We start from the raw sequence: 55,765 nt of genomic DNA, 5'->3' as shown, positions 1-55,765 counted from the left end.
ACCCGCCGCACGATCTTCCCGGAACCCGCAGCGTCTCGGACGACGTTCGCCCAGCCGGCGAACCAGGCATAGTCGTCCGGTTCGCCGGCCAGGAACTTGCGGAGCGGCTCGTCTTCCTCAGGCGTGCTGTAGCTGTCCTCGAGTTCGAGGTGAACTGCTACAGACCAATCTGCACGGAAGAGGCGGTTGGCGTCCTCACCGTGATGCAACAGCATCGGGGCGGATCTCCTGTCCTAGGGGTACTTCGATACTCATCTCGTGGTCGGGGGTGGCCATCTGTACCAGCGCTTCGAGGTCGGTGACCGGCGCCCCGCTGAGAACGAATGTGCCGTGCCCGGTGTCCTCGAGCAAGGTACCCAAACATGTTCCCGGCTTCAGGAATTCGAGTAGCCGGTGCGGGATCTCGATCTGGCCGGGTGTGTCCGTCTTCCATCCTTGGCACACGTAGGTGCCGCGATCGGAGAGGTACAACGTAGGTGATTGATTGCCGGTGGTGTTCTTACCGAGGAATGTCAGCCACATGGGTTTTCTCCCAGTTCAGCGTGTTCGTGAAGTTTCTTCGTGCCTTCAATGGTGGCTCGATCGGTGTTGAGCGGTCAACGAATCATGTGATTTGAAGAAACTTCGAGAAACTTTGTGGCGTCTGGTACCTGCGGACTCTTAGCGTCGGATTCCAGGCGTTCGGAGAGGGTTCGGTCGACCCGTCCCTGGGCTGCCTAACCCGTGACCCGAGGAGGCAGTCGTGACCGACGAACCAGAGGCCGCGCCGCGGACCCGGTTGTACGAATTTCCCGGTGGACTGTTCGAACTACAAAGCGCCGGAGGCGAATCCGACGATGATGCGGGGTTCTACCTGGAGTTTGCCGGGCGCGGTGCACTGATCGGGCCGGACAAAAAAGGGGCAGTGATGACGTACAAGCCAAGGGCTGTCGGCTACCTCCGTGTCGACGTTTCCGGCATGGACCAGCTGTGGGAGCAAACCCAAATTCGAAGGCTTGCAACACGGCTCGGCTACGACTTCGCCGACATGGTGATCTTCGACCCGAAGTTCGGTCGACCACCGTTGGCGCGACTGAAGTCGCAAGCAACCCGGCTGGACGCTGAAGCAGTTTTGGTCCCTAGCCTCGAGCATTTTGAGGGTGGCGAAGTGCCGGGGACGCTGGTCCAGCAACTCGACGTGATTACGGCGGACTCCGAGGAGACCTACGCTCGGCGGCCCATGCCTGGGTTGGTCGGCCGCCTCTCCGAGAATCGCGGTCGATGGTGAACGAGTATTCAATCGGCGCGTGTTCCTGAGGCTGGAACGAAGGACATAGCGACGAACAGTCGGTCGTCGCGCGCCCGGGTGGCTTGTTCGCCGAGCCAGGTGCCCTCCCCGATGTCGGCGAGCGTCGGCAGGACTGTGGCGTCTGTCCACACGATCGTGTGAACCTCGATGTGGACGTCGGTGAACCCGTTGTCCAGCAGCAGGTTCCGGTATCGGCGGGCGACCCGCGGGTTCGGCACCCGGTCCGCGCGCGTGCACGAGCGCGCGAACGAGTTCGGGATTGTCGCTGTTCCAGCGGGGCAGTGCGTAGGGTCGGCGGGTGATCGTTTCTGTGGAGGAGTCAGCCGCTGTCGGGCATGAACGGGTGTGGGGTGCGGCGATTTTCGTGCTGGGTGGATTGCAATTGCTGGTGGTGCTCGATGGGACGGTCGTAGCTCTTGCGCTGCCGAATATTCGGCGGGCACTAGATCTTTCGGAATCGGGCGGGAATTGGATCATTACCGCGTATGTGGTCGCTTTCGGCGGTCTCATGCTGCTGGGCGGGCGTTTGGGGGATACTTTCGGCCGGAAGCGGGTCTTCACGGCCGGTGTCCTGCTTTTCACCCTCACCTCGCTGCTGTGTGGAATTGCTTGGAATCCGGTTGTTCTGGTGATCGGGCGGGCGTTGCAGGGGGTGGCTGCCGCGATCGCGGCGCCGACGTCCATGGCCCTGGTGGCCACCACCTACGCGCCGGGTAAGCCGCGCAGCCAGGCGTTCGCGGTATACGCGGCGCTGACGGGAGTTGGTTCGGTTGCCGGGCTGATCGCGGGCGGCGTGCTCACCGAATTGTCCTGGCGGCTGGTGTTCTTGATCAATGTGCCGATCGGCGTGCTCGTCACCGTGGGAGCGGTGCTGTGCCTGCGAGAGTCGCGCGGTACCCGCTCCGAGCTCGACGTAGCGGGCGCGATTCTGGCCACCGTGGGCGTCACACTGGCGGTCTTCGCCATGAACGCGGGGTCGAGCGGCTGGTCCCGCCCGATCGTCGTCGTGCCGGCGATCGTCGCCGTTCTGACGCTGGCGGCTTTCCTGCGGGTCGAACGGCGAGCCGCGCATCCGCTGCTGCCGTTCGGCCTGTTCGGCAATCGCAGCCGGGTCGCCGCATTGACGGCGATCGTCCTCGCGGGCGCCATCATGATGTGCCTGGCGGTCTTCATCTCCCTGTATCTGCAAGGCGTGCTGCGTTATTCGCCGCTGCAGGCGGGACTGGCCGTCATTCCGTTCGCGTTCGGGCTCGGCGCTGCCGCCGCGCTCTCGTCGCGGCTCGCGCTGAGGTTCGCCCCGCGCTGGCTGGTCATCGCCGGGGGCGCGATCATCCTGACCGGTTGCCTGTACGCGAGCATGATCGTCTCGGACCGGCCGGCGTACTTCCCGAGCATCGCGGTCCCGGTGCTCATTATCGGATTCGGGTTCGGCTTCGCGGTCATCCCGCTGACGTTGTCGGCCATCGCCGGTGTCGAGGCCTCCGATATCGGCCCGCTGACCGCTCTCGCCCAGGTGGCCCAAAATCTCGGCGGCGCCGTCGGATTGGTCTCCGTCGGCACGATCGTGTCTTCCCGCATCCTGTCCGAGGGCGGTACGAACGCCACCGTCGAGCACCCCTCCGACGGCCAGCTGCATGCCCTGGCCAGTGGTTACGGTCTGGCATTCACCTGCTGCGCCATCCTCGCGGTAGCAGCCGGAGCAGTGGTCCTTTCGATGCGATTCACACCCGAAGACGTCGCGGAAGGCCAATCCGCCCAGGAGTCCGCGCATTCCGGCTGACCGGCGTGAACGCTACTGCGCCGAGCGGAGTTTCGATGCCAGGACGGCGGCTTGGGTCCGGCGTTCCATCCCGAGTTTGGCGAGCAGCCGTGAGACGTAGTTCTTGACCGTCTTCTCGGCGAGGTACATGCGCTCCGCGATCTGCCGGTTGGTGAGTCCGTCGCCCAGCAGCTCGAGCAGTTTTCGTTCCTGATCGGTGAGCCCGGCCAGCGGGCCATCGGGCTGGGTGCTGCGGCGCAGCCGCTGTATGAGCGCGGCGGCCGCGCGATTGTCGAGCAGTGAGCGCCCCGCCCCGACCTCCTTGATGGCTTTGGCCAGTTCCATCCCCTTGATGTCCTTGACCACATACCCGCTGGCCCCGGCGAGGATGGCGTCCATCATCGCCTGCTCATCGGTGAACGACGTCAGGATGAGACAGCGCAGGTCATCGACCTTGTCCAGCAGCTCGCGGCACAGCTCGATGCCATTGCCGTCGGGCAGCCGCACATCGAGCACCGCCACATCGGGGCGGAGGGCGGGAATGCGAGCCAGGGCTTCGGCCACATTGCCCGCCTCCCCGATGACAGTCAGTCCGGGATCGCCTTCCAGGAGATCGATCAATCCGCGCCGCACGATCTCGTGATCGTCGACGAGAAAGACTTTGATCATGATGGCCCGTCCAATCTGTGGCGTCTGCCGATCAACATAGACCTGCGAATCGCACCTGACGATGGCCCAAAGTCCTCTCTTCGATGGATGATCCGGACGGTTCGTACCGGGCTATCGCGCCAGGGCTCCGGCGACCACAGTGATCACCACGGCAGTGACCGCCGCGGTTTCGGGCGGGGCGGCGGTGCGATCGGCGAAGAGCAGATGCCCGGCGCCGATGAGTGTGGGTGCGAGCGAGTCGATATCGGCATCGTCGCGCACCCGGCCCAGATCCCGCTCGGCGGTGAGATATCCGGCGATCATGGCGGTCGCCTCGGCCAGCAGCGGCACGCCGGTCGGGCGGTGCTGCCGCAATCGAGCCCGCAGTTCGTCCCGGAAGATGACGAGGCTGACGATCGCCACGGCGAGGGATCCGAATACGGCGCTCAATGCCTCGGCGAGGTTCCCGACGACGGTTCCGGTTCCGGCGGATTCGCGTAAAGCCCCGGCCTGCTGATCGATTCGGGTGATGCGGTCCAGCACCAGCTCGGCGAGGAAGTCGTCGAAATCGGCGAAGTGCCGGTGCAGCACGCCTTTCGCGCAGCCCGCCTCCGTGGTGACGGCCCGGCTGGTCAGCGCGCTCGGCCCGTCCCGGAGCACAACCCGCTCGGCGGCGTCGAACAATTGCGCCCGCACGTCACGTATGGCCATCCCTGTCGGCACCGGACATCTCTCCCTACGTCGTTCGCCTGAACCATTGTCGAGTGGGCATGTGCCCACTTATAGTGGGCACATGCCCACTATAAGTCCGGAACCCACACCGCCCGCCCCGGCGGCGCCGCACCAGTACCGGCACGTCGCGGAGTCCTTCGGCACGAACCCCGAACGCTACGACCGCACCCGGCCCGCATACCCCGCCGCACTGATCAACCGGATAGTCACCGAGTCCCCGGGACCGGACCTGCTCGATGTCGGCTGCGGCACCGGCATTGCGGCCCGGCAGTTCCGGGAGGCGGGCTGCACGACTCTCGGAGTCGAACCCGATGCGCGCATGGCTGATTTCGCACGTCGAAGCGGAATCGACGTCGAGGTCGCGACCTTCGAGGCATGGGACCCCGCCGGACGGACCTTCGATGCCATCGTCGCCGGACAGGCGTGGCACTGGGTCGATCCGATTGCGGGAGCGGCCAAATCGGCACAGGTGCTGCGGGCCGGTGGCAGATTGGCGCCGTTCTGGCATGTATTCCAGCTGCCGTTCGGCGTGGCGCAGGCTTTCGCCGAGGTCTACGAGCGCGTCATCCCCGGCTCGCCGTTCAATATCCAGCCCGCGCGTGGTCCGGTGCTGGGGGTGTATCAGCCGATATTGACGAAGGCGGCCGACGGGATCCGCGCGGCAGGAGGTTTCACCGACCCGGAGCAGTGGCGCTTCGAGTGGGAGCACTACTACACCCGGGAGGCCTGGCTCGACCAGCTGCCCAGCCACGGCCCGCTCACACAGCTCCCGCCGGAGCAGTTGGCACAGATTCTCGACGGCGTCGGCGCCGCGATCGATGCGCTCGGCGGCGGCTTCACGATGCCGTATACGACGGTGGTCGTCACTGCCACACGAACGGCTGCCAGTGAGGTCGCGTACTGAATATCCAGCTCCCGCACCGACATTCGACAGCCGGCGCCCGCGGCCACATCCAGGTCAGACGATGCCGAACTCCCGTGCGGCATTGCCGTAGCAGACCCCGCGCAGCCAGTCCTCGCCGAGCTCGAGGCGCTCCAGCGACTGCAGCGCATGCCCGTACGAGTACGGGATATTGGGGAAGTCGCTGCCGAACAGAATCCGATCGCCGAACTCGCGCAACCGCCCGCGCTCGCCGACCGGGAACGGATCGGCCGCCTCGAAGAAGTCGGTGAAATTCATGGTGGTATCGAGGAGCACGCCGTCGTACGCCGCTGCGATATCGAGGAATTCGCTGTACTCGGGCGCACCCATATGGGCGATGATGAGCCGTAGTCGCGGAAACCGTTCCAGCAGTGCGGCAATGGGTCCCGGACCGGTGAACTTCCCGGCCGTGGGCCCGGATCCGCAGTGCACGACGACCGGAACCCCGGCGTCCTGGATCAGTCCCCACACCTCGGTCAGCAGCGGATCGACCGGCGAGAACTGCCCGACCTGTATGTGCACCTTGAAGATTCGCGCCCCCGCCGCCAGCGCCTCGGCCACGTACCCGGCCGCACCGGGCTCCGGATAGAAGGTCGAGGTGTGCAGACAGTCGGGGGTGCGGGCGGCGAAGTCGGCCGACCACTGGTTGAGCCAGGCCGCCATCTCGGCCTTGTGCGGATACACCATCGAGGTGAAGGCGCGAACCCCGAAGCCGCGCAGGGTCTTCAGCCGCACCTGCTCCTCATCGCGGTAGGCGATGGGCCAGCTGCGCCCGATCAGCGGTCCGGCGGAGTCGAAGTAGTCCCACACCTTGCGCAGCACCTGCTCGGGCATGAAATGCGTATGGATATCGATGATTCCGGACAGCCCGAGCCGGGTGCGGAAGTCGGCGGCGTAGTCGTCCTCGCTCACCGGCTCTGCGGCCCTTCCTGCGGGGGATAGGTAGCCCGTGCCAGATCTCCGACACGGCTCACGAGCCGTTCGAAGAACAACTCCGGATCGGTCCCGACCACAATGTCGGCATTGGGTTCCCGCTCCCACATGCCGTCCCAGTCGGCGACTGTCGTGGCGCGGGTGATGGTCCCGGCCAGCTCGACATCGACTGTCGCGGGCTTGGTGACGGCCAGTCGCGGATCCAATGCCACGGCCGCGGCGAACGGATCGTGCATATGGGCCAGGTACACCTTTTCGTACAGCAGGTGGAAATCGAAATAGAAGCGGATCGCATCGGTGAGATACCGGACGATCGGATTGCTCGCCGCCGACCGCGCCTCGGGTGGATCGGTCTCGGTCACCGTCTCCACCGGCTCGCTGCCGGCGCGTTCGGCCAAGAGCGCCAGATGCTTCGGCCGCATCTCGATGGTCTCGGTGATGTCCAGCGCGCACACGATCGGCCGCCGGTCCGCCGGCGCCGCCGCGAACGCGTCGAACACCTCCTTGGCGGCTTCTGGGTCCACGTGCACATTCCACTCGTTGGTGGGTGTGGTGTTGCCGGGATGATTGAACGCCCCGCCCATGATCACCAGCCGCTGCAGCAATCGAGGGAGCTCGGGCTCGATCCGCAGCGCCAGCGCGAGATTGGTGAGCGGCCCGGTGCACAGCCCGACGATCTCGCCCGGATGCTCGCGGACCAGATCGACCCACATCTGCGCCGCCGAACGGTCCGACAGCCGGCGCGCGGAGACCGGAAGCTCCGCATATCCGACGCCCTGCGGCCCGTGCGTGTCCTCGGTGGTGCGCAGGGGAATCGCCAGCGGCTGCGCCGCCCCGAGCGCCACTTCGAGCTCGGGGGCCCGGCACAGGTCGAGCAGGGCGAGATTATTGGCCGCCACCCGGTCCGCGGGCACATTGCCCGCGGTGGAGGCGATTCCGACGATCTCGGCCTCGGGGGAGGCCAATAGGTAGAGCAGACCGAGGGAGTCATCGATGCCGGTGTCATTGTCCATGATGATCTTCTGCCGCACGGTTCGAGCGTAGTCGTCGCGCATCAGTAGCTGGGCAGCACATAGTCCTCGGTGGTGTCGAGCATCTTGGTCATGATCGGCCGGAACAGGCGGGTGGTCATGAGCTTGCCGACCCGCTGCATCACCACGAGGCCCACTTTGCTGGTCGGCAGCATCATCTTGATGCCACCGCCGGGCAGCGTCTTGGCCTTCTCCAGGAACGGGGTGACCGCGGCGTCGTAGCGGACCAGCGCGCTGGTGATATCGCCTGGGGTAGCGGTGATTTCGCCCGCGAGCAGGTATGCGCCCACCAGTGCCATGGCGGTGCCCATACCGGTCAGCGGCGAGCCGCAGTACCCGGCATCACCGAGCAGCGTGACGCGCCCTGACGACAGCGTCGGCATGTCCACGCGCACCAGCTCGTCGAAGTAGAAGTCGGTGGCGGTATCCAATTGCGCGAGCACGTCCGGAGCGCACCAGCCGGCCGGAGCGAGCATGTCGCGAATGAGCTTTCGCTGTGCGGCGACATCGCGGCGCAGGGCCGGATCGGCGTCGATGCGGAAGGTGAGAATGGCCTTGGAGGTGGCCGGGTCGGCGTCGGGTCGCACGCCGACCGAGGCGCGGGGCACCACGTGCATGGCCATCCACTCGGGGATGGCCGCCGCGGGGGTGGGGATGGTGTAGAAGGACATGTACCCGCCCAAGTAGGTGGTGAACTGCTCCTCGGGTCCGAAGGCCAGCCTGCGGGTGGCCGAATGCACGCCGTCGGCGCCGATGACCAGGTCGTAGCGCTCGCTGCGCCCGGAGGCGAAACCGACGGTCACACCGTTCTCGTCCTGATCGAGCGTCTCGATCCAGTCGCCGTAGCGGTAGTCGAGATCGCCTGCGACACCGGCGAGTTCGGTGAGCAGTACGTCATTGAGGTCGCCACGGCTGATCTCGACCTCGGCGATCGCGCCGTTGCCCTCGAACATCTCCATGGACATCTCGTAGGCGGTGCTGCCGTCGGCATGGACCAGAACCATGCCCTTCTCGTGCAGCTGGTGTTTGCGAATGCCGTCCATCAGGCCCATGCGCTCGGCGACCTCGCGGCTGGGTCCGCGCAGATCGACCGCCTGGCCGCCCGGCCGGGGAGCGGTGGCCCGCTCGACGACGGTGGTGGCGATGCCGGCCCGAATCAGCTGCAGGGCAACGGCATTGCCGGCGATGCCGCCGCCGGCGACCAGGATGCGGAGGTTGGTGCTCATCGGTATCTCCCGTGGTGGTGAAGTACGTTCGTCTAAGACATATGTCTAACAGGCTTTGGCACGGCTGTCTAGAACAAATGTCTAATACGCTGGTAGGGTGGGTTTATGGGAAACCGAGAAGACCTACTGACGGGCGCTCGCCAGGCAATCCTCGACCGCGGCCTGGCCAAGGTGACCGCCCGCGATATCGCCAATGCCGCCGGAGTGAGCCTGGCGGCCATCGGCTATCACTTCGGGTCGAAGGACCGCCTGGTCATGGAGGCACTCACCCTGGGCGTCGGCACCGAGATCGGTGACGAGATGGATGCGGCCATCAAAGACGCGGGGGAGGGGCGATCGCTCATGGACGCGCTCGCGCCCACCTGGGACGGACTCATCGAGGTCGTGCTGCGCAATCGCGAGAATCTTCTGCTGAGTCTCGAGAACGGTGTGCAGCTCGCGCGCTCCCCGGAATCACAGGGATTCATGGAGCAGGCCAGCGCCGGGGCGTACGCCGACATCTCCGAGGTGCTGCGCGCGACGCATCCGCAGCTCTCCGAAGTTCAGGCGACCGCCCTGGCAAAAACGCTCTTCATGCTCTTTCAGGGTTTGGCGATGCAGTCGCTCATCGCGCCCGCCACCGTCGAACAGTTCACCGGTGCCGACCTGGCCACCGCCGTCGCGGCCGTCTGCGGGAACTGAATCAGCCCGGCGGTATGTGCCGCAGCCGCAGGACCGCGATTCCTGCCAGCAGCAGCGCGGCCACGGCCGCAATGGCGGAGGTCAGGTGCATGCCGGTGAGAAACGCGTGCTTGGCCGACTCCGCCACCGCGGTACCCAGATTGCCGGACAGCCCGGTCGCTACCTCCATGGCCGCGCCGAGAGTATCGCGAGCGCTGTGCACATCGGCATCACGCAGTCCGGCGGGCAGCGTTGAGCCCAGCTGGCTGCGATAGATCGCGATACTGAGACTTCCCAGCATGGAAATCCCCAGCGCCCCACCGAATTCGGCCCCGGTCTCGGACAGCCCGGAGGCGGCCCCGGCCTGCTCCGGCGGCGCGGTGCCGACAATGAGCTCGGTGGTGATGCCGAAGACCGGCGCCAGGCCGAAGGACACCAGCAGCGAGGCGATGATGGTCAACCCCACGCCGCCGGTCTCGGTGATCCTGGTCAGCAGCAGTAATCCGCCCGCCGCCATGACCATGCCGACCCCGATCATGTACGCGGGCCGCACCACCTTGCCGATTCTCGGGCCGAGTTGCGAGCCGATCATGAAGCCCAAACCGGCTGGGATGGTGGCGATTCCGGCGCGCAGCGGTGACATGCCCAGCACCAGCTGGAAATACTGGCCCACGAACAGGAAGTAGCCGAACGCCGCGAAGATGGCGACCATATTCACCGTCAGCGCCATGCGGAAGCTGCTGAGCCGGAACAGTTTCAGATCCAGCATGGGTTCGGGCGTGGTCAGTTGCCGGCGAATGAACATCGACCCGATGAAGAGCCCGGCGGCCAGCGCGCCGACCGCCATGGGCACCGGACCGTCCTGGGCGATCTCCTTCATGCCGTACACCACCAGCAGCACCGCGCTGGTGCACATCAGCGCGCTGAGCAGATCCAGCCGGCCCGCGCCCGGATCCCGGAATTCCGGCAGCACCCGCGGCGCGAGGATCAGCAGCAGCACCATGACCGGCACCGCCAGCAGGAATACCGAACCCCACCAGAAGTGTTCGAGCATCAGGCCGCCGGCCAGCGGGCCGATCGAACCGCCGACCGAGTACGAGCCCACCCATACGCCGACGGCCAGCGACCGCTGCTTGGTATCGGGGAACATGGTGAAGATCAACGAGAGGGTGGACGGTGCGAGCGTCGCACCGGCGACCCCCAGCAGTGCCCGGCAACCGATGAGCACCGGGGCCGACGGCGCGAACGCGGCGATGATGGACACCGCCGCGAAGGCTGCCGCCCCGGTCATGAGTAGTCGTCTTCGCCCGATGCGGTCGCCGATCGTGCCCATGGTCAGCAACAGACCGGCCACCATGAACCCGTAAACGTCGATGATCCACAGCAATTGGGAGCTGGTGGGTCGGAGTACCTCACTTATCTGTGGCACGGCGAGGTGCAGGACCGTGAGGTCCATGGAGTACACCAAACACGCCAGCGCCAACACCGCCAACCCGGTCCATTCCCGGCGACCAACTTTTGTAGTGGTGCCATCCGCTGCCACAGTCAGCAGGGGGCCTGGTATGTCCACGATGACGTCCTCCATCCGCATGCCGGCACACGCGCCGGCATTATCGATGTCGGCTTCAGCATCTCACCTATTAACGACATTAAAACGATATGCGCGAAGGGAATTCGCATTATTCGCCGATGTGTTTGCGGGTGTGCGTGCAGGCGATCGCACACCCGGTTCAGCTACTGAGAACCGTCCGGTCGGGCTGCCCAGATCGGGGCATGTGTGCCGTATTGCGAAGCCGGCCACGGATGATCCGGATATTCCGTCAGCGCTGGTCGCGCGGTCGTCACGCCATCGTGGGTCACCGCGTACTCCGCCGCGGGCGCCTGTGCCGGTGGATGATCCGGGGTGCGGCCCGGCGCTGTGAGCAGCCAGGAACCGGTACGTGCCAGCGCAACTCGCACATCGCGCCCCCTACCGTCCTGTTCCCGCGCGGTGAGCGCGTCGAGCACCCCCGCGGCGAGCAGATATCCGCTGGCGTGATCGAGCGCCTGGGCGGGCAGTGCGCCGACAGCCGCCGCGGCGCGCGAATTGTCCTGTGCGCCTTCGATGAGAGATATTCCGGATGCTGCTTGCACAATACTGTCGAAACCACGTCGATCGCCCCACGGTCCGCGCTCACCCCAGGCGGAAACCCGGCCGTATACAATTCCTGGCCGAATATCGCTCGCTACCATACCGAGCCGTTCCAAGGCGCCCGGTCTGTAACCTGTGATCAGTACATCAGTTTCGCTGAGAAGCTTCCGAAATACGGGAAGTTCGGTACGCAAATCCAGTAGGGTTGAGTGCTTACCCTGGCCGGTATCCAGGAATTGCCATTCGATCTCCGGGAGCTGCGGCGGATCGACCCGCAGCACGTCCGCGCCGAGCAGAGCCAGCGCCCGGGTCGCGACCGGTCCGGCGATGACGCGCGTGAGATCCAGTACGCGGATTCCGCGCAGCGGCAGCATCTGCGTTGCGGCGGTGGGGGATTCGATCTCGGCGCGATCCGCCCGCGGCTCGATGGCCACCAGTGGGCCGTCGGCGGCCGCCTTGCCCTGCGGGCTGTCCGCCCACTCCTGTTCGGTGCGCACCCGAACCACGATGGCGCCGGTTTCGGCCGCGCGCTCTTCTATCTCCGTGCCGGACAGCTCGGCGATGCGAGCTGCAGCGGCAGCCCGGTCGGTATTTTCCGGCAATCCGAGAACAGCCAGCAGCCGCGCGCGATGATGCGAGTAGTTGGCGTGCGTTCGCACCCAGCCGTCCGCACTCGGGAAGAAGCCCGACAGCTCTGCGAAGGCATCGGGGGCCACGTCGTTCACCCGGAAGAGACGCTCGCTGGAGAAGGCCGCCGCCACCCGGGCAGGGTCGAGCACGCTCTCCAGCGTCGTCAATCCGCACGCCGCCCGCCGTCGGTCGGCCGCGGCCGCGAAACTGGCCACCGCGCCGCCCGCGAGGGACCACACCGGCAGCGTCGCAGCCAGATTCGCGCCCGGATCGAGGGCGGGCATACTCGATCCGGTGACGCCAACCCCGGACTCGTAGTCGTGAACCAGCGTTGTGTAGGCAGTCACGAGTCCCGACCCTAGTCTGTGAAGGAGAAACCCGCCGTGGTGGTCATGCTCACCGGTACCGACTGGTTGCGCGTGCTGAAGCCCGATGCCGACCCGCGAAACGTACTGGTGTGCTTCCCGCCCGGCGGCGGTTCCGTCACCGCCTACCGCCCGCTCGCTCGGCATTTCGGCACGGGCACAGCCGTTTTCGCGGTGCAGTACCCCGGTCGTCAGGATCGTTTGGGCGACAAGCCGATTCCCGACCTCATCGAACTCGCGGACGAGATCGCGCAGGACCTGCGGCGCTGGCCCGCTGGGACGCGCCCCGTTCTGTTCGGCCACAGCATGGGCGCGACCCTGGCCTTCGAGACCGCCCGCCGCCTGGAAGCCGCCGCCCGCCCTCTCGCCCACCTGTTCGTATCCGGCCGCCCCGCACCGGCCTTCGAGGAACCCGGCCGCCTGCATCTGGCCTCCGACGACGCCCTCATCGCCGACCTGGAACGCCTCGCGAACGATCCGGAGCCGGTCGGCATCCTCCGCACCGAACCCGCCCTCGCCGAAATGATCCTCCCTGCGGTCCGCAGCGACTATCAGGCGGTGGAGACCTACCGCTACCAACCGGGCGAACCCCTGGGCACCCCGATCACCGCACTGGTGAGCACCGCCGATCCCACCACCTCCCTGGCCCAGGCGGGCGACTGGCGCAACCACACTTCGGCCGATTTCGAGACCGCCACGTTCCCGGGCGCCCATTTCTACCTCGACCTCCCCGAAAACCAGCCCGCCATAGCAGCTTTGATCACCCGCCGCCTGTCCCACGGCTGAGGTCCGTCGCCCGATCGTTCTTCGACCAGGCACTGGTCGCGGCAAACGCCGAGTGAGCGCCGCCCTGGGTTCCTGGTGGGCGTTGCTTCACATCGGTAGCGCCGGGTGAGCGATTAATTTCCGGCGACCATCCGGATGTGCCGACCGAATTCCTGCTGTGCCGTCAGGACCGCATGTTCCCGGCCGACTTCCAGCGCCGCGTGGTCCGGGAACGACCGGGCTTCACCCCTGACGAGATGGACGGCGGGCATCTCCCGGCCCTGGGGCACTCCCGTGAGCTCGTCGAACGGCTCGAGGCATACCGCACGGCTGCGGGAGTTCACTGACGGGATCAGTTGTCCGGGAACGTGTTACGGCACCTGTTTGCCGAGGTACTCGGATTCGAGCACGAGATCCTTCAGGATCGACTGGTACTCGACATGGGTGCTGTGCTCGACGGTCCGCCAGGTGCGGCCCTGCTCCTGTCGCATGTAGGCCAGGTAGTCGGGGACACCGGGCACCTTGACATTGTCGGCGACCACAATCGTGCCGGGATGCAACCACCCGTTGTCCATCATCGTGTTCAAGTCGGCGAGGTAAGCCTCCTTGGCATGGTCGAGGAAGACGAAATCGACTGAACCGGGTGCGAATCCGTGCTCGGCAGTGAGCTGTTGCGCGGTCTTGCCGCCGTCGCCGATGGTCCCGACAACCACGCTGACACGATCCGCGAGCCCGGCGTGCGCGATAATCGCCCGCGCCACTTCGGCATTCGCGGCGCTGAATTCCACCGACACCAGGCGCGCACCACCGGGCAGCAACCGGCCGCTGCGCACGGCGCTGTACCCGCAGTAGGTCCCGAGCTCGAGCAGCAGCTTCGGCTGCGCTCGCCGGACCGCGGCGTCGAGGATCAAACCCTTCTCGTCCCCGACATTGACCAGCATGCTGCGGGTGCGGGCGAACCTGTCGATGGTGACGAGCACACTCTCCGGATCGCCCGCGGTCGCATTCGCGAGCACGTAGTCGCGGGCGGCCGCTTCCCGGCCGTCTCCGACCTGGCCGGTGCGAGTGAAACTCCGCATGCCCAGGGCCAGCCGGACCATCGAATACAGCTGGCGGCCTCGATCATTGAGCGTCGGCACAAGCGTCCTGCCGGCCATGGATTCTCCTGTCCTCGCGGTGCACGGTCAGCGCGATACTGCCACCGCTCGGCCGGTTACGGACACCTCAGCTCAGCAGTGCGCGCCCGTACCAGTCGTTCACATCGGTGACACCGGGCAGCACGAAGAAGTATCCGCCGCCGAACGGCTGCACGTAGTCGGTCAGCGGCTCGCCGGCCAACCGGGTCTGAATCTGTTCGAACTGACGCTGCACATCCTGCTGGAAGCAGGTGAAGATGTGCCCGGCGGCCATATTGCCGTTCGGACCCATGCCCAGATCGTAGTTGTAGGAACGCCGAACCAGTTGCTGCCGTGCGGTATCGGGGGTGCGCGGGTTGGCAAGGCGGATGTGCGAGGTCAGCGGAATGACCTTGCCGTCGTGATCCCGCTCGTAGTCGGGGGTGTCGAATTCCTGATTGCCGTCCAGCGGCGCACCCGAATCCCGGCGGCGCCCGAACATGTTCTCCTGCTCGTTGATCGAGACCCGGTCCCAGAACTCCACCAGCATGCGGATCAGCCGCACCACCTGATAGGTGCCGTCGCGTGTCCAGGCCGGCTCGGCGGGATCGCCGGTCCAGATCAGCGCTTCGGCGTCCTTACCGGTCGGATTGGCCGTGCCGTCCTTGAAGCCCAGCAGGTTCCGGCCGGTGCCCGAGGGACGCGGCGGCGAGTTGTAGCCCTCGATCTTCCAGCGCAGCTGCAGCGCACCGCGGGTCTGGCGGGTGATGTCACGAATCGCGTGGTGGACGGTGTCGGGGTGATGGGCGCAGAGCTGCAGCATCACGTCGCCGTGCATCCACGCGTCCTCCGGCGAGTCGTCCGGGAAGATCTTCATCGGTGTCAGATGCGCCGGCTTGAGCTTTGCGAGCCCGAACCGGTCGTCGAATAGGCTCGCGCCCACACCGGTGGTCACGGTGAGCCCGTCGGCGGGCGTATCCGGGCCGAGCACGTCGCTGTCCGACGGTGGCTGACCCAGGCCGAGATCAGGCGGGGTGTTGCCGGCGGTGAGCAAGCGGGCGCGCCCGGTGAGCGTCTTCATCAGTTCGGCCAGTTCTGCCTTGTTCGACACGGTGACATCGAACGACGCGTAGCAGGAGGCGTTCTGCTTGTCCGCCGGGCCCGGGGTGAGGATGCCCGCCTGATGCGCGCCGTGGAACGGGTAGGACGAGGCAGCCGAGGGCGTGCCCGCGGCCGCGGCGTCCACGCGGGCGCCTTCGGCGACGAGTCCCGCGGTCAGAGCCGTTCCCGCCGCACCGGCGGCGGCACCGGAGAGGAATCTGCGTCGGCTGAGGTTCATCGGAGGCAAGCCTTACGTGTCGAGGATCAGTGGGCGGCGGGAACTTCCAGCAACCGGGGAACCCGGGCCAGAACCTCCAGGGCGCCGCCGAGTGCGGCCTTCACGGACTGCTGTGCGGCAGGCGGGGTCTGGGCGGGCGGACGCCACTTGCCGCCGTCCTGGGTGGCCAGCAGCGCCCGCTGCAGCGAGTCCAGGCGCGCGGCGATGTTCGCGCGCAGGTCCGGCGCCCGCTCATCGAGCAGCGGGCCCAGGCCGCTGATCACGGTGCGGGTGATATCGATATCGGCCAGCGTGAGCGGATAGGCGGCGCCGCCGCCCAGCTCGTCCATGCCCGAAATGTGGTCGCGCAGTGCGTCTTCGAGGATCTCGTGCGCGCGGATCGGCAGGTTGGCCGGGTCGCCGGCCAGGTCGGTCGAGGTCAGGTTCTGCCGCACCGTGGCGATATCGGCGCCCAGTTTGTCCAGGATCGGCAGCATTTGCGCGGCGCCCTGTCCGTGCCACAGGCCGTACTCGAGGCGGTGCAGGCCGGTGAAGCCGACATCGTTCACCCCGTCGGGGAGACCACCGGGCAGGCCGGCCACGGCGGTGCCCGCCGCACCGAAACTGTTGTAGGAGGCGCCGACCCGCTCCCACTGCTCCTGGGCGGCCAGCCAATCCGCCTGCGCCGCGGCGATATTGTTCGCGTACAGGTCGTTGCGGAGGGCACCGAGGGTTCCGGTGAGCCGGCCGAGCGCCTGCGCGGCGGCGGACTGATAGGCGTCGTTTGCGGGCGCGAGGTCGTCCTGGCTGACCGGTTTGACCGCCGGCGGCGCATCCGCGGTACCGCTGACCTGCACCGTGGCCGAACTCGTCACCGCCTGGCCCGACATCGCGCACTTGACGGTGTAACTGCCGCGGCTCAAAGTCGCGGTCATATCGGCCGTGGTGCCCGCACCGATCGTCTCGATCTCACCGACGATCGCGCCGTCGGCATCGACCAGGGTGATCTCCCCAGCCTTGCCGCTGTCGTTCTTCACCGAGAACGTCCGGCTGCCCGAACGAGCCGAACTCCATTCCGGCGCACACGAATTCGAGGTAATCGAGACCGCCTGGACAGCGCCTTCGCCCGCGGCGGGCAGCAGTGCGATGGCCAGGCCCGCGGCCAGCGCCGGCACCAGTACCAGGGCCGCGCCCACCACCGCCAGGCGCTTGCCCGCGATCCGCTCGAACCAGTCGCCGGCATGCTCGTCGGCGGGCTCGGGCTTCGGCGCCGCCGGCTGCGGGGCCGTGGCGCCCGCACGGACGAACATGGTGAGCACCACGACGAGGTAGACCGCCCAGGCCACCACCTGCAGCACGGTCATCTTCGGCTGCAGGGCGGTGACGCCGGTGATGAGCGAGGCCCACCAGGAGTTGGCGTCTATATGGGCGCTCAGGTCGAAGGCGATCCACTGCGCGCCCGGGATCAGGCCCGCGTTCTGCAGTTCTCCCAGCCCGTATGCCAGCACGCCCGCGGCAATCACGATCAGCAGCAGCGCGGTTCGGCTGAAGAACACACCCAGGTTGAGCCGCACACTCTGGCGGTACAGCAACCAGCACAGCACGATCGCGGCGATCAGGCCGATGGTGGCGCCGACCAGGGGCGCCAGCGTGGCGCCGGAGGCCCTGACCGCGGTCCACACGAACAGCGTGGTCTCCAAGCCCTCCCGCCCGACCGCCAGGAATGCGGTCACCGCCAGCGCGCCCGCCCCGATGGCCGCGGCCCGGGTCACCTCACCGCGCAGCTGTTTCGACAGGGTCGAGGCGGTGCGGCGCATCCAGAACACCATCCAGGTGACCAGTGCGACCGCCAGCACGCTCAGCACGCCGCCGACGGTCTCCTGCGCCGAACTCGACATCACGCTGGTCGAATAGGTCAGCACGGCAGCGAAACTGGCCGCCACCGACACCGCCCCGAGCAGCCCTAGCCAGACCGGTGTCGCAGACAGCGGACGCTCGGCCGTCGACGCCTTGCGCACGGCTGCCAGCAGGATCGTCACCACGAGACCGGCCTCGAGGCCTTCCCGTAAGCAGATCAGAAGGTTTGGTACTGCCTCGGCCCAACTCACCTCGTAAAGGTAAGGCATACCTACTTCTCTGGTCCAGCGAGCCCAGCTTAGTAGCCGGTTTTCGTCGGCGAGACCGTCCATTCGGTGGTTGGGACCAGCGAGCCGACTCGCCGAGGAGTCTCTGTTCGGCCAGTTCGGACGGGGCTGGCGCCGTCATCGTTGTCGGTGGTGTCGTCAGCCGGCCGGTCCACCAGCGCAATGATGTTGCGCGGCAGCGCACCCTGATCGACATAGGACCGCTGGTGAGGAATTGAGCCCAGTTGGCTCAGGCAACTTCGGGCCAGCGGTACGCGGTGCTGGGACGCGTGCCGAACAGGTCGCTGACTATGGTCGTATCGACGTCCGAGAACAGCGTGAGCACACCTGCCTCGCAGTCGGCGAGCATCCGCTGCCACTGCTCCCGGACCGGGGCGGCGGTAGAGCTGGCTCCGGATGCTGGATTGGGCTTGACTGCGACGCGGGCAGTGCCACTCGGGCACGCGGTGCGAGCTCGAGCAGTGGACGCGAATATGCGCGAGTTAGGAATATGTCCGGTGCTGGGCACTCGCGTTTCGATGGTGCTGCCGGATGAGCGCTGAGCCGTATTCGGCAACGATGGGTTCCAGTTCGTCAGGAGTGGCTCCGTGCAGGATCACGCGATCCGCGCCGTGGGCGAACTCCTCGCGGACACGCTCGACGGCTCGGGCGGCGCTACCGGACGCGGCGACTGCTGTCCATTCCGCTGGAAGGAGGGTCGCGATGTGCTCGAGTTGTTCGGTCGTGGCCTTGGCGTCGATGGCACCGGGAACCGATAGGACGACCGGGTCGCTGCGAAAGTGTTGCAGGACAGCGGGATCCCAGTCGTTGGTGCGAATCAGAAGTTCGCCGTAGCCCTGCAGATAGGTGGCGAGGCGGCCGACGGTCTTACGTAGGCGCGCGGCCTCGGGGATATGGTCGCCGACGGTGGCCAGGCACGACCACACGCGCACGGTCGCCGGATCGCGTCCGGCTTGTTCAGCTGCTCGCTTCACCGTTGTCACGCAGCGCCGCAGCGTCTCCGGAGGAAAATAGGTATGCAGGATGACGTCGTCGAAGACGCGGCCACCGAGCGCGAGGGTTTTCGGTCCGAAGGCGACCAGGGCGAGCCGGATGTCCTCGTTGAAATCAGAATCGAGAAACAGCACCGGGTATCGGCCCATCGGTCCGTCATGGTCGACGATGGTCTCGCCACGCCATAGTCGGCGCGTGACCTGTGCCCAGTCCTCCATGTGTGCAGTGGTGACCTCGGGGATGTTGAATGCCGAATAGAGTGCTGCCACACCGCGGCCGATGCCCAGCGTGAACCGTCCTCCGGAGAGCCGGTGCATCGTGGTCGCCCAGGAGGCGGTGACGAGCGGGTGGCGAGTGTTGCAGTTGGTCGCGGCGGTCGCGACATTCAACCGGGTGGTCGCCGCACAGGCGGCGCCGACCAGTGAAGACGCTTCCTTCACATTCCAGCGTTCGGAGATGAAAGCGGTTCCCAGCCCGAGTGCTTCGCCGCGTCGAGCCTCCTCGACCAAGGCCGCGGGGCCCTCGCCACCAGCACCGGCCAATAGATAGAAGCCGAGTTCGTCGTAGATGGCCGTCACGGGCACTCCTTGCCTGGTGCTGAACTCCCATAAGATAACAGCGTTACCATGCCGGGCTGGTCCGATTCCCTGAACGGAAGTCCGGGCATGGCGCCGATGCGCATCTACCTGCGGCTATATCGAGACTGTGGGGCTGGGTCTGCAGCGCTGGGTACCGATCGCTGGAGATATGGTGATTTCATCGATCGAATCGGCCCGTTAACGTAACCTTGTTTTCCTAGACCGTCCGCGGATCTCGCACGAGAGAGGTACAGCCGTGCCGAAGCCATTGCTGAGCTCCGACGCGATCTTCGGCGAAGCGTTGCGGATACTCTCCGATGAAGGCGCGTCCGGCCTGACCATCCGCAATCTCGCTACGCACCTGCGATGTTCGAACAACACGCTCTACCAGCAGGTCGGGTCTTCCGAGCAATTGGTGCGCGGCGTGGTGGCCCGAGCTTTCGCTGAGCTCGAGATCTCGTTCGACGCGGACTCGGTCTGGGAGGTGGCCGTCGAGTCGTGGTGTACGGCATTACGCAGCACGCTGCTGGAGCGGCCGGAACTGCGCGGACTCATGACAATCGCCGATCGTGATGTCGTTGTCGACTACGTCCAGAAGCTGTTGGTAGTGCTCGAGCGAGACGGCTTCAGCCATCGCCAGGCGATCGAGATCGGCGGAATCCTCGCTCATGTCACGGTCAGCATGACCTTGTCCGATATCGCCGCACCAGGTCAGTGGGACGATCCGCGCGTATTCGCCACCACTGTGCGATGGCTGATCCACGGAATGGCGCTGAGCCGCGCCGAAGAATTACTACGCCCCGGTCGTCGGATCTGATCGGGCGCGCTGTAGACCGGTAACCAGGGAAGCATCATGAAAATATCGTCGGGCGACTCGGCCGGGCTCGCCGGCTCGAATCCCTTGCCCTCCAGTCCCTCCCAGATCACCGCGGAATGGCTCGGGGATGTACTGGGAGTGGAGATCTCGTCGGTCTGGGTGGAAGCGGTCGGTACCGGGCAGACCGGCGCGACGTACCGTGTGACGCCGATCTATCCGCATCCTGTGGAGGTCCCGCGATCGTTCGTCGTCAAGCTTCCGTCGCAGCAGCAGGACGTACGTGAGCGCGTCGCGCTCGGATACCGCGCCGAACACGCCTTCTACACCCGTGTGGCCGGGACCGTGGCGGTGCCTGTGCCCCAGGTCTTCTACTGCGATATCACCAGTGGCGGTGACGAATTCGTCCTGCTGATCTCCGATCTGGCACCGGCGGTACAGGGGGATCAGATTCGCGGATGCGGTGAGCGCGAAGCGCTCCTGGCAGTCGAAGCGCTCGCTGGACTACACGGACCCAGATGGTGTGATCCGGCCTGGCTGAGCTTCGAAGGTATCCCGATGCCCAAGGCGGACGCCGACTTTGCCCGCGGTATGGGCCGGCTCGCCCAGATCGCGTTGGAGAAGACGCTCTCAGGCTTGGGGGACCGCATCAACGCCGAGGACAGGGCAGTGCTCACCGATTCGGCGAATCTCATCGAACCCTGGCTGGGCCTGGATGCCGACCGATTCTGTCTCCTGCACGGCGACTTCCGACTGGATAATTTGTTATTCGATCCAGCGAAAACCGTTGTCACCGTAGTTGACTGGCAAACACTTACAGTGGGCCTCCCCGCGCGAGACCTCGCGTATTTCCTCGCAACGAGTATGGATCCGGCTGCGCGGCAACAGAGCGAAGGCCGTCTGGTCGATGCCTACCATCGCCGGCTGCTGGGCCACGGAGTCAGCGACTATCCACTCGAACAGTGTTGGACCGACTACCGGGTCGGCATGCTCCAGATACCCTTGATCACCACGTTCGGCTATGCGTTCACAGCAGCCACCGATCGCGGTGATGAAATGATGCTCACCATGATCAGCCGCGGCTGTCGGGCTATCCGGCATCTCGATACGATCGCTCTCACCACCCACCTCGTATGAGCATCGAACCGATGTGTCTGTGTGGTCTTGACGGCGGGAATGGGTTGTCGGCCCTCGTCCTCGTGGCGAAGCATCTGCTCGCGTGCGGTCGCCGCTAGACCTTGTTCTGTGCAGCAGTTAGTAGTACTGTCCGGACAGCTGTCCATGCCGGACCGGGTGTGCCCGCTGTGCGGGTTCACTCACGTATCTGTCCCGATCGCTCGTCGGCGGACGATGCGTGAATATGCCTGATAACCACGCGCGCAACATGATTCGTGATTCCGGCGAGCTCTGCCGGAGAAGAATTCAGGAAGGACGCCGATGTCCACGCTGCACCCTTGCCTCCCCGTCGACACCACGTTCGTGGCGAGCGCACCGCATCGTTTTGCCAATAGCGTCGAACTGAACGTCACCCCCGAGCAAGTGTTCGAGGTGCTCGCCGACGCGTCGGCGTGGCCGCGGTGGGCGTCGGTGATCACCGCGGTGACCTGGACCAGCCCGGAACCGCGCGGGGTCGGCACGACCCGTACGGTGCACATGCGCGCCGGGATGGTCGGCAAAGAGGAGTTCTTGGCGTGGGAACCGAACACGCACATGGCTTTTCGGTTCAATGAAAGCGGGACCAGCGGCATCACCGCGTTCGCCGAGGACTACCGCATCGTTCCTGCGCCCGGTGGATGCCGGCTGACCTGGACACTGGCGATGAGCGGCAACACGCCGACGAACATATCCATCCGGCTCGCGCGCCCGCTGATGAACCTGACCTTTCGGCGATTCCTGCGCAACCTGCGCGTACTCACCGATCAGCGATACGCGAGCACCGTGGTGTGAGGATGCCGCAGTCGCCCGAATCATAGTGAACGACAACAGAGGTATTTGGATATGCCCCGTTCCATTCGTCCGTCCGATCCTGTCGAGGCCGATTACATAGTGGTGGGTGCCGGTAGCTCCGGTGCCATCGTGGCCAGTCGGCTCGCCGAGGCCGGCGCCAGTGTGATCCTGTTGGAGGCCGGGCGTAAGGACGATACGCGGCTGGTCTCGATACCTGGCTCGATCGCCCTGGTGCACACCGTTCCGCCGTTGAAGAAGCGGTTGACGTGGAAGCAGTACTCGGTCCCGCAGAAGCACGCCGCCGATCGTGCGATCCCGATGACGCGAGGCAAGGTGCTGGGCGGCTCGAGCTCGGTCAACGGCATGTTGTTCGTGCGCGGCAACCGTGCCAACTACGACTCCTGGGCCGCCGAGGGTTGCAGTGGATGGAGTTATGCCGATGTGCTGCCAGCGTTCAAGCGCCTGGAGAACTGGGAGGACGGGGCGAGCGATCTGCGTGGTGCCGGTGGTCCGATCGAGGTGACCCGCCAGCGTGACCTCACGCCCATCGCGCAGCAGTGGCTGAGCGCGGCCTCGGAAACGCTGGGGGTTCCCGAGATCGCCGACTACAACGGCGCATCGCAGGAGGGCGTAGGCGTTTTCCAGCAGAGCGTGCGCCACGGTCTGCGCTACAGCTCCGCGCGTGGGTACCTCACCGACCGGCCCAGCCCGAACCTGTTCGTGCGCACCGGCACTCATGTCACGCGGGTGGTGATCGAGCACGGACGGGCCACCGGTGTGGAAGTGATCGAACGGGGTGAGCGGCGGATCGTCCGTGCGGCAAAGGAAGTCGTGGTCTCCGCCGGAGTGATGGCATCTCCGCAATTGCTGATGCTCTCGGGCATCGGCCCGGCCGCGCACCTGTGTGAGCTCGGGCTGCCGGTGCACGCGGACCTGCCGGTCGGGCAGAATCTGCATGATCACCTGTTCGTGCCGCTGACCTTCGTCACGGCGCAGGCGCGCCATCGTTCGATTCCTTCGCATATGGCCGCGGCGATGGTGCGGGAGCTTGCCACGCCGGGCAGCACCTGGTTCGGCAGGACCTTGTTCGAGCTGGTCGGTTTCGCGAAAACGTCGTTCGCCGAGGATATTCCGGATCTGCAGATCCATGTCCTGCCGTGGGGTTATCCGTCGCCCAACCAGGATCAGGACAAGCTGTACACCGTGGATCGGCGCGCGGCACTGACGATCTTCCCGACGCTGATCTATCCCCGTAGTCGCGGCGAACTGCGGCTGGCTTCGCTCGATCCGCTGGCTTCACCCTTGATCGACCCCGGTTACCTGACCGATCCCGCGGATACCGAATTCCTGATCGAGAGCATCCGGATCATTCGCGAGATCATGGCCAACCGGTCGATCGCGCTCGACATCACCGAGGAATTGACCCCCGGCCCCGATTATCGAGACGAGTCCGCGCTGCGTCGCGAGCTACCGAGTCGGGTCCACTCGGTCTACCACCCGGTGGGTACCTGCCGTATGGGCATCGACGAGCGCGCCGTGGTCGATCCGCAATTGCGGGTGCGTGGCATCGAGGGACTGCGGGTGGCCGATGCCTCGATCATGCCCAGTATCACCGGTGGCAACACCAACGCTCCGTCCTACATGATCGGCGAGAAAGCCGCCGAGTTCATTCTCGCGTCCTGACTTGCGCAGGGCCGCAGGTACTTTCACCTGCGGGGGACGTGTCGAACGACTGAGATGTGCTCCGGAGGAATGAGATCTTGTCGGCGAAAGCGCCGATTCCCAAGGCCGGTGTGAGTACGGTGCCGTCCTCGAGTGTCATCTTCTGAGTCGCGTTGAAGGTGTCGAAGCAATATTGCGGGCGACCCCGTTTGCAGGCCCGGCAGTAGCCGCAGACCGCACGCCAGTTGAGGATCACGAAATCGCCCGGCGCGACGGAATCCACTCCCGCGCCGACACTTTCGACGGTCCCCGATGCTTCGTGACCGAGCAGGAACGGGAATTCGTCGTTGATCCCGCCTTCCCGGTAGGTGAGGTCGGTATGGCATACGCCGCATGCGGTGATGTCGACGACCACCTCGCCGGGTCCAGGATCGGGAATCACGATGGTCGTCAGCTCTACCGGTGCACCCTTCGCCCGGGCGATGACGCCCTGCACGTACTGGGGCATTCTTGTTCTTATTTCTTCGAAAGGTCAGGCCAGCAAGCGCTTTACGCACATTTCCAGGAGGTCGGCGCCTTCGGTATAGGACAGGTGACCCATACCGCTGCGGAGCATCGCGCCGTAGTACAGCAACTCGAGCATGTCGAGGCGCTCGCGGTCACTGGAATCGAGTGCCTCGGCGAGGCGGAGGCGGATCTCTGATCCGATCCGCACTCGCAGATGCTTCACGTCGGGATCATCGCCGAGCAGGGCGTTGCTGATCGCGCCGGCCAGAGCGGGTTCGTCGGCCACCAGCAGGGCGATCTGCCGGAGCACCGCGACAACCTGGACGACCGGATCCGCGCCGTCGGGACGCACCGGGGAAGTGGCGATGAGGCGTCGCCAGAAGACCTCGGCGATCAGATGTTCCTTGGACGAGAAATAGGTGTAGGCGGTCGCCGTTCCCACCCCCGCCGCCGCTGCCACGAGCCGAATCGTCATGCCGGAGTAGCCTTCACGGGACAACACCTCGACCGCCGAAGCGGCCAGGCGGTCGACGGTCTCGGCTTGCCTCTCGGTCAGACGGCGACGCGTGGCTTCGACCCCGGCGGGCGTGGGCTCGGGCATGGATCCTGCTTTCAGTACGCGATGAAGAGGATCTCGTCGGGGGTGTAGTCGTGCCCCGGGTGGAACTCGGCCAGATGCGCCTGGGTCTTGGCGATCAGGTCGGCTTCGTCGGTGCCGCGAATGTATTCACCGCACGGGCAGTTGAGGCGGGTCTTGCCGGCTGCCTCCCTACGCATAACGCACCTGCCAGTGTTTGATGCCGTTGATCCAGCCGTTGCGCAGCCGTTCGGGTTCGGCGAGCTGCGTCAGATTCGGCATGGCGTCGGCGATGGCGTTGAACATCAGGTCGATCTCCAGGCGCGCCAGATTCGCGCCCACGCAGAAGTGCGCACCGGTGCCGCCGAAGGCCAGATGCGGATTGGGATCGCGTAGCACGTCGAAGGTGAACGGATCCTCGAAGGCGTCCTCGTCGAAATTGGCCGAGCTGTAGAACAATCCGACGCGCTGGCCCGCACGGATGAGTTGTCCGCCGAGTTCGGTGTCCGCGGTGGCGGTGCGCTGGAAGGCGGCCACCGGGGTGGCCCAGCGGACGATCTCGTCGGGTGCCGTCCGAGGCCGCTGCTGTTTGTACAGCTCCCATTGCTCCGGGTTGTCGATGAAAGCTTTCATGCCGTGTGTGATGGCATTGCGGGTGGTCTCATTGCCCGCGACAGCGAGCAGGATGACGAAGAATCCGAATTCGTCGGAGCCCAATGCCTCGCCGTCCAGGTCGGCGTTGACGAGTTGGGTGACGATATCGTCACCCGGTGTGGCACGCCGCTGCTCGGCCATATTCCAGGCGTAGCCGAGGATTTCGACCGACGCGGCGGTGGAGGAGTCGGTGGAGTGGGTGTCGCCGAATTCGGGGTCGTCGTAGTTGAGCATGGCATTGGACCACTGGAACAGTTTGCGCCGATCCTGTTGCGGCACACCGAGTAATTCGGCGATGGCCTGCAACGGCAACTCCGCGGCCACCTGCTCGACGAAGTCGCCGCCACCGTCGCGTGCGGCCGCGTGCACTATCCGCGCGGCCCGCTCGGCCAGCGCCGCGCGCAGTCCCTCGACCGCGCGTGGACTGAAACCCTTGGAGATGATGCGCCGGATCTTGGTGTGCTTGGGCGGGTCCATGTTCACCAGCAGCGCGCCGGTCAGTTCGATCTGCTCCATGGTGACCTCGCCGGGCAGGCGGATGATCGAGCCCTTGAGTTGCGAGGAGAACAGCTCGGGTTTTCGCGAGATCTCTTTGATGTCTTCGTGTTTACTGATCACCCAGTAGCCGCCGTCGCAGAAGCCGCCGGAGGTCGCATCCGATTGCGCATTCCACCACACCGGCGCGGTACGCCGTAATTCCGCGAATTCGGTGGTGGGATTGCGGGTTTCCCACAGGGCCGGATCGGTGAAATCGAATCCAGCGGGAAGGGTTGGGGCTGGCACAGCTTCCTCCTGTTAGGCCGACATCGTTGTGGACCAGGGACTCCGGCCGGAGTCAGCGCTGGCGGCGGCGGTAGCGGACGCGGCAGGGCTGAGCAAGCTGCACCACCATCTTGGAGTGGTCGTTGCGATAGGTATCCGACGGCTGCGCCAACTCGAATTCCCAGTCTCGCAGCAGAATAGAGAAGATGGCCTTCAACTGCATGAGAGCGAATGCCGCGCCGACACAGCGGTGCTTGCCCGCGCCGAAGGGAATCCACGTCCACCGGTTGACCAGATCCTCCTGCCGCGGATCGAGGTAGCGGCTGGGATCGAAGGCATCGGGGTCGGGAAAGTCTTCCGGAATGCGGTTCGACACCGCGGGAGTCGCGGCAACCATGTCCCCGGGTGCGATCCGGTGTCCGCACACCTCGAACTCGTCGCGGGCGATGCGCATCAGGATGATCAGCGGCGGATGCAGGCGCAGCGTCTCCTTGAGGGTGGCCTCCAGTGCTGGAATCTGGCGCAGCGCACCATGACTCACTTCGGAGCCGTCCGCGTACAGCTCGTCGAGTTCGATGACGACCTCGGCCAGCAGTTCGGGGTGTCGCAGCAACTCGATGATGGACCACGCCGCGGTGCCGGACGTGGTGTGATGCCCGGCGAACATCATCGAGATGAAGATGCCGGTGATCTCACTGGCCGAGAACCGTGCAGCGCCCTGCTCGTCCTTCACCGAGATCAGCACATCGAGCATGTCGCGATCGTGTTTACCCGCAGGCGGATCGGCCTCGCGCAGGTCCATGATCGCCTGCACCAACTCGACCAGTTGCACGCGAGCCTCGTCGCGGCGGCGGAAACTGTCGATCGGCGCGTAGGGGTCGACGTAGGCGAGCGCGTCGGTGCCCTGTTCGAGCTCGTGATACAGGTGCGCGAACCGCCCGTCGAGCTGATTGCGGAACTTCACCCCGATCAGGCAGGCCGACGAGGTGTAGATGGTCAACTCGGCGAAGAACTCGAGCAGATCGATCTCGCCCTCGTCACCCCACCGCGCGACCATCTGGTCGACCTCGGCGGCGATGGTGCCGGCATGCCCGCGCATGTGCTCGGCCCGCAGCGCCTGGTTGTGCAGCATCTCCTTGCGGCGTTCGGGCGGCGCGTCGAAGACGACGCCGTCGCCGAAGATCGGCTTCATGAACGGGTAGGCCGCGCCCTGATCGAGTTCGTCGTCGCCGGCGCGGAAGAAGAATTCGTTGGCCTCGGCCCCCGACAGCAGGATGACATCGCGACCGGCGAGTTCGAAGGAGCCGACATCGCCGCACTCGGCGCGCACCCGGCGCATCAACGCGATGGGGTCGGTACGGAACTCCTCGAGGTGCCCGTGCTCGCCTCCGCCGCCGGAAACACGTTGCGGCTTGACCAATGTCATTGGAAATCCTTCCCGGGATATCTGTCCGGACAGGTGATGGACATGTGTCCGGACGGTACTACGAGAAATACTCCGCGACAAGCCTCGGTGCGGGCTGGTGGCGGCGTCGTCGACCACATTCATGCTTGCGCTCGGTCAGCTAACCGAACTATATTCCGAACAGCTGTCCAGACATGTTTCGGGAGTCTTTTTGATGAATGGCCTGGTCCCTGCCGAGGGCACCCCACTTCTCATCGGCGGCACATTGCTCCAAGGCGGGTCCGGCGTCTTCGCGACGGTGAACCCCGCTACCGAGGAGGTGCTCGGCTACGCGGCCAATGCCTCCGCCGCCGATATCGCGGCCGCGGTGAGCTACACGGCGTTCTCCGTTGCTGTACACGCCGGACAGGGCTGCGCGCTCACCACCCGGCTGCTGGTGCCGCGGGCCGCCTATGCCGATGCCGTGGCCGCCGCCGCCGAGACCATGGCCGGGATGCGAGCCGGGGATCCGAACAATCCCGGAACCATCTGCGGCCCACTGATTTCCGCGGCGCAGCGCCAGCGGGTCGAACGCTATATCGACATCGCCCGCGCCGAGGGCGGGCGGGTCGTGACCGGTGGCGGCCGTCCCGAGGACCGCCCGCGCGGGTTCTTTATGGAGCCCGCGGTTATCGCCGACGTCGACAACACGGCCACCGTGGCGCGGGAGGAGATCTTCGGCCCCGTACTGGTCGTCATCCCGCACGACGGTGACGCCGACGCGATCCGGCTGGCAAACGACTCGCCCTACGGGCTCTCGGGCTCGGTATGGGGCGCCGATCTCGAGCGCGTCGACCGCGTGGTCAGCCGAATCCGCACCGGCACGCTCAGCGTCAACGGCGGCCTCTGGTACCACGCCGACGCGCCCTTCGGTGGTTACAAGCAGTCCGGGATCGGACGCGAAATGGGTGTCGCGGGTTTCGAGGAGTATCTCGAAACCAAGCTGATCGCCACGCCCGCTTGATCTTTCGAACACTGACACCTACCACTAGGAGTGCAACCATGGCACGTTTCACCGGACGATCCGCGATCGTCACCGGCGCCGCTCAGGGCATCGGAGCCGTTTACGCCAAAGCCCTTGCGGCAGAGGGCGCGAAGGTGGTCGTGGCCGACCTCAACGCCGAACGCGGCGAGCAGGTCGCCAAGGAGATCGTCGCAGACGGTGGCACCGCCGTATTCCACAGCGTCGATGTCGCGGATCCCGAATCCGCCGCTGCGCTGGCCGCATTCACCATTGCTGAGTTCGGTGTGATCAACCATCTGGTCAACAATGCCGCCATCTACGGCGGTATGAAGCTCGATCTGCTGGTCACGGTGCCCTGGGATTACTACAAGAAGTTCATGGGCGTGAACCTCGACGGCGCACTGAACATGACCCGCGCGGTATGGGAGAACATGAACGCCAACGGCGGCGGATCCATTGTCAACCAGTCCTCCACCGCGGCGTGGTTGTACTCGAGCTTCTACGGGCTGGCCAAGGTCGGAATCAACGGTCTCACACAGCAATTGGCGCATGAGCTCGGTGGCTGCAAGATCCGCGTCAATGCCATCGCGCCCGGGCCGATCGATACCGAGGCCACCCAGACCGTCACCCCCGGCGACATGGTCAAGGACATTGTGTCCCGCATTCCGATCAAGAGGATGGGCACTCCGGACGACCTGGTCGGCGCGTGTCTGTATCTGCTCTCCGATGAGGCGGCCTGGGTCACCGGCCAAATCCTCAATGTCGACGGCGGACAGATCATCCGGTCATGAGCGCCGACGACACCGCCGGAACCGGCGATGCGGCCGTGTCGGCCGCCGGTGACCATGTCACCGTCGGATTCATCGGCCTGGGCAATATGGGCGCGCCCATGGCCCGCCGGCTGCTGCAGTGGCCGGGCGGGCTGACGGTCTGTGATGTGCGTCCCGAAGCCACCGTGCCGTTCGCAGAGGCCGGCGCTTCCAGAGCGGCCGACGCTGCGGAACTGGGTGCGAAGGCCGACGTGATCGGCGTGACCGTGGTCGACGACGCCCAGGTCCGTGCGGTCATCACCGGCCCGCGGGGACTGTTGCGCACCGCCCGTCCCGGGACGGTGATCGCCGTCCACTCCACCATCAGCGACCGGACCGCCGAGCAACTCGCCGCGGTCTGTGCCGGCCATCAGGTCGAATTCGTCGATGCACCGGTCAGCGGTGGGGCGGGTGCGGCCAAGGCCGGGACCTTGGCGGTGATGGTCGGCGGCACCGATCACGCGGTGGCTCGAATCCGGCAGCCTTTCGGCTGCTTCTCCAATCTGATCGTGCACGCGGGTCCGGTGGGTGCGGGCACTCGAATGAAGCTGGCCCGCAATCTCTTGCACTTCGTGTCCTTCACCGCCGCCACCGAAGCCCAGCGCCTGGCCGAAGCGGCCGGGCTCGATATCACCGCGCTGGGCAAGGTCGTCCGGCACTCCGATGCGGTGACCGGTGGTGCCGGCGCGATCATGCTGCGCGACACCACCGCCGCGATAGACCCCGAAGATTTCTGGTTCCCCATTCTCGGCCACGTCCGCAATCTCGGGGAGAAGGATCTGTCGCTGGCTCTCGAACTCGGCGAACGCCTGGGTATCCCACTGCCGCTGGCGGCGCTTGCGCTCGACGGCCTCGGCCGTGGGCTCGGCGTCGCACCCGCTGTCGAACAGGAAATAGGCAGGACGTCATGACCACACCCGCGCACACCGATTCCGCCGCCGAGACCCGCCGGCGGGGCCTGGCGAAGATGAGCGAGGTCTACGGCTGGGAATTCCGTGACGGACCCGGCGACCATTACGCGGTGACCGCCGATCACCTCTTCGCCGGCATCTGGTCCCGGCCGGCGCTCACCCTGCGTGATCGCCGCCTCCTGCTGCTCGGCGCACTGACCGCGCAGGGGCTGTTCGACGTCGCGGAGATTCAGGTCGGCGCCGCGCTGCGCAACGAGGAACTGACCGCCGAACAGTTGCGGGAGGTGGCGCTGTTCCTCTGCCACTACGCCGGATGGCCTGCGGGCACGCGCCTGGACGGAGTGATCGGCGCGGTGCTGGCGCAGCAAAAGGCGCAGCAGAAGGAGAACCGGCCATCATGATCGGCCCGAAAGACGTTGCGCCACTCTGAAGGAGCCACATGACCGAACGACAACTCCTCAGCGGTCGGGCGGCGGTGGTTGTCGGCGGTGGCAATGGCATCGGTGCCGCGGTGGCCGAAGTGCTGAGCCGCCACGGCGCCGGTGTCGTAGTCAACTCCCGTAGCGCGGAGGCGGTCGAACGGACAGTCGGGCAGATCACCGAGCTGGGTGGTGCAGCGACGTCACCTCCACCAGCGCCCAAACCCCAGACGGCGCCCAGACCACCGTCACCTATTCCCTGACCATCGACCGCAACGCCGAGTGGAAGATCACCGATGTCGGCGGCTTACAGAACGCCCTGCGGGCGAAGTAGGCGCTGGTGTAGGGGGTTTCGCGGGACAGGTCCGGTCACCCTGTCCCGCAGCGAGTTTCAGGCGTGATCGAGTTCCGGCTCCGGTTGCGGAGCGAAGTAGGTGCGCACGGCATCGCGGAACCAGTGTTCGCGTGACCGCAGGGCGCGCCTGCTCACGTCGGCGGTGGGGACGATGCGGTCGAATCCGTGCCAGCAGCCTGGGTAGATCTCGAATTCGACCGGCACGCCCGCGGATCGCAATCTCTGCACGTAGTCGACGGTCTCGTCCCGGAACACCTCCAGCTCGCCGACGTAGGTGAATGTCGGTGGCAGCCCGCCCAGATCGGTTGCCCGCGCTGGCGCGGCGTAGATGGGAACATCGCTGCCCGCGCGGCCCCGGATCTTCATCGTTACCTTTCCCCAGGTTGCGGCGACGCTATCACAGCGGGGGCCAACTGTAGACATGTGTACAGCTCTTGATTGGAAATGCTGTCCGAAATAATAACCAGACAGCTGTCCAGTCCTCGCGGGGCGTGGCTGATCGGTCAAGTCGGACGTTGTGATGGAACATTGTCGGTGATACTGTCCAGACACATGTCCAGTTCATTGTCCCGGCGAGTCGGTCACTCGACCTCCGGCCGGATCACCGATATCGAAATGTACGGCCGCACGATTCCGGCGGGCGCGAAGGTGCTGCTGCTCATCGGTTCCGCCAATCGGGACTCTGAGGCGTTCCCCGACGGCGACACCTTCCGCATCGATCGCCCGGAGAAGGGCGCGCTCGCCAGTTTCGGTGCGGGAGTGCACTTCTGCCTCGGCGCGCACATTCAGCTGACCGAGGTCCAGCCCGAAGCGCGGGTCCGGTCCGCGGCGGAGCGGAGTCTGTCATGAGGATCGAAGCCGACCTGGATCTGTGCCAGGGCCATGGCGTGTGCGCGGCCGAAGCGCCCGGGGTATTCACCGTTCCGCACCGCGGCCAGGTCGAGATCCTCGATCCCGAGCCCGGCGAGCAGGCGCGACCGGAGGTCGAGAGCGCTGTCCGCTACTGCCCCACCCAGGCGCTGTCGATCATCGACCGCGCGAACCACTGACGATCCGCTTTTCGCGAAAGGACAATGACCATGGCTGATTTCGACCGTGCCGAGCTCGATGAGATGGTGCGCCGCTGGCTGCAGGCCAACAAGGAATGCGAGGCCGCCGGCGACTGGCTTCCGCTGGCCGATTACTACACCGAGGACGCCACCTACGGCTGGAACTACGGGCCCACACAGGAATTCATGGCGGTCGGACGTCACGAGATCCGCGATATCGCGCTCGGTTTGGAGATGGTGGGGCTCGAGGGCTGGACCTACCCGTATCAGGATGTGGTGGTCGACGAGCGCAGCGGCAATGTCATCGGCCTGTGGAAGCAGATCGCCGACGCCACCCGTGCCGACGGCAGTCACTACTCACCGCACGGAATCGGCGGCAGTTGGTTCCGCTACGGTGGAAACTTCCAATGGTCGTGGCAGCGCGACTTTTTCGACTTCGGCAATGTGAGTGCCCTGTTCTTGGAGATGATCACCGACAACGCGCTCACGCCCGGTATGACCAAGCGTATCCAGCGGGCCACCTCCGGCGAACCGCTGCCGGGCTGGTACGCCATCGGTGCCGCGCCGGTGCCGCTGTGGTGAGCCCCGACCTCGAGCGGCCCAGCGCCTTCGCTGAACTGAGCCGGGACCAACTCGCGATACTGGTGCCCGAATTGCTGTTGACCGGGCACCTGATCGATCGCTCCGGAATGGCGCACACCATCGGCGCCTTCGGCCGCGAGGGCATGACCGCGGTCGCGATCGAGGAGTGGCGGGTCGCCAGCCCCGTCTACACCCGGCGCATGCAGCGGGCGCTGGGCTTCACCGGTGACGGTGTGGAGACGATTTTCAAAGGGCTGCAACTGGATATCGGCGCTCCACCGCAGTTCATGGACTTCCGGTACCGGGTCGACGACCACGATCACGGGGCGTTCTGGCTCGATCACTGCGGAGCGCTGGCGGACGTCGAACCGCTGGGCGAGGACTATGTCAGGTCCATGTGCCACGATATCGAGGACCCGACATTCGATGCGACCGCGCTGGCGACCAACCCGCACGCGCAGGTGCGCCCGATTCACCGGCCGCCGCGGGTGCCCGCGGACCGGCATCCGGTCTGCTCGTGGACGGTGACAATCGACGCCTCGCATACACCGCCACCGGTGCCGGCCAATTTCGACAGGGTCGCGGAATCCTATGCGGCACGGGTACTTCTGGACCCCATCGATCCGGGCGACGACGGGCAGAGTGACTATGCCGGTCCGCTGCTCAGCGATCTGCGATTCAGTGACTTCTCGCGGTCGGCACTGATCCGCATGGCCGATGAAGTCTGTTTGCAGCAGCACCTGCTGGCCCTCGGATTCCTGATTGCGATCGGGGGGCGCACCGATGCCGCCGCCGCTGCGACGATCGGCCGGAAACAGTTCGCCGGGATTGCGGGGCTGACCTCCGAACGGCTGCGGCACGCACTCGGACTCGGTACCGACGCTGCCGCGCTCGCGCAGGTGCTTCGCCTGCATCCGGCCTGGAATCCGCTGCGCTACAGCGGGGTACATATCCAGCACGAAGACATAGGGGTGCGCCTGCGCCTGCCCAAACGGAGCGGGGCGGTCGCCGACGGCGTCTGGCCGTCGCTGATCGACGCCGACCACCTGGAGTCTCTGGAAGCCATGGCACGCGGGGTGAATCCCCGCTTCGCCGCACACGTCGTCGACGACAACGACGACGAATTCGCGATCGTGTTCCTGCTGGGGGACAAGCCTTTCCGTGAAGCGGGCGAGGTGGCGATCACTCGTTTCAGCACTGGCGCCGACTTCCGATTCACCGACCGCGGAATCCCGCTACCGCTGACCGTGGTCTGACGATACGACCGCGATAGGTATGTCTCTGCAGTCTCGGCCCAGGGGGGATGGGGTGGGTCGCCTATCCATCCTCCGGGTCATGGACTCAATTGAGCTGAATAGCAGCGACCGGAATTCCTGCGCAGCATCACGGGGCATCCCTGCGGCATAGGCGGTGCCCGCGCTGGTCAGCGCCTTGATGTACTGCCTTTGCAGAAGCTCGGAGATTGGGACCGTCGAAACCGGTGCGGGTGAGAACGCAGAGTGCCGAATCCCTGTCCGGGCTCGCCGCGTTGAGAATTGTTCTGGACAGTTGTCACCAGTAGGCTCTGGACATATGTCTGCCCCTCTGTCGAATCATATGGAAGCTACCCGGCGGCGTCTGACCGGAAAGCAGGCCGAGACCGTCGAGCGGCTTTCCAGGGCTGCGGTCATAGTGTTGACCAGGGAGGGCTTCGCAGGTACGACGATCCGGTTGATCGCGGCCGAGGCAGGAATAGGTACGGCCACCGCCTACACCTACTTCTCTTCGAAGGAACATCTGATCGCAGAGGTGTATTGGCGGCGGCTGGCCGCGATGCCTCCCGCGGAGCTTCCGGACGCCGACAATGCCACCCGGGCCATCGCGGTGCTGCGGCAGGCGGCTGTGCTCGTCGCCGATGAGCCCGCGTTGGCGGCGGCGATCGGCCAGGCGCTGCTCGGCAGCGATCCCGATGTGGCACACCTGCGGGTGCGAATCGGCAGCGAGTTGCGCACCCGGCTGGTGGAGGCGGTGGGTTCGGAGAACACCGAGAGTCTCGAGTACCTCGAATTGCTCTACTACGGTGCGATGTTGCGGGCCGGGATGGGCCACATATCCTATACGGATGTAGCCGATCGAATGGAGAAGTGCATCCGCCTTTTGCTGGCATGACCCGACCCCTCCGGGCGCCGCCGCTGTTCCTATGGGCCGGCTCGGAGATAGGCCACGATGCTGCCGGTGAGCCCGGCGAGCGCATCCTCGAGGTTGCCGTAGGTCCCCAGTGTGCGTTCGGAGGTGATGCCACGCATCGCCGCGGGAATGAGCGCGGCCACCTGCCGCACCTTGACCGGGTCGACCCCCAGATCCGCGAACGCGCGTTGACAAGCACTGTCCCAGTTCGGTTTCCACGACGACAATTCCGCGGCGGTGAGCGGGAAGTCGCGTTCGAGTTCGGCCTGTTCACGCGGTAGTGCGGCGCGCAGCGTCTCGATGGCGAGTGATTCCGGCGTGCGCAGGCCGACGGCCAGGGTGTCGACAAGGGCCGCGACGCGTTCGTGCAATGTCCCGTCCGGCCGCAGGTTGGCGGGCAGGTCGCCGCGGACGTCGGCGGTGTAGCGCAGCACCGCGGCCCACAAGCCGTCGATATCACCGAACTGGTACTTGACCACACCCCAGGTGGCGCCGATATCGCGAGCGATGCGATTGCCCGATACCGCTGCGGGATCGCCGGTGGCCAACGAAGCGATGGCCGCCTTGATCATGCTGTCTCGCGATTGGATACCACGCCTGTTCGCGCGCCGCCCACCGATCGCCGCTTCTGTCACGGAGATCGACTATAGCTGCTCTGAGCTGCGTAACCCAGTTTCACTGACCCCTCTTGTATTGTTTCGTAGAGGGTTCTATTCTAATTTCGTTCTGTGGTCGGCATCACCACCGAGCAGCGCGTTGCCGTGTCGGCATGCGCTGTCGCCGAATGCCTTTGGAGGACTTCGATGGCCAAACCGCCCCTGTCCATGGAACCGACGGGCTGGTTCCAAGTGGCGTGGTGCACCGAGATCACCGTCGGCGCCGTGCACCGGATGAAGTACTTCGGGCGCGAAATGATCGCCTGGCGTTCGTCTTCCGGCCAGATCGCGGTATTCGACGCCTATTGCGAGCATCTGGGTGCCCACCTCGGATACGGCGGGCATGTCGAGGGCGAGAATCTCGTGTGCCCGTTCCACGGCTGGGAATGGAACCGCGAAGGTCGCAATGTCTGCATCCCGTACGAAAGCCATCCGAACAAGGGCCGTCGCATCCGCAGCTATCCCGTAGTGGAACGCAATGAGGCGGTGTGGATCTGGTACGACACCCGGGGCCGGGAACCACATTTCGAGGTGCCCGACATTTTCGCGGATTTCGGCGACGACAAGACCGCGGACGACTACTACCAGCCGGTACCCGCGGCGACGCTCTATCGGCAGCGGCTGGAACTGCATCCGCAGTACGTGCTGGAGAACGGTGTCGACTTCGCCCACTTCAAGTTCGTGCACAAGACGCCGTTCGTTCCGGATTTCACTCGCCATGACTTCTCCGGGCCGGTGTCGTTCGTGGACTTCACCATCGCCTTCGACGCGGGTATCGCCGAGAACGACGTCAACAGCGGAGTGGAATCGATCAACGCCGGCTTGGGCTGCACGGTCACCAAGAGCTGGGGCATGGTCGACAACCGCACCATGCCCGCGGTGACGCCCGTGGACGATGCCACCTCCGACGTCCGCTTCACCGTGTGGATAGGACGCAAACCCGGTGACGACAGCCCCGAGGTCAGCACCTACGGCAAGACGATGGCCGCCTACGTCATCGAGCAGTTCGAAGCCGACATCCACATATGGGCGCATCAGCGCTACTCCGATCCACCAGCGTTGTCGCGCAAGGAATTCGACGGGTTCACCGCGCTGCGCGCGTGGGCCGGCCAGTTCTATCCCGGCAACGACCCAGCCACCGAGCTCGACCAGCGACCCGCGACACAAGGACGTACCTCATGAGCGCTTCCGGCAAGGTCCGTGTATTCCAAGTGGCGACCGGCAATCTCGGCACCGAGATGATCGGGCGCATCCGACAGCATCCCGATCTCGAACTGGTTGGGCTGCATTGCTACTCGCCCGACAAGATCGGGCGTGACGCCGGGGAGATCGTCGGTATCGATCCGATCGGAGTGATCGCTACCGGCTCGGTCGAGCAGATCATCGCCGCGCGACCCGATGTCCTCACCTTTCACGGTGTTTTTCCCGACGAAGACCTCTACGAGAAGGTCCTCGAGGCAGGCATCAACGTGGTGACCACCGCGGACTGGATCACCGGCTTCCACCGCGACACCAACCATTCACACCCCTCCGGCAGGAAGGTCAGCGAGGTGATCGCGGCCGCGTGCGAGCGCGGCAATTCCACCTTCTATGGCACCGGTATGAATCCGGGACTGAGTCAGATCCTCGGAATCGTGCATACCGCCGATGTTTCCGAGATCGAGAACATCACCGTCACCGAATCCGTCGACGTCTCGTGTCACCACTCGGTCGACACCTGGAAGGCCGTCGGATACGGGCGCCCGATCGACGATCCCACGATCGGGGAGTCGCTGCACAAATACACCGCGGTCTTCGCCGACGCCGTCTACCTCATGGCCGATGCCTTCGATCTCGAGCTCGACGCAGTGACCTTCGGCTACGAACTCGGCGCCTGCACCAAGGACGTCGATCTCGGCTGGTACTTCCTGCCGAAAGGGTCATTGGGCGCCAACTACATCAAGTACCAGGGCATGGTCGGCGGAGTCGCGCGAGTGGAGTCACATCTCGAATGGCAAATGACCCCGCACACCGATCCGGCGTGGAATATCAAGGGCTGCTACATCACTCAGGTGACCGGCGATCCCAACATCTACAGCAAGCACATGATCTTCCCTCGCAAGGGGTTCGACCTATCGAACCCGCAGAACTTCGCCTCCATCGGCATGACCGTGACCGGGCTGCCCGCACTCAACGCCCTCACATCGGTGGTTGCGGCGCCTGCGGGAATCATCACCAGCGCGGACCTCCCATTGCGAGCCTTCGCGGGACGTTTCAAGATCTGAACCAGCACCACTCGGCCCTGCTGCCCGGTCCGCGCCGGTAGGCGGGTCCAGTGGCGTGCCGCGACAGAGGTGAACTCGCCACGAAGCAACGCGGTGGCGATATTCCGAACCTGGCCGATGCCCGCCCCGCGTATCTCGTGGACATAGGCGGTAGTGATGCTGGTCGTGAGGATCCCGGGCGCAGCCTCGACGACCGCCGGGATCGCATTCGCGATGCGACCCGCGGCCGCGACAATCGCGGCGTGGTTATGATCGCCCTTGCGACTGCTGGGGCAGATGTCGACGAAATAGGATGGCTCGCCGGTGATTTCGACTCGATACGAGCCGCCTGCCTGGGCCGGTCGAGGCCAATCCGGGCGCAGGTCCTCGCGAAGCCGGGTGATGGGTTCGATGACGATCGCAGGATGCTCGCCGACCATGCCGGTGATTTCGAATCGCAGTGCGGCTACGCTGCCTTCCGGGATGTGTCCTGCCGCGACGTCGAACGCACTTTCGCCCAGCGAACGCGATGCGCTGGCCCTGGTCGAGGGTGCGGTCGCGGCCGGTTGGGTCGCCGATCGGCTACTCGGCTTGGTGCCGGAACTGCGCCGTCAGCTGCCACACTCGAATTCGCCGACCAGAACCTCGACGGTGCCGAAATGCTGGAACGCGCCGCATAGGGTAACGGGTTTGGTTCACGGCGGATCCCGCACCCGAATGAGACGAACACCGCCCGAGTTCCTGCCAGCCGACGTCGGTCAGTGGTTTGTATTCCGTTGCCCGCTGGCCAAACCGGAGGAGTCGCAGGTCCGGGGTGTGCGAGTGCTGTTCCTGGAGTGTGTATTTGAGCAACTTTGATCGAGCCGGTCGGCGGGAGACCGGCCGAGCGCACCGCGGCCGGAACGCACCTTGGTGCCGTGAGTGTCTTGGGCACTGACTAATTCGATAGGCAGGGAGCGGCCACAGCGGTGACCGGGTTCGGGAGAACGAGTTTGTGACTCTTCGACGGATCCGGAGACTGCGATGGCGCGATGCCAGAGATCCCGGTCCTCGAAAGCCGCGCGGTGTCATCGACGGCGTTGCGGCAATGATGCGAGCGGCGTACTGCGTCGGCCTTGGTGAGGTGATTCTTGGGTGGTGGCTGCCGCGCGCCCCCCATGTGCGGTGGCGGACTAACGCTCTGCGATGAGCTTGCGCAGTTTGCGTTCGTTCTCGGGGTCAAGGCCATACGCATACAAGTAGCTGACAATGAAATCAGTTGTGTAGCCGGCACTTCTGATCTCATCGGTGAGGCGGGGCACCGAAGCGCGAACGCTTTCATTGCTTCGGTCGCGAAAGTCGGTAGATCCAAGTGTCGCGATTCTGTCGAGCATGTCATGCACTTCCGGCGATACCGGATCCTCGGTCTGCCCGGTCAGCGCGTTGGTTGCCTTGACAGCCTTGGCCCACCCCGAGAGATCGAGCATATCGCCGGCGAGGACCGCCACGACTCCGTGCCGAACAGCGCTGACTGCCATCGCCATTTCTGTGGCCGTCTGCGAGTCCACGAAGATCGGTGAACCGGGAGGAATGCTCCTAGGTGATACAGGGGTGCTGGTCTTATCGTCGCCGAGGCCGAACACGATGCTGTGGTCGTACCGGCTAGCGACTCGGTACGCGCTGGCCATATCCGCCCCTGAGGTGTGCACCGCGGTTCGCAGGATCTGCTCGTGCGCCGCCCGGCGGTTCGGATTGTCTTCTGACCAGGGAATCCAAATTCCTCTGTAGCTGATCGTCGACTGCATGCGGGCCAGTCAACCCCAACACGGGGTTGTGATCGTCAAGGCGCGCGAGCTTATGCCTCAGATCTCCCGGCCCCGTCTCAGGAACCATAATCCACGGCGACCACGGCCCCCAGCCCCTATTCCGGCCCGCATGCGCTGGACAGACCGTGGCCAGCGAATGCGGGCCGGTTTCCCTCTCGGCCGGTGGTACACCGCTCGATATGGGTCTACCGGGTCAAGATTCAGTCAATGGCGACGGCCGGGTGACCGAGTCGTTTTTGATTGTCTGGAGAACTCCCGGGTCGTCTACGCCGACCGGGTCAGGGGCTGGCAGGAGTGGGCAGAGCTGTCCGCCGCAGCCGAGGCCGGCCCGGCCTGAGCGGTGCGTGGCACCTACCGGGAGAGTGCGCGAGATGTATCGATTGCAGCAAGCTGCGGTTCGTCTGAATTGAGTTGTCCTCGAGGGAATGTCACGCTCGCACCGACATAATCCGATGGGATCACCGCTACCTGTCGTCGATAGCTTCTTACTCATAGTTCCCTCCCCGGATTGCGCTCCCTGCGTGCTGATCCCACGTCTCGACGATAACCGGACAATATTGTCCGGTTGCCGGTCTATCCGGTACTGTCGGCAAAGCATTTGCGTGTGAAGGGATAGAACATTGTGATCCGCGCATGATCGGTCGGGCCGGCGGATTGTTCGCTGTTACCAATATCGACGACATCCTGGTGCTGGCACTGTTTTTCGCCAAGGGCGCCGGAGTCCGGCACTCCACGCGCCGGATCGTGCTCGGGCAGTATCTCGGTTTCGCCGCGATCCTCGCTGTCGCTGTCGCCGCCGCATTCGGAGCCACTTTTCTGCCGGGGTCCGCGATCCCGTATCTCGGCCTGCTGCCGTTGTTCTTCGGCCTCAAGGCAGCCCGGCATGCGCGGAACTTTCGCGATGGGAACGGCAGCGGTGAGAACGCCGCCGGCGCACGGACCGGTCCGAAGATCTTGGAGGTTGCTGCGGTCACTTTCGCCAATGGTGGTGACAACATCGGTGTTTATGTTCCGGTCTTCGCTACCGCCGGTACGGGTGGCATGAGTACGTACGCGATTGCGTTCCTAGTCTTTCTCGGCGCATGGTGTGTGGTGGGCAAGTATTTCGCCGCACATCCCGTCATCGCCGACGCGCTGAGTCGCTGGGGTCACATCCTGCTGCCCGCGGTGCTCATCGGGATCGGTTCGCTCATCCTCATCGAGGGCGGCGCGTTCGGGCTGTAGGCAGCCGGTTGGAGTATCGACGCGAGAACCGCTGTTTCTGGACCGGCGACGGTCTTCAGATCCACGACGGCGGTGGATCTGAAGGCCGTCGCATTCGGCCTTCGCCGTTGCGGCGCAAGGGTATTCGAAATCAGATAAGAGTGCCGACGTCGTGCTTGACGAGATTGTCGAGTGCCCGTTCGGCTAATGCGGCGATCGTCATCGAGGGATTGCAGGCGGCGGAGTTGCCCGGAAGCAGCGCCCCGTCGAGAACGTAAAGTCCGCGTTGCCCGTGTACACGCCCGTCGAGGTCGCAGACTGTACCCATGGATGCTCCGCCCAGGGGGTGCCAGGTGGAGGGGAACACGGCATTGGTGTCGGTGAGAGTGCTTGCCGGACCGGCGATCTGCTGTGCCGCGGGCCCGATGTGGTTGTTCTGGATGTACTGGTCGCCATCGGTGGGCCAGTGCAGGATCGCGTCGTCCTTGGCGGAGTCGTATCGGAAAGTGCCGCGACTGTCGCTGACTCCGTATCCGACCATCATGGTGCTGTGCGGATCCATCCCGATCGGTGGCATGGAGGCCTGGATGACGGTGAACGCGGCATGCGGATCGGACCAGTTGAGGCTGCCGTAGACCACGGGACCGCCCTGTTCGGCGCCGAAATCCTCGGCAAGGTTGGACCACACGTAGATTCGGTCGGCATTGGTACCCCAGCCCTGACCGAGACCGTCGGGCATATCGGGGATTTGTCCCTTGGCGGCGGCACGCATCAGCATCCGGGTGGTGTTCAGGCTGCCCGCGGCCATCACGAGGGCATTCGTGGTGAGAATTTTGTTTTCCAGCACCGTGCCGGTGGTGTCGATCCGGTCGACGTGCACGATCCAGCGGCCGTCGGGTGCGCGCTCGACATCGGTGACCTGGTGCAGTGTTTCGACGGTGACCCGGCCTGTCGCTTCTGCCGCGGCGATGTACGTGACGTCGACCGAGTGCTTGCCGCCATTGTTCACCCCGAGCGCACCGTCACCGTTGGTGTAGGAGGGCTTCATTTCTCCGCGCAGCTCAGCGAGTGCGAAGTTCCAGTCGATGGGCATCGGAATCTTCGACAGCGGTAACCCGGCGCGGCGGACATGGTCGCCGAAGATTCGCGCGGCGGCGTAGGTGGGGCTGTCGATGAGCTCGTCGGGGGCGACCTCGAGGCCCAGCATTCGTTCGACGCGCCGGTAGTGCACGCGGTCCAGGGTCGCCCAGTCCAGTTCCTGCGGGAAGTGCGTATTGAATACCGCCTCGGCAGGTTGCAGCGACATCCCTTGGTAGATAAGCGAACCGCCGCCGACGCCCGCAGCGCACAGGGCGGTCATATTTTCGCCGCCCACGGCCTCGATCAGTCCGGTGTACGGCTGGACGGGCAGGTCCTTGCCGAACGGATTCGGCAAGGACTGATACCAGAGCATGCGCATATCAGGACTCGTCGGATGCGGGAAAGTGTCCGCGTTCGGGCCTGTGGGCCAGCGCATTCCGCGTTCGAGCAGGGTGACGGGCACGCCGGCCTGAGCCAGGCGCAGCGCGGTGACGCCGCCGCCGAATCCTGATCCGACCACCACGACGCGGTGGTCCTCTCGGGTGAGCGGAATGCTCGTGGATCGCGGTGCCGTTGCGGCGGCGGCGCCGATGGTGCGAGCCCCGAGCAGGGCGGCACCGGCAGCGGCGGCGCCGGTCAGCAACGAGCGGCGCGAAATCGATGGCATACGAAACCTTCACGGGAGACGGGTGAACCGAAGTTACCGGACAGTACTGTCCGGTGGGTTCGTAGTGTGCTCGAAGGAAGCCATCAGGTCAAGAGTTCGGCAGGTTCGGCCGGGTGGGCAGTCCGGAGGTGCCGCTCACGGTGGGAAGTTCAACCTATGTCCGCTCTGCGCGGGCGTAAAGTCTTGAGGCCCAGTACGTTCCCACTTCAGTCGGATTACCGTCACCTGGGGTTCCCCGGTAACTTGCCGACAGGTCCCGCAGATCCCCGGTTCGGTCACGAATGGTCGAACGGGGCGGCGAGGCTCGGGTTGATCGCGGTGTTTCCAGACCGTGAGGGGTTGCGGGCGGCTTCGGCTTCGGCTTCGTTATCGGAGGTCAGCCGGAAGACTGCGCGTTCGATCGTGGGCAGGATTTCGGTGATTTCGAGGGATGCGTCGGCGACGCGGGCGATGAGCGCGTAGGTCACATTGGTCAGTACCATGGCGACGTCCGCGAGGTATGTGGGGTCCGCGCCACCGAGGATCGTGTTCAGGATCGGTATGACCGCGCTGACACCCTGCAGGTCGAGGCGGTGTCCACCCGGTCCGGTGCGGGCGTGGTGGTATGCCACGAGCATTCGGGGTTCGCGTTGCCACGGCTCGAAGACGGTGCGGAAAACCCCCATCAGACCTTCCCGGAGCGTGCTGTCGATGGCCGGCGGCGTCATATCGCCGTAGGTGTTGGCCGTCATCCAGTGCTCGACGGCCGCGACGATCAGCTCGTCGCGGGTGGGGAAGAGCTTGTAGACCGTCGTGAGCGAGACCCGTGCGCGGCGGGCGACCTCGCGGAGCTGGACGGCGTCGTAACCATCCGAAATGAGCAGCTCGAGCACGACGTCGATGACCTGCTTCGAGGGATCACTTCCCTTTTCTCTCGCCACCCGGCTACAGTAACGCGGTTATTAAATAACCGTGTTACTCATCACATGCGGAGAGAAGACGATGCACCGACCGCGCCGCACGTTCAGGACCACTCACCCGCGCACGGCGCGCGTCCGCCGAGCCGTCGTGGTCGGCGTCGTGGCATGCACCGGGGTGGCGGCGAGCTGGTTCGGTGCGGGTGGGTCGACAGCCGAGCCCTCGGGCGACTTCTACACTCCGCCAGCCCAATTCGATGCCACACCGGGCGCGATCATCAAGTCGGCCGCGATGCCGGTACTGCTCGCGCCGCCGACCGCGGCGGTGCGGTGGCCGGTGCCCGCACAGCGCGTCATGTACACCTCACGCCTGCAAAACGATGCGCCGGTCGCGGTGAGCGGCACCTTCATCGATGCGACGCGGCCGTGGCAGGGCTCCGGCGCGCGGCCCACGATTGTCATCGCGCCGGGCACCGTCGGCCAGGGCACCCAGTGCGCGCCGTCGCTGGCCTTCTCGACCGGCATCTACGCTGACCTGTCGCGCCTGAGCGTCTCGGCCAATCAGGAAGCCATCTCGGCGGTGGCCTGGAACCTGCTGGGTGCGCGTGTCTTCGTGACCGATTACATCGGTCTGGGCACCCCCGGCGTCCATACCTATGCGAACCGGCTCGAGGAGGCGCACGCGGTGCTGGACGCCGCCCGTGCCGCCGAAAACCTTTCCGGCAGTGGGCCACAGACGCCGCTGGTGCTCTGGGGGTACTCCCAGGGCGGCGGCGCCACTGCCGCGGCAGCCGAACTGCAGCCGGTGTACGCGCCGGAGTTGAATCTGAAGGGCACCTGGTCGGGAGCGCCTCCCTCCGACCTCGCCGCGGTAGTACGCCAGATCGACGGCAACCTGATCGGCGCCGCGATCGGCTTCGCCATCAACGGTTTTCTCGCGCGTTATCCGGAGCTGCAGCAGGACCTCGACAAGGTCATCAACCCTGCCGGCCGGGCATTGCTGGCCACGGTGAAGACCGAGTGCGTGGCCGACATCATCGCGAAACAGCCCTTCACGCGGACCAGCGACCTCACTATCGACCACCGTCCGCTCATCGACCACCTGCAAGAACTTCCGGACGCCGTCAAGGTGATTCACGATCAACTCATCGGGACGCTCACCCCGTCGAGCCCGGTGCTGATGACCAGCGGCATCAATGACGACACGATTCCCTACGGCCAGGTCCGGCAGCTGGCCGTCGACTGGTGCGACAAAGGCGCGACGGTCACGTTCCGCACCAATAACCTGCCTCCCATCGCACCCGGCACGACCTTCGCCAATCACTTCGGACCCGAACTGATCGACGGCTTCGGCACCAATAATGCGATCAGCTACCTCGTCGACCGTCTGAATGGAAAGCCACTCCAGGGCTGCACTTTCGACTGACCGCGCTCGATCGACTTCGCGCGCCGCATCGCCGGCAGACACATAGACCTCATCGGTGAGGGAAACAATGACTTCAGTTCTCGTTCAATTGCGACGGGCGGCCGCGTTCATGTCGGCGGCCACTTTGATTCCGGCCGTGATGGTGGCCGCGCCGGCGCCCTCGGCGTTCGCCGATGTTCAAGTTGTGCAGGACATCTCGCGATCCACGGCGGCCCGGGCGACGTGCGATTCGGGCTCGTCGCCAGAAACCGGAGTACAAGGTGATGTACCGGCTGCCGACCGCGACAGCGGCCGCAGCACCCAGGGTTACCACTGCAATATCACCAGCATTGGAAGTTACGCCGGAAACGGCGGGGGAGTGGTTTCGGCCAGTCTCGATTCCTGCGTGTACATCGGCAGTTTCTTTCCCGGCAGCCTGACCGGTCCGGCGGTCGGGGTGCAGGTGCTCGATGTCTCCGACCCGCGAAATCCGGTGCTGGCCGGTACTTTGACCGAACCGGCGATGCTGGCGGGCACTTGGGAATCACTGAAGGTCAACAGCGCTCGCAAACTGCTGGTCGCGGCAGGCGTCCCCATCCTCACCGGTGCCGGGCTGCTGTCGATCTACGACATCTCCGACTGCAAGCATCCCCGGCTGCTCAATCCGGGGCCGGGAAGCACACTGTCGATGCCGCTGCCGATCACCGCGCACGAGGGCGGGTTCTCTCCGGATGGGAACACCTACTGGTCTTCCGGAACCGCACCCGGTCTGGTCAGCGCCGTCGATCTCACCGACCCCGCACAGCCGCGGGTGGTGTGGCAGGGGTTGCCCGGTCCGTCGATGCACGGCATGGGATTCAGCGCCGACGGAAACCGTATGTATCTGGCGAACAATCTAGGCGGGATGTCGATCTTGGATACCTCCGCGGTGCAGCGGCGCGATCCCAATCCGGTCGTACCCGTGCTCTCGGAGACGACCTGGACCGATGGCTGGGCAACACAGCACGCCGTCCCGGTGACCTACGGCGGTAAGCCGTATCTGTTCACCCCCAACGAAGCCGGTTCCGGTGGAGTCAAAGTCATCGATGTCTCCGATGACGCACATCCGCGGATCGTCAATTCGATCAAACTCGAGATCGACCTTCCCGAGAACGCCGACACGGCGCTGGCATCGAGCATGGGCGGCGGCATATTTTCCTACGATCCGCACTACTGCACCGCCGACCGGCCCGCCGACCCGACCGCCCTGGCCTGTGCCTGGTTCTCCTCCGGAATCCGCGTTTTCGATGTGCGAGATCCACTCCATATTCGCGAGATCGGCTACTACAACCCGCCGGCACATACGAACGACAATGACGGACTGGGCAACTCGCCCCACAAACTGGTCTCGGTCATCGGCGCGCCGGTACTGAGTGCGCCTGCACTGCTGCGGGCCGTCACCAGTGGCGTGTTCGATCCGGCTCAGGCGGCCGGGCCCCGCACCGGCAAGGTGCTGTTCGGTGACCTGTCGGCCGACTGGTGCTCGTCCCCGCCGCGCTGGCAGGGCAGGCAGTTGTGGGTCAGCTGCACCGATAACACCTATATGACCCTGGAGCTCGACCCGGACGCATATTCAGCGCCTGTCGATCAGCAAACCACGGTCGGATCGTGAATCACCGCAACGGAATTCTCGTCGCAGCGTTCCTGTGCCTGGCGCCGCTGCTGGTTGTGCTGGGGGTGGCGGCCCGCCCCGTCCTCATCGAGGACCCACGCGCGCCGATCCTGAACTCGGTCGAAATCGGATTCGCTCAGGACATGCTCGCGCATCACAGCCAGGCGCTGATCATGGTCGCGCGGCTCGATCCGGGAGTCGATCCCACCATCCGCGCGCTCGCGCAACGCATCGATGCCGCCCAGCGTGGCGAGATCGGCGAATTGACCGGCTGGTTGCGGCTTTCCGGCGCGACGACGATCAATCCCGATCCCATGGCATGGATGCGGCACGACGCTATGGCTGACCATCAGCACGGCGCGGCGGCCACCGAGACCACCGGCACCGGCGTCATGCCGGGCATGGCAACACAGGTGGAACTCGATGCCCTGACTGCTGCTCGCGGTCCGGCGGCCGGCGAGTTGTTTCTTCGGATGATGGAGCGCCATCACTACGGCGGTATCCAAATGGCCCGTGCCGCCGACGCATTGCTCGAGAGCGGAGTGGTCAAACAAACCGCTCGCGACATGATGAGCACCGAAGGACAGGAGGCCGGAGTCATGGGGCTGATGCTCACTTCGTTGAGCGCGCTTCGTTGATGCGGGCTCAGGCGTGAGTTCTTCTTCTCGCGCTTCGAATTTCAGGAGGAAGAATGTCCAACCCACGAATCTATCGGGTCGTTCAGTGGACAACCGGCAATGTAGGTAAAAGCTCGGTGCGTGCGATCGCGGCCAATCCAGGGCTGGAGCTCATCGGCTGTTATGCGTGGTCACCGGACAAGGTGGGACGCGATGTCGGTGAGCTGTGCGGTATCGATCCCCTGGGCGTCACCGCTACCGACGATATCGACGCGCTGCTGGCACTGAAACCGGATTGCATTGTCTACAACCCGATGTGGATCGATACCGGGGAACTGGTCCGCATTCTGTCCGCGGGTATCGACGTCGTCGCCACCGCATCCTTCATCACCGGCCATAACCAGGGCGAGGGGCGGGATCGGATCGCCGAGGCATGTAAGCGTGGCGAGGCGACCATATTCGGTTCCGGCATCAGCCCGGGCTATATCAACCTCATGGCCATCCTGTCCGCCGGCATCTGCGACCGGGTCGACAAGGTCACCGTGTACGAGGCCGCCGACACGACGTTCTACGACTCGCCCGAGACCGAGAAGCCGGTCGGATTCGGACGGCCCATCGACGACCCGGAACTCCCGGCCTTGACCGCCTCGGGAACCGGCGTCTTCGGGGAGGCGGTGCGGCTGATCGGCGACGCACTCGGCGTCGACTTGGACGACGTCCGATGTGATGCCGAATATGCCGAGACCACAGCCGATCTCGATCTCGGATCCTGGACGATCCCGGCCGGATGCGTTGCCGGAGTACACGTCCGCTGGAAGGGCTCGGTCGCGGGTAAGACCATCGTCGAGATCGATATCCGCTGGCGCAAGGGACAGACCTTGCAGCCGGACTGGAAGATCGATCAGGACGGCTGGGTATTGCAGGTCGATGGTCGTCCGACGGTGAAGAACGTCATCAGCTTCCTGCCGCCCCCGGACTTCCAGGCCGAGACGATCGCCGACTTCATGACTCTCGGCCACGTCATGACCGCCATGCCGGTCATCAATGCGATCCCCGCTGTCGTGGCTGCCCCGTCCGGCATCGCAACCTACAACGACCTGCCCTTCATCATGCCGCAGGGGCTGGTGCCGCGCAGCTAGGTTCGCTCCAGCGAAAAAGGCCCCACCCCAACGGTTTCCCGATGTGGGTGGGGCTTTGCTCGAAGCGCTGAGGTCGGCGCGGCGGCTGTAGCACTATCAGGCTCTCACGCGCGCAATGCTCTCGGTGCGCTGAGTTCGCGCAGGGAGGACAGGAACAACTCGTCCATCTGCGGGCTCAGTTCGGCGAGGGTGGCGGCCCCGGCGTGCGAGGCGGAGCCGAAGACGCGTTCGAGTTCTTCGGTGGCCGTGGTCGCGCCGATCGAAAGGCACAGGCAGGCAACACCATCCGCGCGCAATTCCTCGAGGGCCTTGTATGCGTCGGCTTCGGCGTACCGGCCCTCGTATCCGTCGTCGTAGGGAACGCCGTCGGAAAGCACCAGCAGCAGCCGGTTCTGGGTGCCGGCCTCCTTTTTCAGAATCTCTCCCGCACCGCGGATACCGGCGCCCAGTCGCGTGTAGTTCGATGGCTGGAGTTGATTGAGCCGTGCTCGCCCGATCGCTCCGAAACGCTGATCGAACGTCTTGATCGCCGGCAGATGCACCGCGTGCCGCCCCTGGGAGCGGAATGCGTACACAGCGACGCGGTCACCGAGTTCTTCGAGCGTCAGAGCCAGGGTGGCGGCCGCGCGTCGCTGATGATCGTGGACCGCCAGGCCCTCCGGATCGGTATCGGTGGCCGATCCGGAGGCATCGAGCAGAATCAGCACGCCGAGATTGCGGGTGAGTTTGCGATGTTCGAGGTAGACATTCTCCGGCCGGGAGTAACCCGAACGCAGATCGACGAACAGATCGATCAGCGCCTCGATGTCGAGATCGTCCCCGTCGGGCCGGCCACGCAAAACCTTGGGGCCGAGCCCGACCCGAGCCAGGCGCCGTCGCAGGACGTCATCGGCGGGAACTCCCGCGGCGGACATGTCCGCGGCGACCGTGAGCGGAAAGTCGATGACCCGGCACCATTCGGGCCGATACCGATTGTTGTGCACGTCCCACTCCGGATGCAGCGCCCCGCCCACACCCGCGGCCGCGCCGGGCTTGCTGTCATCGCTGAACCGGATCTGGATCGGCAGCGGCCGGGCATCGGGGCCGACCATCCGCGCGCGCCGCACGGCACGCACCTGTGCCTCGGCCCCGGCGCCGCCGTCCGAGGCCGAGCGCGAGCTGCCGAGCCGTTTCCGGAGCTGATCCATCAGGCTCTGGGAGCTGAAGAGCGGGTTCTCGAACAGCTTGAGGATCTTGCTCTCCCCGGACCGCTCATCATCGCCATCGTCCTGGGTCTCGGGCACGTCGAGCGGATCGAATTCCAGGTGCAGTTCCCTGGCAGTGGGCGCCGCGCCCGGTCCCGCCACCGCCGCGAGCAACCGTGACGGTCTGATGGCCCCGAACCACTCCGGTGGATCGGCGACTTTCGCTCGGCCCCTGGCCCTTTCGAGTGATTCACCGATACTCGCCGGGTGCGCACCCGCCTCCGTCACCAGCGCGGCCGCGAGTGGGAGCCGTTCGGCGAGCCCGGTGAGCACCCGGCGTCCCTCCAGCGCCAGATAGCGGCGCGCGATCGCGGGGCGGGCACGTAATGCTTTGACCCACTGCTGATCCAGGCTTCCCGCACCGAGCAGTGCGCTCTGGACCAGCATCTCGCGCCGCTGCTCCTCGAGTGACCGTCCGGCCGAGACGAATACGACCTGACCGTTCGTATGCGCCGGCTCACCCGGCGCGGCCTCCGCGATCTCCACCGACCTGCCGGCCACGAAGGTGGCCAGCAGGCGAAATCGCTCGAAGCTGTGCGAATCGGAAGCGTTCATGACTGTGGCAGGACGGCATCGGCCAATTCACCCAGAGCGCGCACGACATCCCGATCGTCGGACAGCACCTGCACGATGGCGGACTGGATCGCGCTGCGCAGGCTCAACCCGCCGGCGACCAGGCCGCCGGCGAGGATCAGCATTCGGGTCGAGGACACCTCACGCAGCGGAGAACCATCGAGGTTCCGGATGGCGTTGCCCAGGGTCACCAGCGCACTCGCCGTCTCGGTACCGATCCCGGCCTCATGGGCTACCACTTCGGTTTCGATTGCCGCGGAAGGGAAGTCGAGTTCGATCGCGACGAAACGCTGACGTGTGGACTCCTTCAGATTCTTCAGGACGCTCTGGTAGCCGGGGTTGTAGGAGATCACCAGCTGGAACCCTGCCGCCGCCTTCAGGGTGGTGCCGAGCCGGTCGACGGGAAGTTCGCGGCGATGGTCGGCGAGCGGATGAATGACCACGGTGGTGTCCTGACGCGCCTCTACCACCTCGTCCAGGTAGCAGATGGCGCCCTCGCGTACTGCTCGGGTCAGCGGCCCGTCCACCCAGACGGTGTCCCCGCCCTTGAGCAAGAAGCGCCCGACCAAGTCCGCGGAGGTCAAATCCTCATGTCCGGCGACGGTGATGAGTTCACGGCCGAGCTCATCGGCCATGGCCTCCACGAAACGGGTCTTCCCACATCCGGTGGGGCCCTTCAGGAGTACCGGCAGGCCGCGCCGGGACGCCGCGCGAAAGACGTCTACCTCGTTGCCCACCGTCTTGTAGAACGGCGACGTCTCCCACTCGGCGGGAACCGTGGTTTCGGAATCGGTCGTGTCGGGTTGGCTGATCAGCATTTCAGTGTCCTCGATCGAAGGGAACGACCTTCGGGAGCTCTACGCCCTTGGGCAGCACGAGCTTTCCGTTCGGATCGATGTAGCCGGTGTCCTTGCCGGGTATCGGCAGATTCGGGTCGGGGCACAGCCGCCCGGTCCCTTCTCCGCAGATGCCCATATCGAAGTACGAGCGCTTCTGGATATCGGCCGGCCAGGGATCGGTGTGCATGGCGAACCACTGCGCGGGAATGTTGTAGCAGACGAAGAAGAAGATGCTGCACGCCGCGAAGATCGCCAGGAAACGGGTGAACTGCTGCCGCACGAATCCACCCTGGATGCGATCGAGCCCCCGTTCGACGAAGGTCCGGCCGCGATCGTCGGTGAAATAGCGCAGCGAGCACAGGCCCGCCTGGACGCCACCCCACATGACGCCTTCGTAGAGCGGCCACTGATAGTAGGTTCCGGCATTGAGCGACAGGGAGCGGATTGCGCCGGGATAGGTGAAGAGCCCCATCGGCATCAGGAACAGACCCTCGATGATGAAGTCGAAGAAGAATGTCCAGACGAGCAGGATACCGATCAATCCGGCATTGCTGATGTTCGGCCATTTCGCCTTGGCCTTACGCATGATCCAGCATCCCAGGATCGTGCACAGGAGAATTCCGTACGAATATCCCGGCGCATTCATCAGGATCGGTTCCGCCATCATGTGGCCCGGCGCCCCGAACGATCGCCAGCCTGGAACATCGAGAACCCATGAGCCCCGGTTGAACATCCACGTGTTGTAGGTACTCCAGGTGTTGAAGTAGTTCAGCAGCGGATCTTGGAAGAACAACAGGCCGCAGGCCACCAGGAGCATGCCGTCTGTCGTGATCCGGCGTTCGCGCCGCCACGGCCTGATGATGAAGAAATAGATGCCGACCGGCAGGCCGATCAGGATGACGGTCGTCCAGACGATGAGGATCGTCTTCATCAATATCGGTGGATCGCTGGGACCGGTCGGCACCCGCTCGAAATTGGGTCCGATCATCCACCGGATCCAGACATACAGCTGGAAGGCGAGAATTGCGCCGCCGATTATGGCCCAAATCCGGACCGGTTTGCTTTTCGCCTGAACCTGGGCGCCGAGCGAGGCGGTATCGCCGAGCGGCTCGGTGACGTAGGGAGCGGTCTTCTTGCTCGACAGTTCCGTCATGAAACTGCCTCCTTACTGAATCGACGTAACACATCGCTCGCTCAACCGCTCGGACACGGGATGCGGATCGGCGATGAGTACGACGTCAATATACCAGCGGGTATCTAAGAATCCAATGAGGTTCTAAGATCCTCTGTTAGACTCGCCGACATGGTTGAGCGGTGGACTGCGGAGCGACGATTGGCGTACACGCGATCGCTGCTGCTCGATGCCGCGGAGGCGGTGTTCGCCGAAAAAGGTTTCACCGCAGCCACTCTCGATGACATCGCGCATACTGCGGGGTATACGAAGGGCGCCATCTACAAGCACTTCACCACCAAGGAAGACCTGTTCCTGGCGGTGAGTGACCGGTACTGGCGTCGCTACTTCGACACATTCGCGGAACTGCTGTCTGCGGTGCGCGAGGTGGGTGCGCGCGAACTCGACGACATCGCTCAGCGGTGGCGCCAACTCGGTAGTGACCGCGGCGCCGAACAGGCTGCGCTGGGCCATGAGTTCACCCTGTACCTGCTGCGCAATCCCGAGGTGCGTGATCGGGTCGCGAGCAAGAGGCTGCAGGTCGTGCAGGAACTGGCGGAGTTCATCGTCGAGGGCCTCGAGCGGATCGGTGGGACCCTGCTGATCGCGCCGCTGACCTTCGCGCATGTACTGATCGCCACCTGCGACTCCGTGGTGCTGGGCAGTCAGCTCAATGATGTCGATCTGTACCGTCCGGCCCTCGAGATGTACCTGTCGGTCATCAAACTGCCCGGCACACATCCGTTCCCCGGCGAGAGCTGAGTGTTCGCCTGCGGGGAACAAGGTCTCGCTACACCGGGTCGAAGGACGAGATCAACCAGGACGCATGAACTCTGGTCAGGATGACCCGCACACCGCTGGCGGTTATGGCTGGATCGGGCTGCTCGGAGCTGGTCGTGGTCTGATTGACGAACACCAAAACCCGCCGGCTCACTGTGGGTTCGGCCGGCGCTCGCCTTCGAGGTCCCGCAGGTAGGTCTCGATCAGTTCGATGGTCTCGTCGTGGCAGGTGTCGATACCGAAGGCTTCCTCCATGCGCAGGAAGCGGGAGATGCTGGACATGAGCAGAACCAGCGCGCCGGGGGTGTAGGGGCGCGTCTGCGCGCCGTATCGGGCGAGGATCTCCGAGACCGCGGCCAGTTGCAGCGCGCGAAATCGTTTGGAGGACTCGGTGATTTCGACGCGGATAGCTTTTCGATGGTTGGCCAGCGCCACGAATTCCATGGTCAGTGCCGTGTGGGACTGGTCGTGGATGGATTCCCACAGCGCCCACAGCGGCTGCGGGGAGTTCAGTGCTTCGAGCTGATGCGCATAGCTGCGATCGGCTCCGCGCCGGAACAACTCGACGAACAGATTGTCCATATTGCCGAAGTAGTAGTACACCAGCGCCGAATTGGCAGAGGCCAGTGCGGCGATGCGGCGGGTACTGACCGCGGCGTAGCCCTCCTCGAGCATGATCTGCTGCGCCGCGTCCAGCAGTGCGGCTCGCGTGGTCACGCTGTCGGCGGTGGCGCCGCGCTCGGACTTCATGTGTGAGGCCTCCTGGATGCTGTGCCGACTCACCCTACGGGTGGGTCGGTGACCGGTCCTCCCCGCGCGTTTAGCGAGGTCGTTTCCGGCGGTGTCTTGACAGTTGCGAATCCGCTGCCGTATATCTTAATCACTCGCTTAATTAATCACTCGATTAAGGCCCTGGAGCAGGGCGTCGTCCCTGATCCGCCGCCGCGACGGCCCGGTGCCGCACGGCCGATCGAAGAATGTGGTGTTGCCTGTGATGACTTCCTCGAAGCCTCCTTCCGATCAGCGCCGCTCCGGCGTCGCGCGGGTCGCGGTGGTGACCGGTGGCGCATCGGGGATGGGGCTGTCCATCTGCCGATCGTTCGCCGAGAACGGTGACCGCGTCGCGGTCCTCGATATCGATGCCGCCGCCACCCAGCGCGCCGCGGAGCAATTGCGCGCCGAGGGCGGCGCCGCGATGGCGTGCGAGGTCGACGTCACCGACCGGGCCGCGGTGCAGGAGGCCCTGCGCAAGGTCCGCGCGGAGTTCGGGCCCGTCGAAATCCTGGTCACCAGTGCGGGTTTGGTGGGGTTCGCGCCGTTCACCGAGATTTCCCCGCAGGCGTGGCAGCGCGTGGTCGATGTGAATCTCAACGGTGTCTTCCACTGCGTGCAAGCCGCGATCGGGGACATGCTGGCGGCCGGATGGGGTCGGATCGTGACGATCTCGTCCTCGAGCGCGCAACGCGGTTCGCCGGGAATGATCCATTACACCGCGGCCAAGGGGGCGGTGGTCGCGATGACCAAAGGCCTGGCACGCGAGTACGCGGCACGCGGGATCACCGTCAACACCATTCCGCCCTCGGGAATCGATACGCCGATGTCGCGGAATTCGCAGGCGGCCGGGAACCTGCCCGACAACGCCACTATGGCCCGGGCGATCCCGGTCGGGCATCTGGGCACGGGCGAGGACATCGCGGCCGCATGCGTATTCCTGTGCTCGGAACAGGCCGGATACATCACCGGTCAGGTTCTCGGCGTGAACGGCGGGTCGGTGATATGAGCACACAACCGGAAACGGAGGATCGATCGATCGTGAGCCAATCGACCGTCAGGCAATGGCCCAGGCCCGCCGAGGGCAGTTGGACAGAACACTATCCCGAACTGGGTACCTCCATGATGTCGTTCGAGGATTCGGTGTCGCCGGAATTCTTCGAACTCGAGCGGGACGCTATCTTCAAACGCGCGTGGCTGAATGTCGGGCGCGTGGAACAGGTTCCGCGCACCGGAAGCTATTTCACCAAGGAACTCGAGGTGGCGCGCACGTCGCTCATCGTCGTACGTGATCGCGACGGGGAGATCAACGCCTTCCACAATGTCTGCCGCCATCGCGGGAACAAGCTGGTGTGGAACGATTTTCCGCGCGAGGAGACCTCCGGAACCTGCCGGCAGTTCACCTGCAAGTACCACGGCTGGCGCTATGGGCTCGACGGCTCGCTGGCCTTCGTGCAGCAGGAAGGGGAATTCTTCGATCTCGACACCGAGAAGCTGGGCCTGGCGAAAGTGCACTGCGAGGTGTGGTCCGGGTTCATCTTCGTGAATCTCGCGGCCGAACCGCGCCAGACCCTGCGCGAATTCCTCGGTCCGATGATCACAGATCTGGACGGCTACCCCTTCGGCAAGATGACGGAGTGGTACGAGTTCACGGCCGATAATCACAGCAACTGGAAACTGTTCGCCGACGCCTTCCAGGAGTACTACCACGTGCCGGGGCTGCATTCGCAGCAGATTCCCAGTGCGGTCCGCACTCCCGGCAAGGGTTTCGAATGCGCGCATTTCCAAATCGGCGGTCCGCATCGAATGGTCTCCACCGGCGGCGCACGCCGCTGGACCCTGCCGGCGGAGTTCATGTATCCGATCGAGCGCATCACCCGCAGCGGCCTGGTGGGTCCGTGGGAATCACCCGAATTGGGCGACCCGCCAACGGGTCTCAACCCCGGACGGGTCGAGCCGTGGGGGATCGACAACTTCCAGATCTTCCCGAATATCGAAATTCTCATCTACCGCGGCTGGTATCTGCTCTACCGCTACTGGCCGACCTCGTACAACACCCATCGATTCGAGGGCATGCTGTGCTTCCAGCCCGCACGCACGGTGCGCGAACGGGTGGAGCACGAGGTCGCCTCGGTGGTGTTCAAGGAGTTCGCGCTGCAGGACGC

At 65.1% G+C, this 55,765-nt stretch carries 57 protein-coding genes and 4 pseudogenes (2 of these 61 cut by a window edge); 31 read left to right on the top strand and 30 right to left on the bottom strand.

Annotation, left to right across the window (positions count from 1 at the left end; all coding sequences use genetic code 11):
- Positions 1-215, bottom strand: the 5' portion of a protein-coding gene (locus OG716_RS13365; protein ID WP_405137961.1) for a DUF6879 family protein. The gene continues 316 nt to the left of window position 1, outside the view; the window shows 215 of its 531 coding nt (coding positions 1-215); it begins with the start codon at positions 213-215; the stop codon falls past the left edge of the window.
- A complete protein-coding gene (locus OG716_RS13360) occupies positions 196-522 on the bottom strand; it encodes a hypothetical protein (RefSeq protein WP_405137960.1) in 327 nt (108 codons plus the stop codon). Before OG716_RS13360 ends, OG716_RS13365 begins: the two co-directional genes overlap by 20 nt.
- A gap of 220 nt (positions 523-742) precedes the next feature.
- On the opposite strand from OG716_RS13360, the gene OG716_RS13355 reads away from it, so the two are divergent.
- Positions 743-1,267, top strand: a complete 525-nt coding sequence (locus OG716_RS13355) for a hypothetical protein (protein WP_405137959.1) — start codon at positions 743-745, stop codon at positions 1,265-1,267.
- Between the two features lie 8 nt (positions 1,268-1,275).
- Here the strand turns inward: OG716_RS13355 and OG716_RS13350 are convergent, their stop codons facing one another.
- The gene (locus OG716_RS13350) at positions 1,276-1,506 is read right to left on the bottom strand and encodes a hypothetical protein (RefSeq protein WP_405137958.1); all 231 of its coding nucleotides are present in this window, start codon (positions 1,504-1,506) and stop codon (positions 1,276-1,278) included.
- An 80-nt stretch (positions 1,507-1,586) separates the two neighbouring features.
- Here OG716_RS13350 and OG716_RS13345 point away from each other — a divergent pair, with 80 nt between their 5' ends.
- On the top strand, positions 1,587-3,068 hold the full coding sequence (locus tag OG716_RS13345) for an MFS transporter (RefSeq protein WP_405137957.1): 1,482 nt from the start codon (positions 1,587-1,589) through the stop codon (positions 3,066-3,068).
- Between the two features lie 12 nt (positions 3,069-3,080).
- Here the strand turns inward: OG716_RS13345 and OG716_RS13340 are convergent, their stop codons facing one another.
- A complete protein-coding gene (locus OG716_RS13340) occupies positions 3,081-3,716 on the bottom strand; it encodes a response regulator (protein WP_405137956.1) in 636 nt (211 codons plus the stop codon).
- A 111-nt stretch (positions 3,717-3,827) separates the two neighbouring features.
- A complete protein-coding gene (locus OG716_RS13335; RefSeq protein WP_405137955.1) occupies positions 3,828-4,406 on the bottom strand; it encodes a TetR/AcrR family transcriptional regulator in 579 nt (192 codons plus the stop codon).
- An 82-nt stretch (positions 4,407-4,488) separates the two neighbouring features.
- Here OG716_RS13335 and OG716_RS13330 point away from each other — a divergent pair, with 82 nt between their 5' ends.
- Complete coding sequence (locus tag OG716_RS13330) at positions 4,489-5,331, top strand: class I SAM-dependent methyltransferase (protein WP_405137954.1); 843 nt, start codon at positions 4,489-4,491, stop codon at positions 5,329-5,331.
- A 54-nt stretch (positions 5,332-5,385) separates the two neighbouring features.
- On the opposite strand, the gene OG716_RS13325 is transcribed toward OG716_RS13330, so the two are convergent.
- The 3 genes from OG716_RS13325 to OG716_RS13315 are packed head-to-tail and all read right to left on the bottom strand — an operon-like array spanning position 5,386 to position 8,539.
- Positions 5,386-6,261 carry an amidohydrolase family protein gene (locus OG716_RS13325; RefSeq protein ID WP_405137953.1) on the bottom strand — a complete coding sequence of 292 codons (876 nt, stop codon included), beginning with the start codon at positions 6,259-6,261 and terminating at the stop codon, positions 5,386-5,388.
- Positions 6,258-7,295, bottom strand: a complete 1,038-nt coding sequence (locus OG716_RS13320) for a nucleoside hydrolase (RefSeq protein WP_405139671.1) — start codon at positions 7,293-7,295, stop codon at positions 6,258-6,260. Before OG716_RS13320 ends, OG716_RS13325 begins: the two co-directional genes overlap by 4 nt.
- Positions 7,296-7,336: 41 nt before the next feature.
- On the bottom strand, positions 7,337-8,539 hold the full coding sequence (locus tag OG716_RS13315) for an FAD-dependent monooxygenase (protein WP_405137952.1): 1,203 nt from the start codon (positions 8,537-8,539) through the stop codon (positions 7,337-7,339).
- A 105-nt stretch (positions 8,540-8,644) separates the two neighbouring features.
- On the opposite strand from OG716_RS13315, the gene OG716_RS13310 reads away from it, so the two are divergent.
- Complete coding sequence (locus OG716_RS13310) at positions 8,645-9,220, top strand: TetR/AcrR family transcriptional regulator (RefSeq protein WP_405137951.1); 576 nt, start codon at positions 8,645-8,647, stop codon at positions 9,218-9,220.
- A 1-nt stretch (position 9,221) separates the two neighbouring features.
- Here the strand turns inward: OG716_RS13310 and OG716_RS13305 are convergent, their stop codons facing one another.
- Positions 9,222-10,763, bottom strand: coding sequence for an MFS transporter (locus tag OG716_RS13305; protein ID WP_405139669.1), 1,542 nt, complete (start codon positions 10,761-10,763; stop codon positions 9,222-9,224).
- A 170-nt stretch (positions 10,764-10,933) separates the two neighbouring features.
- Entirely contained in the window at positions 10,934-12,307 is a 1,374-nt protein-coding gene (locus tag OG716_RS13300; RefSeq protein WP_405137950.1) for a CoA transferase, read from the bottom strand.
- Between the two features lie 18 nt (positions 12,308-12,325).
- On the opposite strand from OG716_RS13300, the gene OG716_RS13295 reads away from it, so the two are divergent.
- Together OG716_RS13295 and OG716_RS13290 are read left to right on the top strand one after the other, a co-directional pair.
- Complete coding sequence (locus tag OG716_RS13295; RefSeq protein WP_405137949.1) at positions 12,326-13,111, top strand: thioesterase II family protein; 786 nt, start codon at positions 12,326-12,328, stop codon at positions 13,109-13,111.
- A 137-nt stretch (positions 13,112-13,248) separates the two neighbouring features.
- Complete coding sequence (locus OG716_RS13290) at positions 13,249-13,437, top strand: alpha/beta fold hydrolase (RefSeq protein WP_405137948.1); 189 nt, start codon at positions 13,249-13,251, stop codon at positions 13,435-13,437.
- A 24-nt stretch (positions 13,438-13,461) separates the two neighbouring features.
- Here OG716_RS13290 and OG716_RS13285 read toward each other — a convergent pair whose 3' ends face one another.
- The 4 genes from OG716_RS13285 to OG716_RS13270 form a co-directional block, all read right to left on the bottom strand.
- Positions 13,462-14,247, bottom strand: coding sequence for an O-methyltransferase (locus tag OG716_RS13285; protein ID WP_405137947.1), 786 nt, complete (start codon positions 14,245-14,247; stop codon positions 13,462-13,464).
- A gap of 67 nt (positions 14,248-14,314) precedes the next feature.
- Entirely contained in the window at positions 14,315-15,544 is a 1,230-nt protein-coding gene (gene efeB / locus OG716_RS13280) for an iron uptake transporter deferrochelatase/peroxidase subunit (protein ID WP_405137946.1), read from the bottom strand.
- 26 nt (positions 15,545-15,570) lie between these two features.
- Positions 15,571-17,631: an iron uptake transporter permease EfeU gene (gene efeU, locus OG716_RS13275; RefSeq protein WP_405139667.1), complete on the bottom strand. Its 2,061-nt coding sequence runs from the start codon at positions 17,629-17,631 to the stop codon at positions 15,571-15,573.
- Positions 17,632-18,149: 518 nt separating this feature from the next.
- Positions 18,150-19,229, bottom strand: coding sequence for a TIGR03857 family LLM class F420-dependent oxidoreductase (locus OG716_RS13270; RefSeq protein ID WP_405139665.1), 1,080 nt, complete (start codon positions 19,227-19,229; stop codon positions 18,150-18,152).
- A gap of 265 nt (positions 19,230-19,494) precedes the next feature.
- Here OG716_RS13270 and OG716_RS13265 point away from each other — a divergent pair, with 265 nt between their 5' ends.
- The 4 genes from OG716_RS13265 (at position 19,495) to OG716_RS13250 (ending at position 23,682) form a co-directional block, all read left to right on the top strand.
- Positions 19,495-20,055 carry a TetR/AcrR family transcriptional regulator gene (locus tag OG716_RS13265; RefSeq protein WP_405137945.1) on the top strand — a complete coding sequence of 187 codons (561 nt, stop codon included), beginning with the start codon at positions 19,495-19,497 and terminating at the stop codon, positions 20,053-20,055.
- 36 nt (positions 20,056-20,091) lie between these two features.
- Positions 20,092-21,189: a phosphotransferase family protein gene (locus OG716_RS13260; RefSeq protein ID WP_405137944.1), complete on the top strand. Its 1,098-nt coding sequence runs from the start codon at positions 20,092-20,094 to the stop codon at positions 21,187-21,189.
- 309 nt (positions 21,190-21,498) lie between these two features.
- A complete protein-coding gene (locus tag OG716_RS13255; protein ID WP_405139663.1) occupies positions 21,499-21,999 on the top strand; it encodes an SRPBCC family protein in 501 nt (166 codons plus the stop codon).
- A 51-nt stretch (positions 22,000-22,050) separates the two neighbouring features.
- On the top strand, positions 22,051-23,682 hold the full coding sequence (locus OG716_RS13250; RefSeq protein ID WP_405137943.1) for a GMC family oxidoreductase: 1,632 nt from the start codon (positions 22,051-22,053) through the stop codon (positions 23,680-23,682).
- 22 nt (positions 23,683-23,704) lie between these two features.
- Here the strand turns inward: OG716_RS13250 and OG716_RS13245 are convergent.
- The 5 genes and pseudogenes from OG716_RS13245 to OG716_RS13225 form a co-directional block, all read right to left on the bottom strand.
- A pseudogene (locus OG716_RS13245) lies at positions 23,705-24,169 on the bottom strand (alcohol dehydrogenase catalytic domain-containing protein); the annotation flags it as partial.
- Between the two features lie 24 nt (positions 24,170-24,193).
- Positions 24,194-24,769, bottom strand: coding sequence for a TetR/AcrR family transcriptional regulator (locus OG716_RS13240; RefSeq protein WP_405137942.1), 576 nt, complete (start codon positions 24,767-24,769; stop codon positions 24,194-24,196).
- A gap of 11 nt (positions 24,770-24,780) precedes the next feature.
- Complete coding sequence (locus OG716_RS13235) at positions 24,781-24,945, bottom strand: DUF1059 domain-containing protein (RefSeq protein ID WP_405137941.1); 165 nt, start codon at positions 24,943-24,945, stop codon at positions 24,781-24,783.
- Complete coding sequence (locus OG716_RS13230; protein WP_405137940.1) at positions 24,938-26,182, bottom strand: cytochrome P450; 1,245 nt, start codon at positions 26,180-26,182, stop codon at positions 24,938-24,940. The genes OG716_RS13235 and OG716_RS13230 overlap by 8 nt, the downstream gene beginning before the upstream one ends.
- 52 nt (positions 26,183-26,234) lie before the next feature.
- Complete coding sequence (locus OG716_RS13225; RefSeq protein WP_405137939.1) at positions 26,235-27,587, bottom strand: cytochrome P450; 1,353 nt, start codon at positions 27,585-27,587, stop codon at positions 26,235-26,237.
- 331 nt (positions 27,588-27,918) lie between these two features.
- On the opposite strand from OG716_RS13225, the pseudogene OG716_RS13220 reads away from it, so the two are divergent.
- From OG716_RS13220 to OG716_RS13200, 5 genes and pseudogenes are all read left to right on the top strand, one after another.
- Positions 27,919-28,569: pseudogene (locus OG716_RS13220) on the top strand (aldehyde dehydrogenase family protein); the annotation flags it as partial.
- Between the two features lie 38 nt (positions 28,570-28,607).
- Positions 28,608-29,360 carry an SDR family oxidoreductase gene (locus tag OG716_RS13215; RefSeq protein ID WP_405137938.1) on the top strand — a complete coding sequence of 251 codons (753 nt, stop codon included), beginning with the start codon at positions 28,608-28,610 and terminating at the stop codon, positions 29,358-29,360.
- Entirely contained in the window at positions 29,357-30,289 is a 933-nt protein-coding gene (locus OG716_RS13210) for an NAD(P)-dependent oxidoreductase (protein ID WP_405137937.1), read from the top strand. Before OG716_RS13215 ends, OG716_RS13210 begins: the two co-directional genes overlap by 4 nt.
- Positions 30,286-30,690 (top strand): carboxymuconolactone decarboxylase family protein, encoded by a 405-nt coding sequence (locus tag OG716_RS13205; RefSeq protein ID WP_405137936.1) that lies wholly within the window; start codon positions 30,286-30,288, stop codon positions 30,688-30,690. The genes OG716_RS13210 and OG716_RS13205 overlap by 4 nt, the downstream gene beginning before the upstream one ends.
- A 38-nt stretch (positions 30,691-30,728) precedes the next feature.
- The gene (locus tag OG716_RS13200) at positions 30,729-30,971 is read left to right on the top strand and encodes an SDR family NAD(P)-dependent oxidoreductase (protein ID WP_405137935.1); all 243 of its coding nucleotides are present in this window, start codon (positions 30,729-30,731) and stop codon (positions 30,969-30,971) included.
- Positions 30,972-31,099: 128 nt separating this feature from the next.
- Here the strand turns inward: OG716_RS13200 and OG716_RS13195 are convergent, their stop codons facing one another.
- The gene (locus tag OG716_RS13195) at positions 31,100-31,429 is read right to left on the bottom strand and encodes an alpha/beta hydrolase (protein WP_405137934.1); all 330 of its coding nucleotides are present in this window, start codon (positions 31,427-31,429) and stop codon (positions 31,100-31,102) included.
- A gap of 186 nt (positions 31,430-31,615) precedes the next feature.
- On the opposite strand from OG716_RS13195, the gene OG716_RS13190 reads away from it, so the two are divergent.
- The 5 genes from OG716_RS13190 to OG716_RS13170 all read left to right on the top strand — a co-directional run bounded on the left by OG716_RS13190 (position 31,616) and on the right by OG716_RS13170 (position 34,842).
- Positions 31,616-31,912, top strand: a complete 297-nt coding sequence (locus tag OG716_RS13190) for a cytochrome P450 (RefSeq protein ID WP_405137933.1) — start codon at positions 31,616-31,618, stop codon at positions 31,910-31,912.
- Positions 31,909-32,112: a ferredoxin gene (locus OG716_RS13185; protein ID WP_405137932.1), complete on the top strand. Its 204-nt coding sequence runs from the start codon at positions 31,909-31,911 to the stop codon at positions 32,110-32,112. Before OG716_RS13190 ends, OG716_RS13185 begins: the two co-directional genes overlap by 4 nt.
- Positions 32,113-32,142: 30 nt before the next feature.
- The gene (locus OG716_RS13180; protein WP_405137931.1) at positions 32,143-32,694 is read left to right on the top strand and encodes a nuclear transport factor 2 family protein; all 552 of its coding nucleotides are present in this window, start codon (positions 32,143-32,145) and stop codon (positions 32,692-32,694) included.
- Positions 32,688-33,950, top strand: coding sequence for a hypothetical protein (locus OG716_RS13175; RefSeq protein ID WP_405137930.1), 1,263 nt, complete (start codon positions 32,688-32,690; stop codon positions 33,948-33,950). Before OG716_RS13180 ends, OG716_RS13175 begins: the two co-directional genes overlap by 7 nt.
- 316 nt (positions 33,951-34,266) lie before the next feature.
- Entirely contained in the window at positions 34,267-34,842 is a 576-nt protein-coding gene (locus OG716_RS13170) for a TetR/AcrR family transcriptional regulator (protein ID WP_405137929.1), read from the top strand.
- A gap of 29 nt (positions 34,843-34,871) precedes the next feature.
- Here OG716_RS13170 and OG716_RS13165 read toward each other — a convergent pair whose 3' ends face one another.
- The gene (locus tag OG716_RS13165) at positions 34,872-35,432 is read right to left on the bottom strand and encodes a TetR/AcrR family transcriptional regulator (protein ID WP_405139661.1); all 561 of its coding nucleotides are present in this window, start codon (positions 35,430-35,432) and stop codon (positions 34,872-34,874) included.
- A 231-nt stretch (positions 35,433-35,663) separates the two neighbouring features.
- Between OG716_RS13165 and OG716_RS13160 the strand changes: the two genes are divergently transcribed.
- Entirely contained in the window at positions 35,664-36,698 is a 1,035-nt protein-coding gene (locus tag OG716_RS13160; RefSeq protein WP_405137928.1) for a Rieske 2Fe-2S domain-containing protein, read from the top strand.
- Positions 36,695-37,780, top strand: coding sequence for a dihydrodipicolinate reductase (locus tag OG716_RS13155; RefSeq protein WP_405137927.1), 1,086 nt, complete (start codon positions 36,695-36,697; stop codon positions 37,778-37,780). Before OG716_RS13160 ends, OG716_RS13155 begins: the two co-directional genes overlap by 4 nt.
- A 161-nt stretch (positions 37,781-37,941) precedes the next feature.
- On the opposite strand, the pseudogene OG716_RS13150 reads toward OG716_RS13155, so the two are convergent.
- Positions 37,942-38,268, bottom strand: a pseudogene (locus OG716_RS13150) (diacylglycerol kinase); the annotation flags it as partial.
- On the opposite strand from OG716_RS13150, the gene OG716_RS13145 reads away from it, so the two are divergent.
- Positions 38,162-38,617, top strand: a complete 456-nt coding sequence (locus tag OG716_RS13145; RefSeq protein ID WP_405137926.1) for a hypothetical protein — start codon at positions 38,162-38,164, stop codon at positions 38,615-38,617. The pseudogene OG716_RS13150 and the gene OG716_RS13145 overlap by 107 nt on opposite strands.
- Before the next feature lie 314 nt (positions 38,618-38,931).
- Here the strand turns inward: OG716_RS13145 and OG716_RS13140 are convergent, their stop codons facing one another.
- Positions 38,932-39,543, bottom strand: coding sequence for a hypothetical protein (locus OG716_RS13140; protein ID WP_405137925.1), 612 nt, complete (start codon positions 39,541-39,543; stop codon positions 38,932-38,934).
- Positions 39,544-40,197: 654 nt separating this feature from the next.
- Here OG716_RS13140 and OG716_RS13135 point away from each other — a divergent pair.
- The gene (locus tag OG716_RS13135) at positions 40,198-40,788 is read left to right on the top strand and encodes a cadmium resistance transporter (RefSeq protein WP_405137924.1); all 591 of its coding nucleotides are present in this window, start codon (positions 40,198-40,200) and stop codon (positions 40,786-40,788) included.
- Positions 40,789-40,918: 130 nt separating this feature from the next.
- Here OG716_RS13135 and OG716_RS13130 read toward each other — a convergent pair whose 3' ends face one another.
- Together OG716_RS13130 and OG716_RS13125 are read right to left on the bottom strand one after the other, a co-directional pair.
- Complete coding sequence (locus OG716_RS13130; RefSeq protein WP_405137923.1) at positions 40,919-42,514, bottom strand: GMC oxidoreductase; 1,596 nt, start codon at positions 42,512-42,514, stop codon at positions 40,919-40,921.
- A 275-nt stretch (positions 42,515-42,789) separates the two neighbouring features.
- Positions 42,790-43,434, bottom strand: coding sequence for a TetR family transcriptional regulator (locus tag OG716_RS13125; RefSeq protein ID WP_405137922.1), 645 nt, complete (start codon positions 43,432-43,434; stop codon positions 42,790-42,792).
- A 61-nt stretch (positions 43,435-43,495) separates the two neighbouring features.
- Here OG716_RS13125 and OG716_RS13120 point away from each other — a divergent pair, with 61 nt between their 5' ends.
- The 4 genes from OG716_RS13120 to OG716_RS13105 all read left to right on the top strand — a co-directional run bounded on the left by OG716_RS13120 (position 43,496) and on the right by OG716_RS13105 (position 48,222).
- A complete protein-coding gene (locus tag OG716_RS13120; RefSeq protein WP_405137921.1) occupies positions 43,496-44,836 on the top strand; it encodes a lipase family protein in 1,341 nt (446 codons plus the stop codon).
- Positions 44,837-44,903: 67 nt separating this feature from the next.
- Positions 44,904-46,466, top strand: a complete 1,563-nt coding sequence (locus tag OG716_RS13115; RefSeq protein WP_405137920.1) for an LVIVD repeat-containing protein — start codon at positions 44,904-44,906, stop codon at positions 46,464-46,466.
- On the top strand, positions 46,463-47,104 hold the full coding sequence (locus tag OG716_RS13110) for a DUF305 domain-containing protein (protein WP_405137919.1): 642 nt from the start codon (positions 46,463-46,465) through the stop codon (positions 47,102-47,104). The genes OG716_RS13115 and OG716_RS13110 overlap by 4 nt, the downstream gene beginning before the upstream one ends.
- A 53-nt stretch (positions 47,105-47,157) precedes the next feature.
- Positions 47,158-48,222 carry a dihydrodipicolinate reductase gene (locus OG716_RS13105; RefSeq protein WP_405137918.1) on the top strand — a complete coding sequence of 355 codons (1,065 nt, stop codon included), beginning with the start codon at positions 47,158-47,160 and terminating at the stop codon, positions 48,220-48,222.
- 104 nt (positions 48,223-48,326) lie between these two features.
- On the opposite strand, the gene OG716_RS13100 is transcribed toward OG716_RS13105, so the two are convergent.
- Genes OG716_RS13100 through OG716_RS13090 form a run of 3 tightly spaced genes read right to left on the bottom strand, consistent with a single transcriptional unit; the run spans position 48,327 to position 52,031 of the window.
- Positions 48,327-50,021, bottom strand: a complete 1,695-nt coding sequence (locus OG716_RS13100) for a nitric oxide reductase activation protein NorD (RefSeq protein WP_405137917.1) — start codon at positions 50,019-50,021, stop codon at positions 48,327-48,329.
- Positions 50,018-50,857, bottom strand: a complete 840-nt coding sequence (locus OG716_RS13095; RefSeq protein ID WP_405137916.1) for a CbbQ/NirQ/NorQ/GpvN family protein — start codon at positions 50,855-50,857, stop codon at positions 50,018-50,020. Before OG716_RS13095 ends, OG716_RS13100 begins: the two co-directional genes overlap by 4 nt.
- Position 50,858: 1 nt before the next feature.
- Positions 50,859-52,031 (bottom strand): spirocyclase AveC family protein, encoded by a 1,173-nt coding sequence (locus OG716_RS13090; RefSeq protein ID WP_405137915.1) that lies wholly within the window; start codon positions 52,029-52,031, stop codon positions 50,859-50,861.
- A 150-nt stretch (positions 52,032-52,181) separates the two neighbouring features.
- On the opposite strand from OG716_RS13090, the gene OG716_RS13085 reads away from it, so the two are divergent.
- Positions 52,182-52,811: a TetR/AcrR family transcriptional regulator gene (locus OG716_RS13085; protein ID WP_405137914.1), complete on the top strand. Its 630-nt coding sequence runs from the start codon at positions 52,182-52,184 to the stop codon at positions 52,809-52,811.
- 28 nt (positions 52,812-52,839) lie between these two features.
- On the opposite strand, the pseudogene OG716_RS13080 reads toward OG716_RS13085, so the two are convergent.
- Both OG716_RS13080 and OG716_RS13075 read right to left on the bottom strand, forming a co-directional pair.
- Positions 52,840-52,971, bottom strand: a pseudogene (locus tag OG716_RS13080) (twin-arginine translocation pathway signal); the annotation flags it as partial.
- 8 nt (positions 52,972-52,979) lie between these two features.
- Positions 52,980-53,579 (bottom strand): TetR/AcrR family transcriptional regulator, encoded by a 600-nt coding sequence (locus OG716_RS13075; RefSeq protein WP_405137913.1) that lies wholly within the window; start codon positions 53,577-53,579, stop codon positions 52,980-52,982.
- 244 nt (positions 53,580-53,823) lie between these two features.
- Here OG716_RS13075 and OG716_RS13070 point away from each other — a divergent pair, with 244 nt between their 5' ends.
- A complete protein-coding gene (locus tag OG716_RS13070) occupies positions 53,824-54,609 on the top strand; it encodes an SDR family NAD(P)-dependent oxidoreductase (protein WP_405137912.1) in 786 nt (261 codons plus the stop codon).
- A 32-nt stretch (positions 54,610-54,641) separates the two neighbouring features.
- Positions 54,642-55,765, top strand: partial view of an aromatic ring-hydroxylating dioxygenase subunit alpha gene (locus OG716_RS13065; RefSeq protein ID WP_405137911.1) — the 5' portion only. 163 nt of this gene lie beyond the right edge of the window; 1,124 of the gene's 1,287 nt are visible here — the first part of the coding sequence; its start codon is at positions 54,642-54,644; the stop codon falls past the right edge of the window.

The organism is Nocardia sp. NBC_01388, assembly GCF_045040085.1.
Classification (GTDB): domain Bacteria; phylum Actinomycetota; class Actinomycetes; order Mycobacteriales; family Mycobacteriaceae; genus Nocardia.
Note: the sequence above shows the minus strand (reverse complement) of the source record. Positions and strands in the feature narration are given on the sequence as shown.

Coding starts and splice junctions, on each gene's coding strand:
- OG716_RS13360 (WP_405137960.1), bottom strand. CDS start 522: ATGTGGCTGACATTCCTCGGTAAGAACACCACCGGCAATCAATCACCT.
- OG716_RS13340 (WP_405137956.1), bottom strand. CDS start 3,716: ATGATCAAAGTCTTTCTCGTCGACGATCACGAGATCGTGCGGCGCGGA.
- OG716_RS13335 (WP_405137955.1), bottom strand. CDS start 4,406: ATGGCCATACGTGACGTGCGGGCGCAATTGTTCGACGCCGCCGAGCGG.
- OG716_RS13330 (WP_405137954.1), top strand. CDS start 4,489: ATGCCCACTATAAGTCCGGAACCCACACCGCCCGCCCCGGCGGCGCCG.
- OG716_RS13320 (WP_405139671.1), bottom strand. CDS start 7,295: ATGGACAATGACACCGGCATCGATGACTCCCTCGGTCTGCTCTACCTA.
- OG716_RS13315 (WP_405137952.1), bottom strand. CDS start 8,539: ATGAGCACCAACCTCCGCATCCTGGTCGCCGGCGGCGGCATCGCCGGC.
- OG716_RS13310 (WP_405137951.1), top strand. CDS start 8,645: ATGGGAAACCGAGAAGACCTACTGACGGGCGCTCGCCAGGCAATCCTC.
- OG716_RS13285 (WP_405137947.1), bottom strand. CDS start 14,247: ATGGCCGGCAGGACGCTTGTGCCGACGCTCAATGATCGAGGCCGCCAG.
- efeB (WP_405137946.1), bottom strand. CDS start 15,544: ATGAACCTCAGCCGACGCAGATTCCTCTCCGGTGCCGCCGCCGGTGCG.
- OG716_RS13260 (WP_405137944.1), top strand. CDS start 20,092: ATGAAAATATCGTCGGGCGACTCGGCCGGGCTCGCCGGCTCGAATCCC.
- OG716_RS13250 (WP_405137943.1), top strand. CDS start 22,051: ATGCCCCGTTCCATTCGTCCGTCCGATCCTGTCGAGGCCGATTACATA.
- OG716_RS13240 (WP_405137942.1), bottom strand. CDS start 24,769: ATGCCCGAGCCCACGCCCGCCGGGGTCGAAGCCACGCGTCGCCGTCTG.
- OG716_RS13235 (WP_405137941.1), bottom strand. CDS start 24,945: ATGCGTAGGGAGGCAGCCGGCAAGACCCGCCTCAACTGCCCGTGCGGT.
- OG716_RS13225 (WP_405137939.1), bottom strand. CDS start 27,587: ATGACATTGGTCAAGCCGCAACGTGTTTCCGGCGGCGGAGGCGAGCAC.
- OG716_RS13215 (WP_405137938.1), top strand. CDS start 28,608: ATGGCACGTTTCACCGGACGATCCGCGATCGTCACCGGCGCCGCTCAG.
- OG716_RS13210 (WP_405137937.1), top strand. CDS start 29,357: ATGAGCGCCGACGACACCGCCGGAACCGGCGATGCGGCCGTGTCGGCC.
- OG716_RS13205 (WP_405137936.1), top strand. CDS start 30,286: ATGACCACACCCGCGCACACCGATTCCGCCGCCGAGACCCGCCGGCGG.
- OG716_RS13200 (WP_405137935.1), top strand. CDS start 30,729: ATGACCGAACGACAACTCCTCAGCGGTCGGGCGGCGGTGGTTGTCGGC.
- OG716_RS13195 (WP_405137934.1), bottom strand. CDS start 31,429: ATGAAGATCCGGGGCCGCGCGGGCAGCGATGTTCCCATCTACGCCGCG.
- OG716_RS13190 (WP_405137933.1), top strand. CDS start 31,616: ATGTCCAGTTCATTGTCCCGGCGAGTCGGTCACTCGACCTCCGGCCGG.
- OG716_RS13185 (WP_405137932.1), top strand. CDS start 31,909: ATGAGGATCGAAGCCGACCTGGATCTGTGCCAGGGCCATGGCGTGTGC.
- OG716_RS13180 (WP_405137931.1), top strand. CDS start 32,143: ATGGCTGATTTCGACCGTGCCGAGCTCGATGAGATGGTGCGCCGCTGG.
- OG716_RS13170 (WP_405137929.1), top strand. CDS start 34,267: ATGTCTGCCCCTCTGTCGAATCATATGGAAGCTACCCGGCGGCGTCTG.
- OG716_RS13165 (WP_405139661.1), bottom strand. CDS start 35,432: ATGATCAAGGCGGCCATCGCTTCGTTGGCCACCGGCGATCCCGCAGCG.
- OG716_RS13160 (WP_405137928.1), top strand. CDS start 35,664: ATGGCCAAACCGCCCCTGTCCATGGAACCGACGGGCTGGTTCCAAGTG.
- OG716_RS13155 (WP_405137927.1), top strand. CDS start 36,695: ATGAGCGCTTCCGGCAAGGTCCGTGTATTCCAAGTGGCGACCGGCAAT.
- OG716_RS13145 (WP_405137926.1), top strand. CDS start 38,162: ATGGGTTCGATGACGATCGCAGGATGCTCGCCGACCATGCCGGTGATT.
- OG716_RS13140 (WP_405137925.1), bottom strand. CDS start 39,543: ATGCAGTCGACGATCAGCTACAGAGGAATTTGGATTCCCTGGTCAGAA.
- OG716_RS13135 (WP_405137924.1), top strand. CDS start 40,198: ATGATCGGTCGGGCCGGCGGATTGTTCGCTGTTACCAATATCGACGAC.
- OG716_RS13130 (WP_405137923.1), bottom strand. CDS start 42,514: ATGCCATCGATTTCGCGCCGCTCGTTGCTGACCGGCGCCGCCGCTGCC.
- OG716_RS13120 (WP_405137921.1), top strand. CDS start 43,496: ATGCACCGACCGCGCCGCACGTTCAGGACCACTCACCCGCGCACGGCG.
- OG716_RS13115 (WP_405137920.1), top strand. CDS start 44,904: ATGACTTCAGTTCTCGTTCAATTGCGACGGGCGGCCGCGTTCATGTCG.
- OG716_RS13105 (WP_405137918.1), top strand. CDS start 47,158: ATGTCCAACCCACGAATCTATCGGGTCGTTCAGTGGACAACCGGCAAT.
- OG716_RS13100 (WP_405137917.1), bottom strand. CDS start 50,021: ATGAACGCTTCCGATTCGCACAGCTTCGAGCGATTTCGCCTGCTGGCC.
- OG716_RS13095 (WP_405137916.1), bottom strand. CDS start 50,857: ATGCTGATCAGCCAACCCGACACGACCGATTCCGAAACCACGGTTCCC.
- OG716_RS13090 (WP_405137915.1), bottom strand. CDS start 52,031: ATGACGGAACTGTCGAGCAAGAAGACCGCTCCCTACGTCACCGAGCCG.
- OG716_RS13085 (WP_405137914.1), top strand. CDS start 52,182: ATGGTTGAGCGGTGGACTGCGGAGCGACGATTGGCGTACACGCGATCG.
- OG716_RS13075 (WP_405137913.1), bottom strand. CDS start 53,579: ATGAAGTCCGAGCGCGGCGCCACCGCCGACAGCGTGACCACGCGAGCC.
- OG716_RS13070 (WP_405137912.1), top strand. CDS start 53,824: ATGACTTCCTCGAAGCCTCCTTCCGATCAGCGCCGCTCCGGCGTCGCG.